Below are 57,671 nucleotides of genomic sequence, written 5' to 3' on the forward strand. Positions count from 1 at the left end.
GAACTTGAATAGCTCTAATTCAAATTAATTAAGCGAATTGACTTCGCAAATGTTTTTGCTTCAAATCTTACGATTGAAGACCCTACACATTTAGTTCGTCAAAACTTTGTTCAGTTTTCAAAGGTCTACCTCAGTCAGCGTTAAGTGCTAACTGACGTTTAATATTATATCAGATACTTATCATCAAAGTCAAGAACAAATTTTAATTTGTTTTAACTGTCATTTGTAATGCGCTCTGACAAGCAACTTTTATAATATATCAAGTTGTCATCGATATGTCAACTACTTTTTTACAAAAGCTAATGACCAGAAGTAACAAATCGTTACCTCGTGACAACGTTAATTACTATACCTTGTTCACATGGTGCTGTCAATGAAAATCTCAAACAAAAAAATAAAATATGTTAAGTATGAACTTTAAATCAATCATTTAATATTTTGTTCGACTTTACAATGCTAATATCAAAATAGTAATTTAATTTGCATTCGAATTAGTCATCCATACCAGCGGCCTTCACAAAAACTCCCACTGCTGATAAACTATCATCTATGAATTGAATTACTTTAAGGAGAAAAATATGATCACATCATTAATTGACTTCGTATTACATATCGATGTCCATTTAATTCAGATCGTCAACCAATTTGGACCCTCAACATACTTAATATTATTTGCAATAGTATTCATTGAAACAGGAGCAGTTATCTTACCGTTTCTACCAGGTGATTCACTATTGTTTGCGGCGAGTGCACTTGCAGCAGACTCAAGATATCACCTAAGCATATGGTTATTTGTTTTCTTATTCTGGTTGGCCTGCGTAGTCGGTGACTCAGTCAACTTCCTGATTGGCCACAAAATAGGAAAATCTTTATCAAATCACTCGCTATTTGGAAAATTAATTAATAAAGAAAGCTTGGCAAAAGCAGAACATTTTTTTGAAAGGCATGGTGCTCCGGCTATAATCTTAGCCCGGTATATGCCAATTATCAGGACTTTTGCCCCCTTTGCATGTGCAGGATCTGGTTTCCCATACGAAAGATTCATTCGTTACTCGCTTATTGGCTGCACTAGCTGGGTTGCACTTTGTTGTGCCGCCGGCTATTTCTTTGGTAACTTACCATTTGTGCAAGAACACTTTTCACTGATCATCCTTGCCATTATCGTTGTCACGCTTATCCCAGCAGTGGTTGGTTTTGTTAAATCCAAAATAAGCAGTAAATAACAGGTGCCGAATAACCACGTCTAGAATTCCCCAAGTGATCACAACCAATCCTAACCACAATAAGCAACATTGGATAAAAAATGATGTTGGCATTAGCAAGATTGTCTGATCAGTCGCGGGCTTGAAGACCCACCAGTCATTATGAAACAGCCAGTGATGCAACTCGATAAAATGAGTATTAAAATCAATTAGAAATAATAATAAGCACATGATAATTGCAAAAAATGTCATCCGTAGAGCACTAAGTTGATTCAATAATTGCTTAGTGCTTTTTTTGATCCTCATTATTTCAGCAAAAGCCATCAGACTCGACAAAACAGCAATGACCTCAACAATTATAAAAAGGGACTTTACCTGCTGATAATGAGCTAAGCCATGCGTAGAGATTCGCAAAGACGACAAAACGAGGTGCTCCGCAAAGGGGTTAAGCAAGTATGATTGAATTTGATGGTAATCATGATTAATGGCCATAACACTTACACTAGTCAGGTCACGAGGATAGTGAATCAATAAGCTAGATAGAACACTAGTTAATAAAAAAGCAGTACTGACAACAGCCACTGTAATCCAGGTCGTTGTCAATACCACCGTTAATGCTTCCCCTTTAGTTAACTTGCCATTCATCTAAACTATCTACCTCATGTGTTGGCTTAATTTGTTCTGCTGCAATATCTTTCTTCGTCGACAAACCAGTATAAACTAACAGGCTATCGATGCCAAAATTGATTGCAGCTTCTATGTCCGTATGGTAATTATCACCAACCATCACAACATCCTTTTTCTGCAGGCCACTCTTTTTAAGGGCCATTTCCATAATGATCGGACTTGGTTTACCAATCATAATTGGCTTTGTCTGCGTAGCATATTCAACGAGCTTAACAAATGAACCTGCTCCAGGAACCATCCCCCGTTCATTAGGCAGGTTACTATCCGGATTAGTCCCCACAAACTTAGCGCCTGAACGGATCAATAAAACAGCGGTCGCTAATTGATCATATTTGACATGGGAGTCAAGCCCCACAACAACATAATCAGGGTGATCAGTGGTCTCTCGAAAGCCCTTTTTAGCCAATGCTGACTTAAGACCATCTTCACCAACGATATACACAGAACGATGACTAGCATCCGCAAGCTGGTCAAGGTAATCAGCCGTGGCAAGCGCACTCGTATACACATTATAACTGTTAACGTTAATGTCATGATTATTCTGCAAATTTGTTGCAACATCATGCGGACTACGTGTACTGTTATTAGTTACAAATAAGACTTGTTTGCCAGCAGACTGTAACCGTAGAATAAAACGCGCCGCTGCTGGAATACGTTCTTTTCCACGATACATTGTCCCATCAAGGTCAATAAAATATCCCTGATAACTATTTTTTGTCATAAGTTGATCTCCCTTTACCAGAACGACGTTGGTGAATCACAAATTTATGCTTTTTACCTTCTCCAACACTCGTTGCTACCTGATTACGACGGTGCCTGATACTTTCTTTATGTAATGGTTTACGACGTTCACGAAATCCATGATGATTACGTCTTGACCGGCGCTTTGGCAATTGGACATCTTCATTTTGGACAATAAAATATGGACAGCCAAAATTACAATCTTCAAACAAGTAATCCTCAATACGTTCTGCGCTTCGTTCAGGGCGAAAGAGCTGACTTTGTGGATCAAAAAACCCCCGTAGTCTAAGTTGACCATACCCCCAATCACCAACAATATAGTCATACTTACTTAAAATATTAGAAAAACGTTTGGCAAATTCCTCACCGTTGAAGCCATTACGATAATTAACTAACAGTTGATAGTCATGACCATTTAACGTGAATTTATCATGACTAGTCTTTTCATAGTGGTACAGATCCGCTCGTTGATCCTCACGCTGATCAATATAATCCTGAATTTTGGCACGATTCACAATATTCACTCCTGTTTAAACAATCATAGCTTAATAGTACCACAAAGGTTCCGTAATTCGTTTATTGTCGCTTTTCAAAGTCAATAAATTTACCATTAACCATCTGTTCTACTTCTGCAAAACTAAGCGGGGTTCCAAATGGCACAGGCCGATCAAGATAATCCAGTTCTGGAGAATCAATCCCCACATTAATATTCCTTTTAGCCGGAACGGAATAATGATGGATATGCCCGTGCAGATTGATTATTTGCGGTGCAATCCCCAACATCAGTGGATAGTGAGTTAAATAATACTGACGATGATCATACTTCATTAATACACCAACATCATAAAAGGCAAACTTAGGCTGGTTGCCTAAATCATAGTTATGCTTAGCAATATATTTGAATAGTCCTCGACTATCGTGATTTCCTTTAATTAAAATGAGGTGTCCATTTAATTGATTTAGCAAGCGAAAAATAGTCGCATATGCGTCTTTCTGGGGCTTAGCAAAGTAAACTGCAATATCACCTAAGTGGTAAACAGTATCTTGATCACTTACTCGCGCATTCCAGTGTTCAATAATTGTCTGATCCATTACGTCAACAGAAGTAAATGGCCGTGGTGCAAATCGATCGATTCCTAGTAAATGTTCATCTAAAAAATGCGTATCCGCAGTGACAAATTTCACTGGTGATCCTCCCTTCTCGATATTTACACCAAAGAAGAGACTGAGTAGTTGGCCCAGTCTCTTCTTTTGCTTTTATTTTTAATAAGTATTTTTTAGGCTTGCTTACGTAAGCGTTCAATATCACGGACAATCATTAATTCTTCGTTGGTTGGAATTAACAAAGTCTTAATCTTAGCATCGGCAGCCGAAAGATCACGCTCGACACCATGGCATTGGTTCTTGTCTTGGTCAATTTTAATACCAAAGTAACTAAGCTGATCAGTAACCATCTTTCGAATAGGGGCACTGTTTTCGCCAACACCAGCTGTGAAGACAATTGCATCGGCACCGCCCATTTCAGCAATGTATGCCCCTACATAACGAACAATCCGGTTAACATAAATATCAATTGTCAGTTGAGCAAGCTTATTACCCTTATTTGCAGCCGCCAGAATATCACGCATATCTGGAGAAATACCAGAAAGGCCCTTAATACCGGAGTCGTGGTTCAGGATACTAATCATCTTTTGTGATGAAACGCCCAGTTTTTCTTGCATGAAGGCAACTAAGGATGGGTCAACATCCCCAGACCGAGTAGCCATCGTAATACCAGCCAATGGGGAGAATCCCATGGAAGTATCATATGATTGACCATCCTTGATAGCAGTAATTGAAGCACCCGCCCCAATATGCATAGTGATTAACTTAAGGTCTTTCAAAGGCTTACCAAGCATTTCAGCAGCCCGACCAGCAACATAACGGTGACTAGTACCATGGGCACCATACTTCCGGGCACCATACTTTTCATACCATTCGTAAGGAACACTGTAAAGAGCATTCTTCTTTGGCATATTAACGTGGAAAGAAGTATCAAAAACAGCCACTGCAAATGCGTTTGGTAATACTTTCCGGAATGCCTTAATACCAACCAATTCAGCTGGATCATGCAGTGGTGCATATTCAGACAATTCGTCAATCTTCTTAATAACATCATCATTAATAATTGCTGAATCCTTAAAGAATTCACCACCAGCAACAACCCGGTGACCAACAGCAGTAATTTCATCATAATTCTGGACAATCTTGAGATCAATCAATTGATCTAACAGATATTGAACCGCTGCGCCATGGTCCTTAAAAGGCTTTTCGTCTTCATGCTTTTGGCCATCACCAAACTTAATCTTGGCATGACCCATTTCTTCGCCAATTCGTTCGATAGTCCCTTCAGCAACAACTTTTTCGCTTGGCATATCAAAGAGCTTGAACTTTAACGTTGAACTTCCGGCATTAACAGCAATTGTTTTTGACATTGTAACGTCTCCTTACTTCACTATATTCGTTGCGACCCACTGGTTGATTTCCTGCATAAAGGCGGCAAATTTAGTCCGATCCTTGAATGATGGAAATTCACCTAGTAATACTTTAACGGCTTGTTGACTCTTACCTCCATGACGTTGCAAAAGTAAGATTGACTTTTGCGCATTCTTGTTGGCAAATAATTCACTTGGCAAATTAATTAAGCCTTGAAGATAAGCAACTGACTGAATCCATTTAACAAAGGATTGTGATTCCTTAGTTTGGAACAGATCACTTGGCACTAAGAACACCCCGAAGCCACCTGGCTGAAGGTAGTTCATCGCCTGCTCAATCAACAAATGATGAACATATGAATGACCTTTTTCTGCTCGAGTTTGGTAATTAGCAACATTTTTGTCTAAGGGATAATACCCAATGGGCAGATCTGAAACAACCAAGTCACATTGAGGAATATCCAATGCATTAATAGCATCTTGGTGATAAAGACTAACCTGCAGTTTTTGTAACTCTACGTTTACACTAGCAACCGCCAGCATAGAATCATCATTATCAATTCCAAAGCCAGTCAATTGATGATGATTGGCAAGTGACAATTGGTGCATCACCGTGGTCAACAAATTAGCAGTCCCCACCGCTGGATCAAAAATCGTTTGGATATCCTGATGTGCAGTTACTTTTTCAATAAGAAATGCCATTAAGAGACCGATCGTATCTGGTGTCATTTGGTGATTGGCCTGAATTGCATCTTTGCGAATCACCTTTAAAAAAGACAACTGAACCAGTTGACGCCATGTCTCACCAGTAATCTGATCAATAGGTAACTGACTGTAAATATCTTGCAATTTTTTAACCACATCATCTTTAGGCAGGCCATCTTCAACCTGGACCTGACCATGGTCAATGATATTTTCAAAATTTTCTAACATTGCATCCAAATATGAACTATTAAGAGCTGATTGTAGAATCTCGGTGCCCCGGTCAATAAGCTCAAATAATTGTTGAACAGATTGTTGCGACAGAGCGCATCACCTCCAGTAATTTACAATCATCATCTATTAGTTTAACTATTATGATTCTCAAATTCAAGGTAACGCTTTCTGCACGAACAATCAGTCGCTATTGAAGGGAATAACTGCCGTTTGTTCAGTTTTTGTGAATTATTGATCTAATTCACGAATACTCTGCAAATTTCGTTGACTATCTTTAATCCAGCTTTGTTCTAAACGGTGAAATGTCAATGATTGTTGATAATAATACTGATAATAAGCAACCACCATCCCACTGCATAATAGTAAACAAGCACAAACAGCCACAAGAATGAAACCGTCACGGCGACGTTTAATCATCATTCGATAACCTCACAATTCCTCGTTCTTGGTGCCCATTTTTCCGGCGAATCTCCAGTTCCATTTGGTTATGACCGATTTGCCGACAATGAAAACTGCCTACCTGAAGATCATCGAATAGTGGCAAGTAACCGCCCTTGCCATCAGCCATTGTCAGGTAAACTCTTTCCCGACCTCTCAGTAAATATTGACGATGATTTAGCCGACTGGTTAAGCGCGCTTCAATTTGGTTCACGCGCGTAATCTCAAACTGGTGGTCTGGTGACTCTAATTCAGCTAAACATAAGTACCAATCTAGTGGCTGGTCGGCGTTCATCAATGGCGAATGCCGAGCAGTACTTAGGAATAAAGAAAGCAGAATTACTACGAGAGAAGTCACCAGTAAAGCACAAATACATTCAATTAAAGTAAAAGCCCTGATTTTCATATCAACTCACCCGTAAAACAAGCCGTTGACGATGGTACACCTCAACATATGATGAACAAGCATAGGCATAAAGGCCATTACTCCTAATAATTGCCCGATTCCCCTTGGTCGCTACTAAACGATCTGTGGCTTCTTTCGCTAAACGAGCCGCTATCAACTCCTTAGTCAATCGCTGTCGTTGGTAGCCAATGCCTTGATAACAAGTCGCGAGTAAACTAATTGCAATGCTCAAAATTATTAAACTAACCACACTCTCCGCCAGTACAAAGCCCCTATTTTTCATTGACACTCTCCACATGATAACCTCCCCATGCTAGTTGGATGCGCATTAAATAATGACGTCCAGTTAACGAAGATTTAAATTCTTGTGTCTGTGGTTTCACGTACCCATTTTCATGCATTTGAAATGGTTCAAACCGGATTACTTGAATTGTTCCCGGTAAATGAACAACATCCTGCTTTGAACCAGCTGTAAAAATAATTTGATTCCCGTCCTGTTCATATTCGATTTGGGTCACCTGACGTTCATCCCGGGCACGTAACTGAGCTGCTCGCCAGTTCTGGCGGAGCTCACTCCAAAATAATTGTTCTTTGTGATAAGCACAACTTTGACTAACCCCAGGAACTGAAAACATTACAATAATCGCAACAATTCCTAATACAATTATTGTTTCTACAACAGTGAATCCCGCTTTCATGAATGCTTAACCACTTGGCCGTTAGTAATTACTAACCCCTGGCCACGGGCCCGCTTAACTTGCGAAGACGTCAGATAATGGGCCTGTTCCAATTCCTTATAACTCACTGTTTGTTTATCATGCTCATTGAGATACTCATCCACTTGGGTCTGGACCACCGTTGCCATCGCATCACAGTGAATTTTACTAGCATGTCGCCGCTGGCTAGTTAAGTTCGGTAACACAATCAAAACCAAAAGGCTAATAATAAACAGGACAATTGACATCTCCAATAATGTAAAGCCTTCCTGCTTCTTCATGAAATGTTTCATTGCAAGACCCCCTGCATGGATTGGTAGATTGGCCATAACAATGACAAATACATGCTAATAATGACGACCGCCAAAATACTAAAAAGAATCGGTGGTATTAGAACAAGGAGGCGTTCTACCGAAGTGGAAAATCGTTCAAACAACACTTTACTCAGCGCATTCAAGTCTTGGATTTCCTTTGTCATCATGCTGCCCTTCTTTAGAACCAGAGCAACTTCCTTAGGAATGAAATGGTGACGTTCTAATAAGTTCTCAATCGGTTGTCCATCTTCCAACAAGGGCTGATATTCCTTAGCAATATCAGTCATTAAGGTATCCGCCTCGGAATCAACTAAAACATCACAAATTTCACGGAGCGACAAACCGCTTTCCAACAACATCGTTAAATGGACAGTTAAGTAATAGCCATAGTAACTTTGAAAACTTTTTCCTAATAGTGGGAGACTAGCAAGTATTGATGCCCGTTGCACCCGGTTTGCCCGCAAGAAGCGAATCATCATCCCCAACAAATAGATTAAGGTAATCCCTATTATGGTCCAACCACTAGTAGTCAATAAGTGCATAAATGATGGTAGTTGATCGTCCGCTGACCATTGACTGAGTTCAGGAAGGACAAAGAGCCGTAATAAAACAAACATGACCATCAACAATCCCGCCAACAATAATGGATACATCAGAATTCCCCACAATTTTTGCCGTTGCTTTTCCCTTAATTCCATCATTTTACCGACCTTTAATAAACAGTCGTCTAAATCGCCATGTTGTTCAGCTAAAAGTAGTTGATGATATAGCGTTGGCTTTACAATCGGTTTGATTGCTTCTGCAAATGTTTTTCCGTTGGCCATCTTCTGTGGCACTGATTTTAATTCTGGCCAAGCCGTATAGATATCTTCAATGGTAAAACAAACAGCGTGTTGAAGAGCAAAGCCACTCTGAATCAGCTTGCCTAAAAAGATAAACCAGCTTGCCTGGTGTCGAGCATTAAACTTACCCTTGCCAGAATCGCTTAAGCGTTTCCCGCCCAATTTGTTTTTGCGTTTGAAGTTGCGTAAGTTTTTCTTGCCAATCATTACTAATTCCTCCTATTTCTGGTTTTGCTAATTGCTTAATAAGCTGAGTTCCGTAAAGCATTTCAAATAATACCGCTGATTGACCGTTCATCAAAGGCAGCAATCGTTGGTAACAAATACCCGTCAACGATTCGTCTAGGTAGTAATGATCAATCTTAAGATCCTGTAAACGAGCGATGACTCCCTTGGCATTACGCGCATGAATCGTTGCTAATACCAAGTGGCCACTAAGTGATGCTTGAATGGCCATTTCTGCTGTTTCACGATCACGTATTTCACCAATAATGAACGTATTGGGGTGATGACGAAGGCCTGCTGTTAAAAGCGCTTGGTAATCCATTCCCGCCGCTCGATTAATTTGTAACTGTAAAAAACGGGAATCGCGAATTTCAATTGGATCTTCAATCGTCATCACGAGGTGTCGGTTCGCTTGTTCACCCGCCAAGCGGTACATCGTGGTTGTTTTGCCAGACCCCATTGGGCCCGCAAAAAGGATTAACCCCCGCTGGACTGTTAATTGTTGAAGTTCCGTCCATTGATCAGGAAATGCAACTTGGTATTGGTGAATGTCCAACTGGTAAATAAATCGAATGACCAACGATTCGCGGCTTAAAAAATCGCCGATCGTCGAAAGACGCAGGTCTACTGGTTGATGGTTGCGGCCTTGCCACCGCCAGGAGCCGCCCTGGGGACGACGGTGTTCACTAGTTGTCATGTTGGCACAATATTTAAAAAATGAAATTATTTGTCTGCCTTGTGCCGCATCAACCTGCTTAAGTAATTTCCAGGTCGATTGATTTTTGGGCATGGCCAATAACTGATAACCATTCTCATTCGGCAAAATATATAAATCAGAGTACTGGTCAGCAATTAATTGGTCCATAAGATTTTGAATTAATCGCATATTTTACCTCCTACAGTATATAAACGAAAAAATTCATCTTTTGCACTTTTTAAACCATAAAAATTTGATATTCTTTCACGATGGATTGACCTGCAATGAATATCAAGTGAATTAATTTAAACTAAAAACCTCCATGGCAAATCGCCATGGAGGTATCGATATTTAGATTATTAGATATTATTCTGCGTCGTCTGGTAATTGACCAGCTTCGTAGATATCAGCAACATCGTCATTAGCAGTTAATTCATCAATTAAATGTTGATATTGCTTGACTTTATCTTCAGGAACAGCGGTCCGGTTTTGTGGAATCATAGTTACTTCGGCAGTATCCAATTCGTAGCCCTTGGATTGAAGTGCGTCACGGACAGCAGCCATTTGATTTGGTGCAGTGAAGATTTGGAACTTGTCGTCACTGGCCTTCATATCATCAGCGCCGGCATCAAGAGCATCCATCAACATGTCATCTTCACTCTTATCAAGGCCATCACGAAGGATTTCAATTAAGCCTTTCCGGTCAAACATGTAGGAAACAGAGCCACTGGCACCCAATGAACCACCGGCATGAGTAAAGGCAGAACGAACAGCGGCAGCAGTCCGGTTCTTGTTATCAGTCAATGCAAAGACCATAACAGCAATTCCACCTGGTGCGTAACCTTCGTAGGTAACTTCTTCAAACTTTGCACCACCAGCACCAGAAGCCTTAGCAATGGCCCGATCAATGTTCTTCTTTGGCATGTTGGCAGCATGTGCTTTGTCAATTACCAAACGAAGCTGAGCGTTGTTCGCTGGATCAGGGTCACCTGCTTTAGCTGCTTGGTACAAATCACGTGAGATCTTTTGGAAAATTTTACCACGCTTAGCATCTTGGGCGTTCTTACGTCCTTGAATGTTATGCCATTTTGAATGTCCTGACATTACTTACTCCTCTTTTCTATATAATGTGATAAACAGATAAATCTTAGCAGATCTAGCGCCGTAATTCAAGCTTAGATCCGTCGACCCATCCTACTAGTAATAATTTTAATGACAATTAATAAAATAATAACAACAGCAAGCGCTAGGCAATAATGAAAGCCTACCGCAGCAATATCATTAGCAACTTGAACTAACAGGGCAGAATAATCAGGAAAACTACGTCCCACTGCGACAATCCCCGTTTTAATTAACCAAGTAATAATTGCTAATAAAACAGCAGGGATACCAACTAACCGCATAAAGGAGCCCCAGCTGGCTCGCCCAATAATCAGCACTACCAAAGCCACAACGAGGATAATGGCACTGATAATCATAATAATGTTATTAACGTTTTTCCAGATTTGGAGAATACTGGTAAAGCGTTGAACCTCTGGTGTATTAATTTGCTGGTTTAAAGATGAAGAAATGCCAGCAGTCGCTTCCGATCCAATTGATGATGATAAAAGTCCCTTTGGTATTTGGATACCATCTACGGAAGGACTAACACCATTAGTCGAGTTTTTAATTGCCGATGAAAAATCAAGGTCCAACTGTTTCCCGGCATATATTTGGTCAACCGCTTGTTTTAATAGTTTATTCGTCGTTCCTTCATCCAAAGCGCCATCATTAATACCGTATTTACCAGCCACCTCATTCAGGTTGTTGTTAACAGTTGCGGCCACATTTGAACGCTGAATTTCTTGTTCTGCAAAGTGTCGATTAAGCACTGTTTGATTAAACAGCAGGGCCACTCCTAAGAGTGTCAATGCAATAACACCCCAAAAGACCCGCATCGGCTGACGAAGACGACGAGGCTGATTATTTTCACGAGGCGCAGCAGCTTGCTGCTGACGACGAATCTCCTGTCGAGTAGTCATTATAATTGGTTGTCTCCCTTATCAACGGGTTGATTGACGTTCAACTAAACCGTGATCCAAGATGACATCATCATTGTCATGAACTTCGTCATCCATCATCTTGGTCAATAGACGCATTGAGATAGCGCCAATATCATATAGTGGTTGTGTAATTGAACTCAATGTTGGCCGAGTAATCTTTGAATACTTGGTGTCATTGGAAGTAATAATCTCGAACTGGTCAGGAACTTTAATGCCAGCATCAGTCAAACCATTAAGCAAGCCCGCTGCTAAATCATCATCACTGACATAGGCAGCTTTAATGCCGCGTTTAACCAACTCTGGGCCTTGTTCATATGCCCGGTTGTAATCACCATTAGTTTCAACAACGTACTTTGATTCAAAGGTAACACCATGATCCTTTAATGCTTCCTTATAGCCGGCAAGCCGGTACTTACCATTAATAGAGTAGTCTAACGAACTAGCCATAAAGGCCACCCCATCATGATTATGATCCAATAAGAAGTTTGTTGCTTCCCGAGCAGCCTTTTGGTAATCAATCCGGACAGATGGTAATTCATCATCATTAACAATTGATCCAGCAACAACTACTGGGGTGTTTGAATTCTTGAATTCCGCTTGTAATTCACTGGACATATCATGCCCCATGAAAATAACACCATCAACTTGCTTGGCGAGTAAACTACGAGTTACCTTCAAAATCTTATCATCATCAAAATCTGAATTGGTCAGAATGATGTTGTACTTGTACATACTGGCAATATCATCAATTCCCAGTGCTAGTTCAGCAAAATAAGAATTAGTAACACTTGGAATAATCACCCCAACCGTCGTGGTCTTCTTAGAAGCCAAGCCACGGGCAACGGCATTTGGACGATAATTTAGCTTTTTAATAACTTCTAAAACCCGATCCCGCGTTTCCGGTTTAACATTGGGATTGCCGTTTACAACTCTGGAGACAGTTGCCATAGAAACTTGTGCCTCACGAGCAACGGTATAAATAGTAACTGCTTGCTTTTCCATAAGATAGCCCTTTCTTTGTTAATATACTTGTTTTCACAAATGTTTTCATAACCACCCTAATATATCAGATCGGTCCCTATTTGGCAAACGTTACCATAATTTTTTAACAAAAAAAGCTGAACCAGTCTGCCTGATCCAGTTTGCTAGTAAGTCTAATCTTTATCTGTCTCATCGATGACGATATCGTCATCCTTTTTAGCATCTGCAAGTTCTTTACGAATGTCAGCCGTTTGTTCGTCAAAATCATCATCTGTAAAATGGCTTACTGCTTTGTCAGTGCCACTTTTTACTGCGGTACGAACTTTGTCGAAGTACTCACTAGCTTTTTCATTAGCATCATCTAACGAACTATCGTGTTCAGCTAACTTTTCATCAATAATATCAAGTGCATTTAATGCGTAGTCCGTTACTTGATCAGCAACGTCGTGACTAACATCCTGCAAGTGACTTTGCAATTCTGCTTGCTTTTCTTGTGGCAGCTTCTTCCAAGTGAAATAAGCTGCAGCTCCACCTACGAGTGCTCCTAAAAATAATTTTTTAGTCATGTTGAACCCCTTCTTTCTTCATTTGCCGATGTTGACTATACTTCCGCCAAGAATTTAATGCAACTGTTTGTGCTACCGTCCGTACAAAACGTGGAATCTTGTCTTTCCGTTCTTCGTGCTTATTCACAACTTTTCTAACTGCATCGTTCACATCTGAAACACTTTGTCCAACCTTAGCTACCGCTTGGAAAGCTGGATCAACTTCTCGTGACTTGCTGTTTATATCATCTAATAAAGTTGATGTTTGGTCGAGTAACTCGCTCGTTTGGTGACTTAAACGATCAACGTCATTAGTTAAAGTAGTGATGGTTTTATTAGTTTCCTTCAATGTGTTACTAAGCCGGCTTAATGATAAGCAAGCAAAGATGACCAAAATAACAAAGGCAATCGCAGCAATTAGCCCTGCCAATTCTCCGATACTCATTAACTTTCCTTCCCTTCCATCGATTATTATTCAAAGACAAGAATATCATAACTTACCATGATTCGACAATTAAAGGGCCACCCTGGTACAATGGGTGAAGTATTTAAGGGAGGTTCTTGATGTCTAGTGCAATAAACAAACAAGCACAGCAAGTAACACGTGCTTTTACAGATCTTTCATGGCACCATATTTCACAACAGATTTTAAGCAAATTACTTCTTATAATAGTCACTATTCTATTATTCTTTATCCTGCTGTGGATAGGTAAATTAATCATCGACCATCTGTACCATGAATCCAATAATGTCAAATTTATCAAGAGTAGTAACCGCATCGCAACGATTCACGCCTTAATTCTGAATGTATACCGCTATACCTGCTACTTTTTCTTACTGTATGCCATTCTATCTGAAATTGGCGTTCCCGTTGGCACCTTAATTGCTGGTGCTGGAATTTTCAGTATTGCGCTTGGTCTGGGGGCCCAAGGATTCGTCAGCGACATGGTTAATGGTTTCTTTATCTTGCTTGAACAGCAACTTGACGTTGGCGACCTTGTCCAAATCGATTCTATTAAGGGCACTGTTACCGCAATTGGGCTGCGAACTACTCAACTGACTGGTAGTGATGGCACTCTAACCTTCATCCCCAACCGCAATATTACCACAGTCCAAAATTTCTCCCGCAATAACATGGCAAGTAACGTTGACATTCGGATTAGTCCCGAAACACCATTAGAACAACTAGTAGCGGTTATTAAAGGATCCAATGCGCACTTAGTTGCTAATACACCGGAACTATCTGCTGCTCCAGTAATCGTGGGGCCGCTGACCGTCAACGGTCAATTAATTTTCCGTGTGACGGTTACAACAAAGAATGGTACTCAAGGTGCAGTCGTCAGCAAGTTTCTTGCAGCCTACCTTAAGGCATTACGCCAACAACACATCCCCTTGGCTTGGGAGCAACCAATTAAAAAGTAGTCAATGCCGTTCACTAGCGCCACTTGACTAGTCCAAGGTTTAAGGTAAATAAGTAGCTTGTCAAAAATCTCACAAAATCAACGGAGCTCTAGCATTCGGTGTGCCGAATACTAGAGCTCTTTTATGTACTGTGCTGTTTTTTAATCGATGGTTCGTTAATGACGGGAAAACTCAAAATGAAGTTCTGGAACAGGTTGTAAGTTCCGATTATAATAATCAACTTGCCATTGCCGACGGTTAATATTTACAATTGCAAACGTTCCACCAATATTCGCATATTCACCCCGTGGCAGGCTGATACTGCCAGGATTGATAAATAGAATACCCTCATCCTCACAAACCGCCAGCTGATGAGTGTGTCCATAGCAAACTAGTGATGCACGTTCCGCTTGTGCCTTAAGAAGCAAGGGCGTTAAAGAATAATTGACCCGATCATGGTCACCATGAACCACCAAAATTCGTTCATCGTCAATCGTAAGCAACCGTTGTTGCGGGTAGTTCAAACCATCGTCATTATTACCCCGCACTGCCTGAAATGAATTCATCGGGGACTGCACAGGTGATAACTCGGCGTCACCACAATGGACCATTAAATCAACTTGATTAGCATACTTAGCAACAAGGTCAGTAAGGATTTGCTCATCGCCATGATTGTCAGATACTACTAAAATTTTCATTGTTCTTGCCACCAATCAGGAAATTTATTCATAAACTCCCTCATCGCCCGACCACGATGGGAAATGGCGTTCTTTTCATCCGCAGTAAGTTCTGCCATCCCCTTGTTAATCTCATCGACATAAAACAACGGATCGTAGCCAAAACCATTCTCACCCTGTGGGGCTTTTAGAATATGACCATCAACTCGACCATTAGCCACTAATTTAGGGCCATTAGGTTGCACAGCAACAATCGTGGTATGAAAATGCGCTGTCCGTTGCTCCATTGGTACATTCTTTAATTCGGCGAGTAGTTTACGATTATTGGCATCATCATCATGATCACCAGCGTAACGCGCTGAGTGAATACCAGGCCGACCATCAAGAGCATCGACCACTAGCCCCGAATCATCAGCCATCACCGGTAAATGCAGCTGGTTCATTACTGTTTGGGCCTTGATCGTGGCATTTTCTTCAAAGCTCTTGCCATTTTCGTTAATGTTAAAGTGATCGGCAAAATCAGCCAGCGTCTTGACTTCAATATGGTGCGGAGCTAGCATTTTTCGGTATTCGAGCGCTTTGCCAGCGTTCTTAGTAGCAATTACAATCGTGGACATAATAAAACTCCTTTATAGGTCAATGTGCAAACAGTCATCGTACTGGCCAGCTAGCCACTTATCACCACCAGCAATGAGGTCATGCACATCGCCAGTAGAATATAAGTGAACGTAGCTTTCTTTTTGAGCAGCCAGTAAATCATGGGCAGTAAGGTACTGTCGAGCTTCATGAACGGTCTCCAAAGCCGGATCAACTAATTTAACTTTGTCACCCATTTTACGTTGGATTTCCTTGGATAGAAATGGAAAATGGGTACAGCCAAGAATTAAGGCTTGGACCGGATGATTATCAAACATTGATAGTTGCTGATTAACAGTTACTTGGGCTTTTGCTGTGCCAGTCTGCCCGTGTTCAACAATTGATACTAGTGGTTGTGTTGCTTGAGCAACGACATGAACATTAGGCGATAGTTGATGAATGTCCCGAACATATGCGCCATCCTGGGTCGTTGAATCCGTGGCAATCACGCCTATAGATGCCGCCCCTGTCTTCACAGCAGCTTTAGCCCCCGGCTGGATAACACCAATTACCGGAATTGGTAATTCTTGGGACACGCGATCTAAGGCGGCCGCTGTGGCAGTGTTGCATGCAATGATCATCATTTTAACGTCTTGATGCAACAAGAATTGGCCAATCTGACTAACCAAGCGCCGGATAGTTGCTTGTGGTTTAGTTCCATATGGAAAATGGCCTTCATCGCCAACAAATACTAACGATTCGTTAGGCAATTGCTGACGCAAAACTCGGGCGACGGAAAGCCCCCCTAAGCCAGAATCCATCATACCAATTGGTCGATTGTCCAAAAATATCACCTCATTAGTTCTTTCTCTTGAAACTTAATTATCTTTTTTAATCAAATAAAATGCAAGTTTTATGAAAATTCTTCGCCCGTTAATCAAATTGTTCAGTATAATTAGTGTGATTGTAAAAAAGGAGTAAGTCAATTTATGAGTCAAGAACTTTATAATTCACTATTAGCTGGACATGAAGGGATCACTAATGGTGCCTTGCGTGACGTCATTTTACCAGCCATTCTCGGTAAGGAAGCTGATGAAATGTTATATTGGATTGGCAAAGATGTGGCCCGCGAATTTCCAGTTCAAACTAATGATGAGTTAATCCTCTTAGCCAAACAACTAGGCTTCGGGGACCTATCGTTACAAAAGAAAAGTGCGACAAGCCAAGAGTGGCAACTTGCTGGACCAATTGTTCGTGAACGCATCAACAGACGTAAGGAACAAACATCATTTGGCTTAGAGACAGGATTTTTAGCACAAGAAATCGAATTCCAGGTAAATTCAGTTGCCGAAGCTGAAATCATCGAACGACACAAAGATAACATTACCATTCTTGTTAAAAATGATCCATCTTCTGATGCCGACAGCGAACGAACTGAACTAGTTACCTTTATTCATCCCCAACAAAGTGTTCCCCAACCACAGCCGACTAAGAAACGTCGTCACAATAAGTAGTCGAAACAATAATAACAACAAAATGGACACGAACCCTTGAATTATCAAAGATTCGTGCCCGTTTTGTTTATAAGTATTGTTGAAGAAGTTGTTGAAGTTGTTCTTTAGAGTGGTAACCGATTACCTTATCAACCACTTGACCATCCTTCTTAATGAGTAAAGTTGGAATACTCATAATTTGGAAAGAACGTGGCACCTCTGGGTTTTGGTCCACATCCATCTTGAAGAACTTAACATTAGTCATTTCTTCAGATAGTTTTTCTACGACTGGTGATTGCATTCGACATGGTCCACACCAGGTTGCCCAGAAGTCAGTTAAAGTCACCCCTTGGGCAGTATCTTGTTCAAAATTTTGATCGGTTGTTACTGCAACACTCATGTTGTCGCCCTCCTTTGTTAATTCATGCCTATAGGATACCAGAGCTACCTGATAAAGTCACTAATTTTGCTTACTAATTATAAGTTAACTATGGTAGCCCCATCGCCACCAGCATTCGGTGCCGCATAAGAGAAGGATTTAACCCGCGGATTACTTCGCAAATATTCTTGGGTACCCTTACGCAAAGCACCCGTTCCCTTTCCATGAATAATCGTCACGGTGCCCAGATTATTCAGTAAAGCATGGTCAATAAAATCGCTTAATTCACTCATTGCCTGTTCATAGCGATGTCCCCGCAGGTCTAAACGTGCAGAAGTCCGCCGGGTTTGAGTAGTATGAACAGCCCCGGTATGGCGACGTTCCTTCTGCTCTTTTTCTGCCTTGGATTGGCGAATGGCACTTTTACTAATCTTCTCAAGGTCATTTTCATCAATTTCCATCCGCAAAATGCCAATCTGAACTTCCCATTTATGGTGACCACGTTGCGACAACAGTTCACCCTGTTGCCCATACGACTTCACTAAAACCGGATCACCAACATGAAAGTCATGTTTTTGTTTAGCGCGACGTAAAACAGAATTATTCTTTAACCGTGGATTATCCTGATGCAATGCGTTAAGGGCCCCTTGAGCATCAATCAGTTCATTTTCTTTAATTTGTCCCTGTTTAACCTCCATCTGACGGAGATGGTGGATGATCTGGTTAGCCTTACGCTTAGCTTGTGAAACTTGGTGATTAGCTTGTGAGCGGGCCTGGTCAAGCAAGTGGTCACGTTGTTCATTAAAACGCCCAAGCTTTTGTTCCAACTCTGCCTTCGTCTGCTGATTCTCCCGGACAAGCTTTTGCAACCGTTCATTTTCTTCTCGGGCCTGTTTCCGCTCTTCTACCAGGTCACCAATCATTTTATTAAGATCTTGACTATCATCAGAAACCAGTGAACGTGCTTCGCTAATAATAGCTGAATTCAACCCTAACCGGTGAGCAATTTCAATTCCATTAGACTGACCAGGAATTCCTAACAGCAGATGATAAGTCGGTTGCAAAGTTTCTTGATCAAACTCCATACTGGCATTAATGGTATCAGTCCGATCATAACCATATACTTTGAGTTCTGGGTAGTGTGTGGTAATCACTACATCACTACCCTTTGTACCAATATAATCCAAAATAGCCATTGCCAAAGCAGCCCCTTCTTTTGGATCAGTCCCCGCACCTAATTCATCAAGGAGCACAAGGCTGTGGCTAGTGATCTGGCCAAGGATGGCTTTAACATTATCCATGTGACCAGAGAAAGTACTCAGATTTTGTTCCAGTGACTGCTCATCCCCAATGTCGGTAAAGATATCATCAAAAACGGCAACCTGGCTACCTTCTTGTGCCGTAATGAATAATCCCGCTTGGGCCATTAGTTGCAACAGACCAAGGGTCTTCAAAGTGATGGTTTTACCACCAGTGTTGGGACCTGTAATAATAATGGCCGATTGCTTACCGCCTAATTTGATATCATTGGCAACCACCTTGTTGGCAGGAATTAACGGGTGCTTAGCCTTTCTCAAGATTACTTGATTTTTATCAGACAAAATCGGCAAACTTGCTTTCATTTGTTTCGCAAGCCGTGCTTTAGCATTAATAAAATCCAGGTGTCCTAAAATCTTAGCATTAGCAGCAATGTCCATGCGATAAGGGGTAATTAAACTGGATAGCTCTGCTAACACCTCGAGAACTGCTTGGTGCTCTTCAACTTGGGCCTGACGTAAACGGTTATTATAATCAACAACACTAGCTGGTTCGATATAGAGGGTTTGCCCACTAGCACTTTGGTCATGAACCACTCCGCCAAAGCGATTACGATATTGAACTTGAACAGGGATAACATAGCGGTTATTGCGAACGGTCACAATGGGATCACTTAAGTATTTAGCATTTCGACCATGCGTGAAATGTTGCATTTGTTGGTGGATCTCATTCTCCGTTTTGACAATTAACTGCCGAACACCATGCAAATGACTGGAAGCTTCGTCGTTGACGTGACCATCCGGATCAATCGACTGTACCAATCGTTTAGTAATTGTTGGGATAGTTGTTAACTGGTCGACAACATCCGGGATTGTTCGTAACTGCACCTTCTTTTCTGCCATGCGGGCAAAGAAGTTTTTAATTGCCATACTGGCTTGCAGAACTGCTGTAATTTGTGCTAGTTCAGTTCCATTCAAGTTAGCCTGCACTTTGAGGCGCTTCATCTGCGGCTCAATATTTTTTAATTGTGGCAAAGGGATTCCTCCCTCAAGGCGCAAAATATCGGCACCATCTGTAGTTTCATCCAGCATTTGTTGAATAGTAGCACGGTCATTAACTGGCGTTAATTCTGCTAATTCACGTTTTCCCGCAGCCGATACTAAATAGTGCTGTAATTGATTCTTAATTTGTTGAAATTCAAGTGTTTCGATTGCCTTAGTATTCAAATCTTCCACCTCTTCTATCTGAATAGGTCAATCATCTGTTCACTAATAACTGGTGTTTGTGAAACCATCCACTGAGCTAGTTCCGAGTTAGCAAGCTGCACCTGCCACCAACCATTTGGCCACAGCTGGCCAATTAATAGGACAACCACAATCACCAGGTAACAACAGATTACCGCAACGATACCACCCGCTAACCGATCGATAGTTCCAAGAATCGGTAAATGTTTGATCCAGCCTAGTTTTCTTAAAATAATGTGTAACACGATGATTAGGACAATGAAGATAACCAGTTGCGCTAATCCATGATAAAAAAACTGATTTAAGTCCAAGTGGGCCAATTGGTCACCAGACAACGGTGTCGTTCCATTTGCCTGTGGGAAAATGTTAACTAGCCAATTACCAACAAGTGGGCTAATCATTTGGGCACCAACCCAGGCGATAATATAAACGGCAACAGAAGCAACCATGGTAAAGATTCCCCGTTGATGGCCAAGTCCAAACGAAGCTAGCAACAGTAAAATTATAATGGTCGTTAATATCATTACAATGCTCCTTTTTACGTAACAGCAACAGGAAGGCCAAGTCAATCACCATGTGGAGCTGACTTGGCCTTCATAATTTAAAATCAGATGATTATCCTTGGAAATGTCCATCATTATCAAGAAATGTATTGAGGACCTGTTCAACCATGTCCCATTCTTGATCATCCTCGATTGGTACGAGGTCCTGGCCATCACCGTCTTGATTATCAGCAACAATGTAAGCTTGGATATCAACTGAATCATCATTTTCTTGGTCCGCTGGATAGATAAAAATGTATGATTTACCATAATCATCCGAATCAAACGTAAACAGTTCTTTAAACAACTGTTCATTGCCATCTTCATCGATTAAAGTAATTAATTGATCATCTGACTGTTCTTGTTTACTCATTTATTTTCCTCACTTTAACAGCTGTACTAACTTTCCATGACGGTCTAAATAGCTTTGCAAAATAAAAGTAGCTGCGACTTCATCAATCACCTTTTTTTGCTTTGCCCGCGATATGTCCGCCTCTTCAACCAACATCCGGTGAGCTTCAACGGTGGTCAAACGTTCATCCTGGAAGTCAACAGGAATATCTGGAAAACGCTTCTTAAGTAATTCTCCGTAATGATGGGACGCATCAACCCGTGGTCCCTCAGTGTTATTCATATTCTTAGGAAGCCCAACAACAAAACCGCCAACCTGCTTTTGCTGAACTAATTCAGCAACTCGGTCGATTCCAAATATTTCTTCGTCTTCATTTATGGGAATAATCTCGACTGCCTGTGCTGTCCACCCTAATGGATCACTAACAGAAATACCAACAGTCTTTGAGCCAACATCTAACCCCATTAGTCTCATTTAGTCTCACCATTATTCTTCAGGTAAAAACGGACTAATTCTTCAATAATTTCATCACGTTCATGCTGGCGGATCAAATTCCGAGCATCATTCAACCGCGGAATGTAAGCGGGGTCTCCAGATAAAAGATATCCAACAATTTGATTAATGGGATTGTAGCCCTTCTCTTCCAAAGCTTCATAAACAGTCTTTAAGGTTTGTTTGATGTTTTCTTGGTGGTTTTGACCAAAATCAAAAAACATCGTCTTATCATTATTTGTGGACATTAATGTCACCTCCAGCAACTATTCGTTTGTTAATTTTACTATATTCGCGCCCAAAGCACAATTAATGCCTATTTTCCATACTTATAAAATCACCAAAGTAAACCAAAATAAAATGGTACCGGAAATTATCTCCGATACCATTTTTTAATGGCTAACGCCACTGACCAAATGATTGTTATTTGTTCAGGTAATCAACAGCTTGTTTCAAGGCATCTTGAATCCCTGCCGGATTCTTACCACCGGCCTGGGCCATATTAGGGCGACCACCACCGCCCCCATTAATAGCTGGGGCAATGGACTTAATCAGGTCACCAGCCTTGAGTCCTGCCTTAACCTTATCATCACTTACTGCAACTAAGAGGTTAGCTTTGCCATCGTTAGCTGTGCCCAGAACCAAGACATCAGAGAGCTGCTTAGCCCGCCAACTGTCAGCTAATTGCCGTAATTGGCCCATTCCAGCAACTTTAACTTCAGCAACAATTAAGCTACCTTGGTTAGTCTTTTGAACGTTGTCAAAGACATTATTAGCTTGTTGGGCAGCAATCTTGGATTGAAGAGCTTCACTCTGCTTTTGGGCCTGCTTTAATTCTGATTGCAAAGTTTCTACTTGGTGAGGAACTTCCTTCAATTGAGCAACTTTCAAGTCGGTGGCAACTTGATTTAGCAAATCATCATGAGTTTGCAAGAACTTGAAGGCATCACTAGATGTGACGGCTTCAATCCGCCGAATACCGGCACCAACCCCACCTTCGGAAACAATCTTGAAGAGTCCAAGTTCGTTAGTATTCTTGACATGGTCTCCACCACAGAATTCCGTGTTGTAGTCACCAATCTTAACAACCCGAACTTTATCACCATACTTGTCAGAGAAGAGGGCAATTGCGCCCATTTCCTTAGCAGAATCGATATCCGTTTCAACCGTCTTAACTGGAATTTCCTTCCAAATCTGTTCATTAACCATTTTTTCAACAGCCTTCAGGTCCTTAGCGGTAACTTGACCAAAGTGGTTGAAGTCAAAGCGCAGGTAGTGTTCTTCGACTAATGAACCCGCTTGTTGAGTATGACCACCGAGAACATTCCGCAATGCCTGATCAAGCAAGTGCGTAGCTGTATGGTTCTTTTCAATCTTCAAATGACGGATCCGGTCAACAACCAGCTTATAACGGGCCCCCTTCTTTAGAGGAGCAGTTAATTCTACCCGGTGCAAATTCTGCTGGTTTGGTGCATGTTGAACATCAACAACCCGACCAACCTTCTTACCGTAGTTATCAATAATGTCACCAGTATCAGCAACTTGACCACCCATTTCAGCATAAAATGGAGTTACATCAAAGATTACTTCGACATTCTTATCGCCAGGTTGAGCTTCATCAGCCTGCTTACCATCATGAGCCAAGCCAATTACTTTGGCATTATCAACTGTCAAATCAGTATAGCCAACGTACTTACTGTCTTCTTTGAAGTCTGTCCAGAGATCGGTTTGAACGCCCATCCCATTATCCATGTCACGGGCATTCCGAGCCCGGTTTTGCTGTTCAGTCATCGCAGCTTGGAAGCCCTTCTCATCAACGGTCAAGCCTTCATCACTAGCATATTCCTTCGTTAATTCGATTGGGAAACCATAGGTATCATACAGCTTAAAGGCAGTCCGACCGTCAATTTCGTTGGTTCCATCATGCTTAGCATTGGCAATTACATTGTTGAGGAGATTCAGTCCACCATTCAAGGTTGCACTGAAGCGGTCTTCTTCAGACTTAATAACTGAGGCAATGTAATCAGCATTTTCTAAGACGTCAGGATAGTAATCCTTCATGATTTCACCAACGGTTGGTACCATCTTAGCTAAGAATGGCTTATCAATACCGAGTTTCTTGCCGGCAACTACTGCCCGCCGTAACAACCGACGGATAACATAACCACGACCAACATTGGAAGGTAAAGCACCATCGCCAATGGCAAAGGTAATGGTCCGGATGTGGTCAGCAATGATCTTAAATTGAATATCGTCTTCCTTGTTTTGACCGTACTTCTTGGTCCCGCTGAACTTTTCAGTTTGCTTAATCAGAGGCATGAATAAGTCCGTTTCAAAGTTAGTCGGGGCGTTTTCAAAGATAGAAACAACCCGTTCAAGCCCCATCCCCGTATCAATATTTTTGTGGGGAAGTGGTTCATAGGTGTCTTCAGGGGTGTGGTTAAACTGACTGAAGACGATGTTCCAAATTTCCAGGTAACGTTCATTTTCACCACCAGGATAGTTTTCCGGATCATCTTCAGACAAGTTATTGAATTCTTGACCACGGTCATAGAAGATTTCCGTATCTGGACCAGAAGGACCTTGACCAATATCCCAGAAGTTATCTTCATCAGGGATCAAGTGGTCCTTAGCTACCCCAACTTCACGCCATTTATTATAAGCATCGTGGTCTTTAGGATAATAGGTGATGTAAAGGCGTTCTGGATCGAAGCCAAACCACTTATCGCTGGTCAATAGTTCCCAGGCCCAAGGAATCACTTCATTCTTAAAGTAATCACCAACGGAGAAGTTTCCAAGCATTTCAAACATGGTGTGGTGACGAGCAGTCTTACCGACATTTTCAATATCGTTGGTCCGAATACTCTTTTGTGAACTAGTCATCCGCGGATTTTCTGGGACAACTTTGCCATCAAAGTATTTCTTCATTGTGGCAACCCCAGAATTAATCCACAGTAAAGTTGGGTCGTTTACCGGAATTAGTGAAGCACTAGGCATAATCTTATGGCCGTGTTCTTCAAAGAATTTCAAGTACATCCGCCGAACTTGAGCACTGTTCAGCTTCTTCAGTTTTTTCATTCTTCTCTCCCTTTCCAATCAAAAACAAAATCCATCCCTGCTAACAGAGACGCCGAACTGACGCGGTACCACTCTGATTGCAACGATGGATTTCGTATACCTCTTATTTCTTACTAAAAAGTAAGGTTGATTATTAAATTATATGAATGGGGAGCACCATCCAGTGCAAGTCAACCGTTTCATCAACCCGGTTGTTTCTGCAAACATGCATCTGAATGACATGTCCCAAACGAGTCATATTATAGCGAACAATTAATCCAAAATCAACGACTATTTCGTTCGCGACGATGCTGACGCTGACGAGCACGCTTAGCCTTCCGGATTCGGTGACGAATTTCTAACTTATGCTTCTGCTGTTCGTCCTCCCGAATAGCTCGCTTAATTCGCTTCTTGTAACCAGGCTTGACCTTCCGCTTGGTCTTTTTAACAAAGCCCTTCATATTAGGATCCAAGGACTGCTTACTACGACGATAGTGCTGACGACGGTTACGATCATGAGTAGTAACCAATCGTCCATGCCGTATTTCCTTAGGTACAAACTTGATTCCCCGTTCTTCCAACTTCTGAATCAAATCATCTTCAGCTGGCGCATACAAAGTAATGGCGGTGCCCTTTAAACCATTTCGACCAGTCCGCCCAACACGGTGAACAAAGTATTCCAGATCAGTTGGAATATCATCATTTATAACCAGTGAAACACCGTCAATATCAATTCCCCGTGCAGCTAGGTCAGTAGCAACCACGTACTGATATTCAAGTTCACGAACTTGCCGCATTGTCCGCTTGCGGCGCCGTGCTTCCAAGCCACCATGGATCATGGCCACTTTTAACCCCTGCTGTTCAAGGTAGTGCGTTAATTCTTCTACCCGCTCCTTGGTATTTGCAAACACAAGTGCCAAGTAGGGTTCACCCATCGTTAACAGTTGGTAAATAAGCTGATTTCGGTCGCGCCCTTTCGTGGACATCAGCCAGTTTTGAACGTTAGGGTTAATCACGGTTTCTGTTGGAATCTCTTCCATTACCGGATTTTCCATATATTTTTTCAAAAATGGTCGTAACTTTTGCGGAATAGTTGCCGAAAAGACCATCATCTGCAAATCATCCGGAAAATGACTGGCAATTTTGTCAACCTGGTCTAAGAACCCCATGTCGAGGGTCATGTCGGCTTCATCGACAACAAACTGGTGGGCTTCGTGAATATCAAGCGCTTGACTATTAATGAGATCTAATACCCGTCCGGGCGTTCCAATCACTAATTGTGGCTGATGGCGTTGTAACTGCTCAATTTGGTGTTGTTTGTCGGTTCCACCAACATAATTATGAATAATAAATGGTTGTGGTGCATACTTAGCCAATTGTTTAGCTGCAGCATAAATCTGATAAGCTAATTCACGACTTGGAGTGGTAATAACAGCCTGAACAAAGTTTTTCTGCGGATTCAGCTGTGCAAAAATAGGCAGCAAGAATGCATGGGTCTTGCCACTACCCGTCGCAGATTGGCCAACAACACTTTGCCCCTTCAATACAACCGGAATGACTTTTGCCTGAACAGGAGTTGGCTGACGGAAATTAATCTCTTTAATAGCAGTTAATAAATATTCGGGTAAATCAAACTGTGCAAATGTTGTTTCTTTCGTCATATAACCTTCCTCAATTATTGTGCAAACTTATTAGTAATTTCATCCAATTGGTGGATAACTTCGTTAATTTCCGCCTCATCAACAGCCTTGGCACCACTAGCTAGTGGGTGACCCCCACCGTTATGTTTCTTAGCAAGCCCGTTAATGACCGGTCCCTTGGAGCGAAGTCGGATCCGGTAATGACCATCTTCTTGCTGAACAAAAATAGCCCAAGCCTTGACATCATGAAGACGACCAGGCAAGGAAACTACAGCTGAGGTTCCTGCCTCGGTCAGGCCAAATTGCGCTAACACTTCCTTAGTTAACGTGACATATGCAGCCCCATGATCCAGGATCGTTAAATGTTCATAAACGTATGCTGATAAACGAGCAACAGGTTGTGAAATTTCATTTTCCTTTTGACTAATGGCGGCGGCGTTTGCCCCTGCAGCCATTAAAGCCCCTGCAACTAGCATTGTTTTAGGGGTAGTTGCCGGATAGAGGAAGCGGCCAGTATCACCAATAATCCCAGCATAAAGTGCATGGGCGGCCTTCTTAGGCAGGGTCAATTCCTTCGCAAAATGCTGGTAAAAAGTATAGATCATTTCAGAACAGGAAGATGCATTGTCATCAACCCACATGAGATCACCATATGGTTCATCGTTTGGGTGATGATCAATTTTAATCAGTTTGTCACCATTATCGAAACGCCGATCATCAATCCGTGGTGCATTAGCCGTATCGGTAACAATCACCAATGCATCATCAAAGGTTTGGTTATCGATATCGTCCATTTTACCAATCCAGTCGAACCCGGGAATATGTTTACCAACTACGTAAACCTGCTTATAAGGGAAAGAGGCCTTAATGATTTCAGCTAACCCGACTTGGGAACCAATTGCATCCGGATCAGGCCGTTGATGACGATGAATGATAATTTTATTATATTTCTTGATTTGTTCTAAAATAGCTGCTAATTGATCTGCCATAATTGTTCCTCGTTTCTAAAAATCAGTCTTATTTTTAGTATATCAGGAATTCAAAATCCAACCAAATTAAAAATGCTATTGGCAAGATAAATATGATGCCAACAGCATTAATATGAAACAAAAAAAATGGGGTAAACCCATCTTTTTTATGGTTATTACTTAGCCTTGTCCATAGCATGACCACCAAAGCCGTTCCGCAATGCAGAAACAACCTTACCGTCAAAGCTATCGTCTTCCATAGAACGGAAACGAGCACTCAATGCTTCGTAAATAACTGGAGCTGGAACTTGTTTGTCCATTGCATCCATCAGAGTCCAGTGAGCTTCACCAGAACTGTGCATACGACCAGCAATCTTGTCCAGGTGTGGATCCTTTTCAAAGGCTTCTTGAGCCAATTCCATCAGCCATGAACGAATAACTGAACCGTGGTTCCACATCTTGGCAACAGCAGCATTGTCGTAGTTAAAGTCAGAAGCTTCAAGGATTTCGAATCCTTCACCCATGGCTTCCATCATACCGTATTCAATGGCATTGTGAACCATCTTAAGGTAGTGACCAGAACCAGCCTTACCAGTGTAAAGGTAACCATCCTTTTCAGCAATTCCATCATAAAGTGGAGCAAGACGCTTATCGAAGACATCCTTATCGTCCCCACCGATCATGAAGTTACCGTTCTTAAGGGCACCCTTCCAACCACCGGAGGAACCGCAGTCGAAGTAGTGAATACCCTTTTCAGTGAACATACGGTTGTGACGCATGGAGTCCTTCCAGAAAGTATTACCACCGTCAATAACAACGTCATCAGCGTCAAGTAATTCGTTCAGCTTGTCCATAGTGTCATCAGTAGGCTTGCCAGCTGGAACCATAACCCAAACAGTACGTGGCTTGTCTAGCTTGGAGACCATTTCATCCAAGCTGAATGCCTTAGTAGCACCGTAAGAAGCGGCTTCTTCAACCAGATCCTTGCTTAAATCAAAGGCAACAACATCGTTACCATTGTTCATCATGTTTTGGGCAAGGTGAATACCCATCTTACCTAAACCAATCAATCCAATTTGCATTCTTAAATTCCCTCCTGTTTTACAGTCCAAGTAGAATTTCTACAAGGTTACAACGCTCTGCACGTTGTGAGCCGACAATTAAAATAATTGTCTAAATAGAATGTCCGTTAAAAGTGTCCCACGTTTTCAGAACAGTGTCAATTACTTTTCGGAATTATCGTTATCCTTTTCACTATTGTTGGAATCATTAGTAGCTGAATCACTATCTGAGGCTTCGTCATCAGCAGCTGTTTGATCAGCTGACTTAACAACCCGGGCAATTGCCACCATATCAAAGGTCAGGTAAATGCCTTCACAGTCAAGGGTAACCGTCTTGTCTTCCCGGTTAATTGAATCAATTTTACCATGCATCCGTCCAATGGTTACGACTTCATCACCCTTATGTAATTGGCTCATCATGTCTTGGTGTTGCTTTCGTTGCTTTTGTTGTGGGCGAATCATAAAGAAGTACATTAAAGCAATCATTAAAACGATCAAAATGATACTTGAATAGCTGCTGGCTGCGTTAGCCGCCCCAACATTCATAAAACTTAATCCATTCACTTGAATATCCATCCCTTCAAAAAAGTTCATGTTTAACTTTACCAAAATTTACCTTAAAAAGCTAGCCGAACACTAACCACTATAACGTTCAACCCACGTTGCCCCTTGGTCCGCGCTAACCGCTTGTTGTAAACGTACAATTTTGACATTCTGAAATGCCAAATTATGCTCAAGCAGGAGAATAGTTGCGAGGGGAGCTGACTGCCCTAAAAGATAATGAATGCTTTGCCGTGAATAGTGTCTACTACATACTGGGCACGGACAACTATTGCTAATTGGCCGTCGATCGTCTTTAAAATGAGTCTTAGATAACACTAGGCTGCGATCATCAGTCCAAGCGATTCCCTGGTTGGCAGCAACTAATGCCGCATCACTTTGGACAACGTCGATTCCGACACTAAGTGCTGCCATTACATTGGCTGCAGAATCGCCAACCCGTGCCAACCGTAATTTTGTCGGCTGCAACTGGGGAATAATTTGCTGAAGTATCCGGCGAAGTTCACCATCATTATCAATATCAGCTAGTTGCTGAATGCTGTAACCAATCACCCCTGCTGGCACCATTGTCAGACATTTGGCCCGTAATTCTTTGAGACCACCACCAACAATCGGTGCTAATAATGATGACTGTAGAGGGATTTCCTTTAGCCATTCGACTGTCTGATGAGTAGCAGCAACTAGGTCATCTACTGGTGCATAGTAGTTTTCGTCTCGGGATAGCTGCTCACCTAGAGTTGCCCCTAACTTAACCTGCAGCTGACGGGCACTCGCTGGTGTATAGTGAACCAACTGGTGATTATCTGGCCGATGAAAATTGACGCCGTCTTTTTTACGGCCACGTGGTTTAGCAAAACGGTATGCCGTCTCAGCCCCCGAAGTTGCAATTAGCGCTTGCTGTATAGCCATTATCTGCACGATATTGTGAATATCATTATTCATTGTCATCGCTAACCGCAAGGGGTCAAAAAATAACGTTTGGATACCGATCGATTCGAGCTGTCCAGTTGTCAAATACTTTAACGTTGCTAATGATGGGACGACCGCGGGTGTTTTCAACGTAACTCGATCAAGGTTCAGCTGTCCATTTCGTAAAGGTGCATCTGTAGAAATAATCTTAAAGCTGACCATTTTTACCGCTCCTCTGGATAAGGGATCCCTAAATGCTGGTAACCAGCTGCCGTTACTACTCGTCCCCGTGCTGTCCGGGTCAAATAGCCGATTTGCAACAAGTAAGGTTCGTACATTTCTTCAATCGTGCTTGTTTCCTCACCAATATTGGCCGCAATGGTCTTCAAGCCCACTGGACCCCCATGATAATAATTAATCATAGTGAGCAGAAGTTTTCGATCGACCTCATCTAAACCGCGGTCATCAACAGCTAGCAGTTTTAGTGACCGTTGCACCACTGGTAAGTCAATGGTTGACTGGCCTGCCACCTGGGCAAAATCGCGCACGCGTTTTAATAGCCGGTTAGCAATCCGGGGGGTTCCACGTGAACGCAAAGCTAATTCTTTTGCTCCTTCATCATCGATCTTAGTATTAAAGATTTGGGCTGACCGAAAGATAATTTGTGTTAACTCATCCTGATTGTAATAGTTCATATGTTCAATAATTCCAAAGCGATCTCGCAATGGTGCCGAAAGCATCCCTGCTCTGGTTGTCGCCCCAATTAGCGTAAACGGCGGCAACGGAAAATGGACGGGGTGTGAAGTTGGCCCTTCACCAACCACAATATCAATATAAAAGTCTTCCATGGCTGAATAGAGCATTTCCTCGACCACTTTCGGCAAGCGGTGAATTTCGTCAATAAAGAGGACGTCACCGGGCTTTAGCTCATTTAAAAGGGCCACTAAATCACCCGGCTTTTCAATTGCGGGGCCACTGGTTGTTTTAATATTGACACCCATTTCACGGGCAATCACCATTGCTAACGTCGTTTTACCGAGACCTGGTGGGCCATATAGCAAAACATGATCCAACGCTTCTTCCCGTTTTTTAGCAGCATCGATATAGACTTGCAATTCATGTTTAATTTTTTCCTGACCAATGTATTCACTTAACCACTGCGGTCGAAGAGTTAATTCTAAATTATCCTCTTCGGGGCCATTTGAATGGTTTGACAATACATTATGGTCATTTTGTTCAGGCATTCATCTTCCCCCTAATTTAGGACTCTTAATGCGTTCCGTAAGTATTCCTCAGTTGAGGTTGGTGTGACTTTTTCAAGTTTCTTTTGAACCTTCTTAACATCACGTTCTTTGTAGCCGAGGGCTTTTAATGCTTCTAAGGCGTCTGATAATTCATTATTTATCCCAGAATCGGCTGTTTGTTCAGTCGTTGCTAACAGATCACCAGTCCGACTTAACTTTGCCAACTTATCGCGTAAGTCTAAACAAATCTGTGAGGCGGTCTTCTTGCCAATGCCAGGGAACTTCGTCAGGTACGCAACATCATCATTAGCGATCGCGTCGATTAATCCCTGATGATCAGGATTAGCAAGAATTGCTAAGGCTGATTTGGGACCAATTCCTGAAACATTATTTAACTGCAAAAACAGGTTCTTCTCGTCAAGGTCATTGAAACCAAATAAGGAAATATCATCATCACGAACCGCCTGATAGACAAACATCTTCACCTTTTTCTCTGTGTCCACATGATAACGATATGGGTTCGCAACTTGTAAGCGATATCCCACTCCATTAACATCTAAAACAATGTAGCGTGGTTGGACTAATGTGATCAGTCCAATTAAATATTCATACATAACTATCTCACCTTATCGGTTTAAAATTCATGTTCATCAAAATCGCCAGCGTACGGTGTGTGCGAATCTTGAATCCGTTTAAACATTTTTTCGAGATCAGTATCATTGAAGTGCACAGTCACCGGACGACCATGGGGACAATTAAACGGGTTCTCACACTGTGGTAACCGATGGAGTAACGCTTTGGCTTCCCGATCATCCAGGTGGTGATTAGCCTTAATAGCGCGCTTACAGCTCATCATGATCGCTGTCTTCATTCGAAACTGCTGAACGGTTAAGTGACCATCATTGATCACCCAGGCAATCATTTCCTTAACGGTGTCTTCTTCCTGCCCCTCTTTAAACCACGTTGGGTGAGAACGAAGAATAAAGCTGTTTTGACCAAATGATTCTAAGTGAATACCCACACTATTTAAGATATCCAGGTGCTGAGTAATTTTCAATGCGTCAACCGTGGAATAATTTAAAATCAAGGGTACTAAGAAGGTCTGTTGGTCATCAGAAACTTGACCAATTTCTGCACGATATTTTTCAAAATTGATCCGTTCCTGTGCCGCGTGTTGGTCGATGATATAAAGGCCGTCGCCACCCTGAGCTAGTAAAAAGGTTCCTTGTAACTGGCCAATGTACTGTAATTCTGGAAAACGTTTCTTACCAACATTTAACTTATCATGGACATCTAAATCAACATTTTGAGCTTGCGATTGCGACGCCGGAGCCTGCTCATCTGGTTGTCCAAACGGATATGCCGGTGGTTGATTAGCATAACGATGGTCAAATTCCGTCATCGCCGGACTTGAGAGATCTGCCTGATTGTGAATAATAACCGGTTCCCCAAGTTGACTGTCTGTCATCTCAGCAGCCGCTACCCCAGATCTTGCTGGTTCTTGGTGGTGAGGTTGATCACTAATAACCGGTTCAGCATGATACGGATGACTTTGTTCTGCTAATCGCTGGTTTAACGCAGCCACTTGATCAAACGTTGGCCCAAATTGATCAGCATCCACGTCAGGAATCAAATTCTCTTGGCTAATCCGGCGATTGATAACATCTGCAATTAACTTCGCTAATTGGGGTTCCTTACTCAACCGGACTTCCCGTTTAGCCGGGTGAACATTAACATCCACCAGAACGGGATCCAATTGAATATTAAGAACAGCGATTGGATAACGGCCCACCATTAACTTCGAACGGTAACCATTAATGATTGCTTTAGTCAGTTCAAAATTACGAACATAACGATGATTGATCGTGATTGTAATGTACTGACGAGAAGACCGGGTTAATTCAGGAAGAGAAACCAACCCATCAACTTTAAAATCAGGATCCTCGCCAATAAAAGGCAACATTTTGCGTCCCACCTGGACACCGTAAATAGCTGCTACCACCTGCTGCAATTTACCATTGCCGGCAGTGCGAAATAACTCCTTACCATTATGGGTAAGGCTAAAGGCAACATGTGGATTGGCTAATGCCAGTCGATTGACAATATCTGTGATACGGGCCAATTCAGTATGCGGTGACTTCAAATACTTTAGTCGTGCGGGAGTATTAAAGAATAATTCTGTTACTTTAACATCGGTCCCTTGACGTGCTGATGCAGGTCGTTTGGCGAGTGTTTCACCCCCACGAAGGTGAATCATAACCCCTGCCGTCGTGCCTGCTTGGGCGGTAGTCATCTTGACATCTGCTACAGAAGCGATACTAGGTAAAGCTTCACCACGGAACCCCATTGTCCGAACACGAAACAGATCACGACGATTAGCAATCTTGCTAGTCGCGTGGCGTTTAAACGCAAGTTCAATCTCGTCAGCAGCGATTCCCTGACCATCATCTATGACCCGAATACTGTCTAGTCCAGCATTTTCGACAATGATGTCAATTCGTTGACTAGCGGCATCCAAAGAGTTTTCAACTAATTCTTTAACAATTGAAGCCGGCCGCTCAATCACTTCACCAGCGGCAATTTGGTCAGCGAGGACATTATCTAATTCACGAATCTTTGCCACAACTGTTCACCTTACTTTAATTTTTGCTGCCAGCGGTACAGTTGATTCATAACTTCCATTGGGGTCATCCCCATTAAGTTCAATTCCTTCAACTGTTTAATGATCTGTTGATCAGTACTACTCATCTTATGCCGCTTAGGCGTGGCAAATAGCTCCAACTGACCATTGGATTCGACAACAGGCTGTGTTGGTTGTTGGGGTTCAGAAACCGTTTGCTTAGCGAGTTCGTGTTCTTGAACCGGTTTACTTGACTGATCCCCTTCAACATTCGGCAGTTTAACTTGCTTACCTTCCAGTGACTTCAGAATATTGTCAGCCCGCTTGAGAAGCGGTTCAGGCATTCCCGCCAGTTTAGCTACATGAATCCCATAAGACTTATCAGCGGGTCCGGCACTGACTTTATGGAGGAAGACCAGCTCACCGTTCTTTTCTGTAGCTCCCACGTGAACATTTTTAAGGCGGGGCAGCGTCCCTTCAAGCGCCGTCAATTCATGATAGTGGGTCGAAAAAAGTGTTTTGGCTCGAACATGCTTGTGCACGTACTCAATAATGGCTTGTGCTAATGCCATCCCATCATATGTTGCCGTCCCCCGACCGATTTCATCAAAGAGAATTAAACTGCGGTCAGTCGCGTGCAGGAGAGCGTTGTTAGCTTCCATCATTTCCACCATAAAAGTACTTTCCCCGGAAATCAGGTCATCAGCGGCCCCAATTCGCGTAAAGATTTGGTCAAAGATTGGCAGCTCAGCGCTTTTAGCAGGCACAAAGCATCCCATCTGGGCCATAATTGCTGTTAATGCTAATTGACGCATGTAGGTACTCTTCCCAGACATGTTTGGCCCCGTGATTAACAAGATATCAGTGGATTTATCCATCATCACATCATTAGGAACATATTCCTGGTGCCCCATAAACTTTTCAACAACTGGATGCCGGCCATCCTTGATCTTCAGAACATGCCCATTATTCATCTTTGGACGAACAAAATGGTAATCTTCAGAAACAACAGCGAAACTTTGCAGGACGTCCAGTTCAGATAAGGCACTTGCTAATACCTGGAGGCGTTTAATCTCCTTTTTGACTTGTTCACGAACCTTCACGAACAGGTCATACTCCAGTGCCGTTGACTTTTCTTGGGCACCTAGAATCAACGCTTCTTTTTCCTTTAATTCTGGGGTGGAAAAACGTTCAGCATTGACTAACGTTTGTTTCCGTTCATACCGGTCACGAGGGATCTTATCAAGGTTGACCTTGGTAACTTCGATGTAGTAACCAAAGACGTGATTATAACCAATCTTCAAGTTATTAACCCCGGTAACTTGCCGTTCGTGTGCCTGAAGGTCGGCAATCCATTGTTTCCCGTTATTCATTGCATCGCGGTACTGGTCAAGCTGTTCATTATAGTGATCCTTAATTACCCCGCCCTCGGTAACCGAGATTGGTGGATCGTCAACAATGGCTTGTTCAATAAGACCAGCAATATCATCTAACGGATCTAGCCGTTTCTCGAGATCCGCAAAGACAGGCGAATCAAGGGTGTCTAACACGTAACGAATTTTAGGAACCTGCTGGAGTGATGTTTTTAACTGAATTAGGTCACGTCCATTAACGCTTCCATAAGCAACTCGGCCAGCCAAACGTTCCAGGTCATAAACCTTGATTAATTCTTGCTGAAGAGTATTTCTTTCGAAATAATGGTCTAATAATTCCTGAACTTTATCCTGACGAGCGGTAATTTGATTAGCATCGATCAGCGGCCGATCCAACCACCGCTTCAACAATCGACTACCCATTGCCGTCTTGGTCTCATCAAGCAGCCATGCCAAAGTTCCCTGACGTTTACCACTCCGCATATTAGTGGTCAATTCTAGGTTAGTCTTAGAATAATGATCAATCTTCATAAAAGAGCTTGGTTGGTAGGCAACGGCTTTTTGTAAGTGTGCTAATGAACGCTTTTGGGTAGTTAAAAGATATGATACCAGAAGCGCAACAACAGCTTTTTCCCCATCATTATCTAGATCTTGACTGAGGTATGAAATTTCTGAGTTCTTCAAAATGGTGGGTTGATGCGATTGCAGAATATTACGCTTCGTTAACTGGTTCTTAATATCATCGGAAACCGAATCGTCAACCACAATTTCCTTAGTTTGAAGGTTAATTAATTCATTTAGAACGGCATCATTTGTCGTCAAACTTGTCGTCTTAAGCTCTCCAGTCGAAAGGTCTGTGTACGCTAAGTTATACTGGTTATCGCGTTGTTGCAAAGCGGCCAGATAGTTATTTGAGCGTGCCTGTTCACCATTTAAATCCATCTGCGTTCCGGGGGTGATTAACCTCGTTACTGCACGCTTAACCATTCCCTTTGCCTTTTTGGGATCTTCCATCTGTTCACAGATAGCGACTTTATAACCTTTATCGATTAGAACGTCCACATAATTATCAACTGCCCGGTGAGGCACGCCACACATTGGGATTGGGTTCTTCGCACTATGATTACGCGTTGTGAGTGTTAGTTCGAGTAGCTGAGCTCCCTTGACTGCATCATCATTAAAAAGCTCATAGAAGTCTCCTAAACGATAAAACAAGAAAGCATCTGGATACTGATCCTTAACTTTTTGGTACTGTTCCATCATTGGCGTTAATTTTTTTGCCACTTAGTTCACCCCATTCATTTATCCTATTAATTATAAACGGTCTTCACCATAAATGGTGGTTTCCACAAAAAGAATTTTTCTCACAATAATATCATTGGATTAGAAAGACTCCTAGCATTCATTAAATTTGAACGCTAGGAGTCCTTTTAAAGTGAAGAGCACTTATATTGTAAAAAGTGGTTCACTGGTGATTATGTCTTTACTTAGCATAATCAACTGCACGTACTTCGCGGATAACCGTTACCTTAATATGTCCAGGATACTCAAGTTCCTTTTCAATCTCATTCTTGATGTCATGAGAAAGAACAGTAGCTTGCAAGTCCGAGATCTTCTTTGGCTTAACAATTACCCGTAATTCACGACCAGCTTGAATGGCATAGCTATGGTCGACACCATTATGGTCATTAGCAATACTTTCTAATTTCTTGAGACGTTGAATATATTGTTCAAGTGATTCACTCCGCGCGCCAGGACGGGCCCCGGAAATAGCATCCGCTGCTTGCACTAATGCTGCAATCACTGATTCAGCTGGAACATCACCGTGGTGAGAAGCAATCGTGTTGATAACCACTTTGTTTTCCTTATACTTACGGGTCAACTCAACACCGAGTTCAACGTGTGAACCATCAACTTCATGATCAATGGCTTTGCCAATATCATGAAGGAGACCCGCCCGCTTAGCCAGGGTGACGTCTTCACCAAGTTCAGCAGCCATAATACCAGCTAATTTAGCAACTTCAATCGAGTGGTCAAGGACATTTTGTCCATAACTAGTCCGATATTTCATCCGGCCAACTGTCTTAATTAAATCAGGGTGCATAGAATGAATGCCCAAATCAAACAGCGCCTGTTCACCCGTTTCGCGCAACTGGGTATCCATTTGCGCACGAGCCTTTTCAACAGCATCCTCAATACGCGCTGGATGAATCCGCCCATCCTGAATCAGGTGTTCCAGGGCAATCTTAGCAATCTCCCGCCGAACAGGGTCAAAGCCACTTAGGACAACTGCCTCAGGAGTATCATCAATAATCAAATCGATCCCCGTCAAGGTTTCCAGTGTTCGAATATTACGACCTTCACGACCGATAATCCGGCCCTTCATGTCATCATTAGGCAGATTGACCACCGTGACCGTCGCCTCTGATACGACGTCAGCAGCACTTCGTTGAATAGCTTCGACAATTAACTTCTTTGCTTGCCGGTCAGCCGTTAATTCAGCATTTTGTTCGCTATCACGAATCATCACTGCTCGTTCCGTCTTCAACTCGTCTTTAACCCGATTCAAGACCTCATTTTTGGCATCCTCATGGGATAATTGAGCAACCTTTTCCAGTTCTGCTTGTCGTTTAGCGACTAGCTCTTCTGCATCTGCCTGCCGTTCCTGTAATTTCTTTTTCTGAACGTCTAAGGAATGTTCGCGTTTGCTGGCTGCCGTTTCTCGTTTTTCTAAGGCATCATCTTTATGATCCAGTGATGTTTCCCGCTGAAGAAGGCGATCTTCTTGCTTTTGAATCTCATTTCGCCGTTGTTTCAACTCATCCTCGACACTTTCACGATAACGATGACTTTCGTCCTTAGCTTCTAAGATGGCTTCTTTTTTAGCAGTTGCTGCTTCTTGCTTTGCCGAATGAATAATTTCTTCCGCACTTTGGTGGGCTTCAGCAATTTTCTTTTCATAAGAAAGCTTTCGAATTGCGTAACCGATAACAATACCGACAACAATAGCAAGCGCAGCTAAAATTAAGCTAAAAGCATCCATCATTTCACCTCCGCTTTCACTATTTAGTTGTTGGTTAAATTAATATTGTTTAATCTGATGTCCAGTTTATTAATTAAACCGCACATATTAAATTTTAAGCTTGGACATTTTTAGTGTCAACCATCTGACTACCCGAATCGATATATTAGCATCATAAATCAAAGTTAGGGACTAGCTAACCAGTATGGCCTGCTAGTCCCTAACCTTTTTAAGCTGACACACCTCAGTCGATTAAATTACTTTTTGGAAGCCTCTTCTAACGTTTCCTGCTTGGTAGTACCCTTCTTCTTAGGGTCATCTTCACTATTCTTCAACGGTTCCATTCCGTAAGCGACCCGAACCTTATTCATTAGTTCAGCCATCGCATCTGGATGGTCAGCTAACCATTGTTTAGCATTTTCGCGGCCTTGACCAATCCGTTCATCGCCGTAAGAATACCAGGCACCACTCTTATTAACTAAGTCCTTTTCAACTGCCATATCAAGCAGTTCGCCAGTCTTAGAAATTCCTTCACCGTACATAATATCGACTTCCGCACGTTTGAATGGCGGTGCAACTTTGTTTTTAACAATCTTAATTTTAGTCCGGTTACCAACAACATTTGTACCGTTCTTAATCTGTTCAGCACGCCGAATTTCCATTCGAATGGTTGAATAGAACTTTAGTGCTCGGCCACCAGTGGTTGTTTCTGGATTACCAAACATCACGCCGACCTTTTCACGAATCTGATTAATAAAGATGGCAATGGTTTTTGTCTTATTAATTTCACCCGATAACTTCCGTAAAGCTTGTGACATTAAACGTGCTTGCAAGCCGACATGGGCGTCACCCATTTCACCTTCAATTTCAGCACGAGGAACTAGCGCAGCAACAGAGTCAACAACAACCAGGTCAACCGCTCCACTAGAAATTAACGCATCGGCAATTTCAAGACCTTCTTCACCCGTGTCGGGTTGTGACAATAGCAAGTCATCAACATTAACACCCAACGCTTCAGCATATTGAGGATCAAGAGCATTTTCGGCATCGATGTAGGCAGCAGTCCCACCCTGGCGTTGCACTTCTGCAACTGCTTGCAAAGCCACTGTCGTTTTCCCAGAACTTTCTGGTCCATAAATTTCGACGATCCGGCCACGAGGATAACCTCCGACACCCAATGCCTTGTCAATTGCTAACGAGCCACTGGATATGGTGGCAATTTTCATATCTGCCGCATCACCCATCCGCATGATTGATCCCTTACCAAAGTTCTTTTCAATCTTACGAATAGCAACATCAAGGGCAGCCTTTCGTTGATCAGCCAAATTAATTCCTCCTTTGACACGATTTACACAAACATAATAATAACAGTTTCCGGCAAAAAAACAAGAATTTTAGCGAACAATGGTTCGATTATTTTTGCAAGGCCGTATAGACCATTTGTAAACCATATTGAACAGCTAATTGGCGAATTTGTTGGCGCGAGTAATTGCTTGGCAACCGTAATTGCTTCGTTTGCGTTGGGTGCCCCGCTCGTGACATTCCCAGCCAAACAGTGCCAGCTGGATGGCCTTCTAATGCGTCAGGTCCGGCAACGCCTGTAAAGCCCAAGCCGACCTCAACATTCATTTTGCGACGGCATCCTTCCGCCATTGCTGCAGCGGTTTGGGCACTAACCACGCCGTTTTGATCCACAACGTCAACTGGAACACCAATCAACTTTTCCTTTGCACTAGCTGCGTAGGTAACAAAGCCCCCGTCAAAAACATTAGAAGCACCAGGAACGGAGCAAATCGTACTCTGGAACATTCCACCCGTTAAACTCTCCGCGGCCGTGATTTTATTGCCTCGTTGTTTTAGCAACTTAACAACAGTCGTTGCTAAGTCGAAGTGATCACCGGAACCAAGGTAATAAGGTTGTTCTTTAGCAATAATTTGCGCACACAGTTTATCCATCATCTGCGGATTAGCATGCTCGTCTTTGCTTACTACCCGAATTGTAATATCAGTTGGCTTAACATATGAGGTAACTGAAAACTGTGGAAAGTCATGACAAACAGGGGCCAGATCAGTCATTAATAGTGATTCAGGACGGCCTAAGAAGTGCAAACTTTGCGCTAATAGTGATTGTTGAAGGTGGAAGTAATCCTTTAAGCGGGGACTTACTTCTAAGTCAATCATCGCCTGTAGCTCAACCGGTGGCCCGGGTAAAACGATGACGACCGAGTGCTGATTGTCCAGCCAACTTCCCAAAGCTAAACCATTTGTGTTGGGAACTGGTTGACCAAGGTACTGTGCCTGACGTTTATTTTCTGGTCGTAATTGAATTTGGCGTTGTTGAAAAATTGTCTGAATATGTTTCCACTGCTCCATACTTGTTTGAAGCCGACTATTGGTTCCAGCGGCCACAGCTGTCAACGTAACATCGTCAGCGGTCGGTCCCAAACCGCCAGTAACTAATACCAGGTCATTGTTTTTTATCTCCGCTTTAACTAACTCACTAATAGCTGTTAAGTCATCACCAACTGTGATTACTTTCTGAATATTTAACCCAATCTTCCGTAGTTGCTGACAAATATAAGATGCATTACTGTTTGTAATTTCACCTCGTAACAATTCATCACCAACAGAAATAATTACACTCCTCATTTTTTTGCCTCCACATATTAGTTACGTAAATTATACCGAATTTCATTTTTTTAGTACAAAATCCTGTTTAGCAACGTAAACAACTCGTCCATAAATGACCGAGCTAGTGATAACAAAAAGGAGGCGGGTCATCCCCTCCTCCTTCTAGGATTGCGTATTGATACAACTAACTTTGACTAACTATTAGCGGGTCAGTCTTCCCGTTATTTGTATTTGTACCATTTTCGTTCTATAAAACTAGTTTTCAGCAGCTTCCTTAGCAACCCGGTTTTCATTGATTAAGATGTAAATCAACAGAACCAATGCTAAAGCAGAAGCAGTGTAAAGGACACTGTTACTTGCCACCCAACCGAACTTAGAAACTAAGATCCCGATTAAGGCAGTAGCCAAGGTTTCACCAAAAATGTATTGGAAGAAGCCCATGAATCCGGTTGATGAACCAACGGCGAATTTAGGAACCGCTTCGTTAACCATCAAACCGACCAAAGTCAGTGGAGCATAAATCAAAGTACCCATGATGAAGAGTACAGTAACGATAAATGCGTGGTTACTACTGAAGAAGTAAACCGTTAAGCATAAGATTAACAGGACAACACAAGCGATACATACAAGTGCCCGACGACCCTTCAATGCATCAGAAATTGCCCCCATGATGATAACACCAGGAACAGATGCCAATTCAAAAATCCCAACAAGCCACTTAGCAAAAGCAGGACTGAAGCCCTTAGACTGGACTAGGTATGAAGGAATCCAACTCATGATCCCGTAACGAACCAAGTACAGTGACATTGAAGTCAAAGTAATGGCCCAAACAACCTTGTTAGTCAAGATATACTTAACAAAGATTTGTGGCAAGGTTAACTTAGTCAATTCTAAAGAGGTCTTCTTACCATCTTCAGTGATAACTTCATCACCAGTATATTCGGAAATACTTGGCAAACCAACAGTTGTTGGACGGTCAGAACCAGCCAGTAAAACAAAGGCAGCGATGATCAAAGAAACAACTGATGCTGTGTAGAACACAGCAGGGATAGAACCAGCAAACATGAAGGTTGCTAATTGAACAACCGCAACACAGACAAAGGCACCGGCATTGTGGGCAGATGACCAAATGGAGTAAATTGCTCCACGGTGCTTCTTACACCACCACAGTTGGACGATCCGCTGACATGCCGCAGCACCCATCCCTTGGGCAACTGACATAACCAGCATTAAAATCATCATAACGTACAGGTTCTTGGTTGCACCTAAGCCAAAGTTCAGCAGTGCAGAAAGGATTAACCCGGTTGCCAAATAACGGTTAGGATTACTCTTATCACTCAATGCACCCATGAACAGTTTAGAAATCCCATAACCAATCCCGAAACAGGATAAAACCATTCCGACTTCAGCAGTTGTGAAGCCGTATTGTTTCATGATGTCGTTTTGTTCGGTTGTGAAAATTAAACGAATAACATAATAGCCAATATAGCCGATACAAATCGACAACAGCACACCAGTCTGACGCCACTTATAAACGGAAGAAATCCGTTCTTTTGGTACTTTAACCTTGGCATCAGGAGCTGGTTTCAAGAATGAAAGCATAAATACATCTCCTTAAAAATATGCAATCCCTTTCATAAAGGTACAGCCCAATTATACATGATTCATTAATGAATAACAATTACTGGTCCATAATTGCAAACGAAAAGCAGGTAAACCACGTTTTTTACCACGTTTTACCTGCTTATTTTGATATTTATTTAAATCCGTCTGAGAAGACTCCCCGTCCTTGAATGAAATAATCCACTCCAGAGTAAACGGTAAAGAAAAGACAGATATATAACATAATCTGACCAAACGGAATGTGCCAAATTGCAAAGATAACGTTATTCATTAGTAAGAAGATGATGGCAATAAACTGCGTAGTAGTTTTAATCTTACCAGGCATTTTGGCAGCTAAAACAATGCCATCTTGTTCCACCAACAGGAGCCGCAAACCAGTAACGGATAATTCCCGCCAGATAATAATTGCGGTTACCCATGCGGGAACGACTTGGCTACCTGTCAAAACGATAAAAGCAGTCATTACTAGTAACTTATCTGCCAATGGATCCGTAAACTTACCAAAGTTAGTAACGAGGTGGTTCTTACGGGCAATCCGACCGTCCAAATTATCAGTAATGGTGGCCGCGATAAACAAGATTGCCGCGATCAATTGAGCTAATGGAATCGTTGCACCCCAGAAAGTCACACTACCCCATGATTGAAGTGGGAGCACCATTAACAATAAGAAAAATGGAATAATGATTAACCGCACAACGGTTAATTTATTTGGTAAATTCACTGCTGATTCCTCCGTTATTGACGATTATTAGTTGTGGCTGCTTGTTGGTTACCACCATTTGTTTGCGTGTTCGTTGTTCCGGTAGTTGGCCGGTTAGTGGCTGTGGTGTTCTGATTTGGTGCTGTAGTTGTCCGACTAGTAGCGGTCGTCGTGTTGTTTTGGCGAGTGGTCTGACCATTGCGGTTTGCGGCTGCACTAGTTGCACTGCTGGATGAAGAACGGTTATTGCCAAAGTGGATGGTAATTGTCCGAGTATTATTGTACCGACCGGAGTCCGTAAAGTTGATCGTCTTACCATTCAGCTTCAGTGTCGTCCCTGATGCATTACCGACCGTAATGACAACCGTATTGGCATTCCGTCGAATCGTAACGTTGGCCTTACTATTAGCATCCATCGTCCGACTGAATGCACTTGTTCCATCAGTTGTTACACTATTCCAAGCCCGTTGCTTGGCAGTAATTTGCAGTCGAGCATCTTTCTTCAGTGAGGAGGCGTTGTACACAACACTGTTGTTATTCCGTGAAGATTCAGTTAATTTAACACTTTGTGCGGTTGACTTAGTCTTCTTGTGATGAACAGCTTTCTTATGTGAACTTGCCTTCTTCCGGCTTTCACCCGAAACTGAAACAGAGCTATTATCGATCTTCGTTGATGAATCCTGGTGGCCACGAACAATAGCAGTTACCCAGATAGCGGCCAATACAATAATAATGACACAAGCAATAATGATTGTTGGCAAATGCTTACGCAGCTTGCTGACGCTGCCACTAACAGTCTTTCGTTGACTGGCCCGCGTTTCAACCGCTTGACTAATGTGATCAGAGTATTCTTCTGTCTTAGTCTTTGGTAATTGCTCATCAAATTCCTTTAACAGGTCATTACCGTCAAGACCCACTGTATCAGCATATTGCTTTACAAATGCCCGCACATAGAAGTCACCGGGTAATTCATCAAATTTTTCATCTTCAATGGCAATCAAATACCGTTTTTGAATCTTAGTGAGTTGCTGAAGATCATCTAACGTGTAGCCCTTGCTTTGCCGAGCTGCTTGTAGTTTTTGTCCAATCTTAACTTGAGATTCCTGTTCTTTCTCACTCATTATCTTATCTCCATCTCTGAATCAAATTTTCTGTCACCGTTAATTATATCATGATGACGTAGTTTCAATTATTAAGAAAAGGTTTGAATCTACCGATGCTCGGGAACGATCTGGAATACTGAAATTCCCTCAGATTTAATAAATTGATGGGCCACTTGATACAGGTCCTCAATACTAATTGTCCGGAGCTCAGTGATTTCATCCATCAAAGTGGCATTATCGAATAATTGACCACCAAAATGGTTAGCTTGCGCCTCTGGTGAATCTAACAGGCCAATTAAGCGGCCAATTTCAGCATTCTTAATGCCCACAAACCTAGTCCGCACAGCCTCAATCTGTTGGTCCGCACTTTCCAAAATAGCAATTACTTCATCCGCAAACCGTTCCATCTGCTCTGTATCAGAACTGAAGTAAGCGAAGTAAAAGTCACGCTGCATTTCTAGGTTGTAGGAAAAGGAGTCATCCAATACTTCAGTGTTGTAAAGCCGCAAATAATTATCGGAAGTATCGTCAAACAATACATCTAATAATAAATCAATAGCCAATTTATAGTGCAGTAATTCCCTTCCTGTGTAAGAAACCGGTAATCCACGAATACCTACCATTACTTTGGGACGAGCAACGTCCATTGTCAACGAACGAAATGGAATAACATCGTGACCGGATGGGTCATACAAGTCATTTTTTCGTTCAGGTTTTTGTGCTGAGTCAAATTGCCGACGTTGCTGATTGATGGTCACCCAGTTAAGGGTTTCTTGAGGGTCCATCTTGCCAGTAATCACAAGATTCATATTACTTGGCTGATAAAAGGTCCGGTACGTCTTCATCAAGATATCAGCCGTGATCTGGCTAATTGAGTCAACAGTCCCAGCAATATCAATGTGCATCGGATCATGTGGGTACAAATTACCTAGCATTCCCAAATAAAGGCGCCAACCAGCATCGTCATCGTACATTTGAATTTCCTGACCAATGATGCCCTGTTCCTTTGCAACGGTTTGGGCCGTAAAATAGGGATCCTGAACGAAATCAAGTAAAACATCTAAATTTTCGTGCAGGTGGCTCGTCGTGGAAAATAGGTATGATGTCTGCGTAAAACTAGTAAAAGCATTCGAATCAGCTCCCAATTGACCAAACAAGTCAAATGCATCATGATCTTCCTTTTCAAACATTTTATGTTCAAGAAAGTGGGCCACCCCATCAGGAACACGAATATAGTCTTTTCCACCGTAAGGGATAAATTGATTATCAATGGAGCCAAAGTTAGTGGTGAACATCGCGTAGGTCTTATGAAAGTTTCGCATTGGAATCATGTGAACTGCTAAGCCATTTGCTAATTGCGCTTGATAAACTGGTTGTTCAAATTCTGAATAAACTTTTTTATCCATAGCTACCTCTTTTCACCACTTAATAGATAGGTTGTTTGCAATTTAGCCATTGAAGCTACCTTGACAATTTGTTCATTAGAAACGGCATTTATTTGATCAGCAAAGTTTTTGACTGGTTGTAATCCCAGGAGCTGTTCAACAAGTCGATGCTCCAAGACATTCGTCGCTAAATCCTTACCAGCTTGTTGCTGATTGATAATCGCATCCTTAATTTCTTGAACCGTTGCCTGATCAAATTCTCCATGTTGGATAGCTGTCAATTGTTGGTTAATCATATCAACTACTTGATCATGGTCGGCTGCTTTGATCCCCGTCTGGACTGTCATTAGTCCACTAAAAGGTGATAGACGTGAAGATGCATAATAAGCTAAACTGGCTTTCTCACGAACGTTGGTAAAGAGCTTGGAGTAAGGACTCCCACCGAATAAACCATTAAAAACCACCGCTGGAAAATACGTCGGTTGTCGATAATAAACGGGCAATTGGTAACCGAGATTCAGCTTAGCTTGGGTAATCCGTTGCCGTTCATAAACCTGCAAAATGTCATCGTGCAGCGGCTGATTATAAAAAACCGCTGACTGTTTGGTTTGTAGACGAGCCGTAAATGGCAGTGTCCCAATTTGGTCACGAACTGCTTCTGGTTGAACGTCCCCCATCACAAATATGTCAACCCGGTCATCATTAATCATCTGTTGGTAGGTATTAACTAAACTCGCAGGAGTTAGTCTAGGCAAGTCAGCTAATTGCCCAAAACTGGGCGTCCTCATTACTGAATTACTCTGATAGTACAATGCACATAGTTTTTGGTGAGCATAAAATTGCTTGTCATCATAGAGTGATTTAATGGTGCTGGCAAGGTTATTCACTTGTAAACGGAAAGTAGGACTATCAAATTCACCCTGCTCAACAAGGGGGTGGAATAGCATTTGATTAATTAAATCAATTACCTGAGAAAATAGGGGCTGGTCTGAATAACGGTCATTAACAAAACTTGCTTTTAACCGGACCGTATGCAGACGCCCAACTCTCCCGACCATCATCGTGACATAGGCGCCATACAACTTAGCTAACTGACGAGCAAGTGCCGTTTGCGTTGGGTAAAGGTGGGTACTAGTTTCTAACAAATTAGCTAATAAGTTTCGGGAGGTTGCATTGGTATTCGTTTGTGGAGTAGCAAAGTTAATTAAGACATGGGTTAGCTTGAATTGCTTAGTCGGAATAATATGTAAATTTACTCCGGGCTGTAAACAAAAGTCCACGATTATTTATCTCCTTCGCGATTGACAATTACATTGTCTTCTTCTTTTTCACACACTGAACTATCATACTTGATTGCTAAACGAATTACAAACCGTCACTTAAAATAATTCCTCAAACAAAAAAATTCCCACCAATCACAATTGGCAGGAATCCCTATTTGAACAATTAATTGTTCGGTCCAAGATAATTACTCTTGGTTCCAAACCACTTTTCATTCAACTTTTGCAATTGACCATTTCGTTGCAGACGACCTAAGCCATCATTAATTTTCTTTCGTAATGTGCGGTCACCTTTCCGCATCCCGACAGCATAGTGTTCAGCTGGCATTGCTGGACTAATGTAAGTTGCATAACTCTTACTGTTGCTTTGGTGTTGAATGTAATAGTCAGCATAAACCTGGTCCATCAGGATCCCTTGAATCCGGTTGGCATTCAAATCAATAAATGCGTCTGGGAAGGTGTCGTAGAGGACGGGACTCTTGTGTTTAATTAAGTCCTTTAACAGTTTAGGCTTAGCATCTAATGCAGTTGCCCCAGTCGAACCATTTTGAACACCGAGGGATTTACCCTTCATCCCCTGGAAATTATCGATGTGCTTACTCTTCTTAGTAACCAAAACCTGCTTGTTTTCCAGGTAGTAACGACTAAACGCAACTTTCTTTCGCCGTGCTGGGTTAACCGAATAACCATTCCAGAGAAGATCAATGGTCCCATTCTTCAATTCCGTTTCCTTCATTGACCAATCAATCGGCTGAAAGTCAACTTTAATGCCGTATTGCTTAAAGACTGCTCGGGCTAAATCCACGTCATAACCAACCAACTTACCATTCTTCTGTCGGAAGCCCATTGGCACAAAACTATCATCCAACCCAACGATGACCTTCTTACGTCGTTCAATTCGTTGCCAGGTATCTTGAGTATTAGCACGTTCCGTAACATTTTCACACCCAGCTAATGCAAAGATCGGTACTATGAGAATTAAAATTAATAACCAATTTTTGAGCCGTTTCATTCTATCACTCTCCCGATGAGTAGCTATTCCTAGTCGATTGGCTTAACTTTCAGCAAATTATCAGCAATTTCTTGAGCAAAGTCCAAATCGTGAGTAACTACAAGCTGAGTCATACCACTCTTCTTGAGGTTCAGAATAATTTTCGCCACTTCCTGACGTAAATTGGGATCCAATGCTGAGGTTGGTTCATCATAACACAGGATCTTAGGCTTCATAGCCAATGCCCGCGCAATGGCCACCCGTTGTTTTTGACCACCAGATAGTTGCCAAGGATACAAATCACCCTTCGTTGATAAACCCAGTTCACTCAATAACTGAGCTGCTTGTTTCTCTGCATCCTTCTTCGTTTCTTTCAGGACCATCATCGGCGCTAAGGTAATATTATCCATGACTGACAAATTAGGAAAAAGGTTGAAATCCTGGAAAACAACCCCAATTACCCGGTCAGAATCTTTGGTTCCCTGTGGATCAAATGGTTGGCCATTCATTAAGAAAGTTCCACTATCTGGTGTTTCAAGGCCAGTAATGCAGCGAAGCAAAGTCGTCTTACCAGCACCAGAAGGACCAACAATACAAAGAATTTCGTCATCGTTCACTGTCAGATTAACGCCGTCCAAAATAACACGGTCGCCAAAGCTCTTTTTTAAATTTTTAACTTCTAACATTGGCTAGTCCTCCTTACTTAAAGTATGAGTAACGTTTTTCCACACGCCGTAATACTAATGTGCAAATACCAACTAAAATTAGGTAAATCAAGGCAACTAATAATAATGGTACCAAGGTAACATCCCGTGACGTTGCCACATTTCCGGCCCGCAGAAGATCACCAAGACCGATAACGTAAACTAATGAAGAATCCTTGACTAAGTTAATAACTTCATTACCGATTGACGGGATAACGATCTTAACAACTTGGGGAATGATAATCTTGCGAATTGTTTGCCAGTAGCTCAAACGCAGAACTCGCGCTGCTTCAAACTGACCAACCGAAACTGACTGAAAGCCACCACGGAAGATTTCGGCAAAGTATGCAGCATAGTTCAAAATAAAGGCAACTAATGCGGCGTCATACCGTTGGAAAACAATACCAATAATTGGTAAACCATAAAATACGAAAATTAATTGCAGTAATAATGGTGTCCCCCGCATCAGCCAAACATAGACTTCTAAGATCCATTGTAAGGGGCGAATCTTCGAAGTTAGGCCCAGACTTACAACAATCCCAAGCGGGATCGATACGACCAGCGTCCAGAAGAAGATTTGTAATGTTAGCCAAGCACCTTGGAACAGTGATGGCAAAATCTCAAAAACATAATTTAATGACATCTTAAAGCCTCCCTATCAAAAAATCCCCTTGAGCTTTTATGCTAGCTCAAGAGGACGAATAAACCGTGTTTCCACCTCAATTTACAATTGCCTCACGACAACTGCCTCATCAAGTTTACCTTAACTAAAAAACGCTCTCATAACCATTCCGGCTATGAGGGCGTTTCCGCGGTCCCACCTCATAATGTCATTCCTTCACAAGAATGACCTCAGCAAGTTCATCAAGATAAACTCTGCGCTGTAACGGGCAACCCCGGATTTTCCTACCGTATTCAGAAAACCAACTAACAGATGTGATTCAAGAAAACCACCCTACCTGTTTCCATCAATTCAGGCTCTCTGAAAAAGTGAGAATCTTTACTAGTCTGCTCATCGTTTTTTAATTATTGTTTATGATAATATACTCTCTTTTTTAATCTGTCAATACTTAATTTAAACTCTTTGATCATTTAAAGCGTGTTGATAAAGTACCGATACTGGCCAATAAAAGATGACAAAGTACACTAAATTTAAGGCAAGTGTTGGTGTCAAACTAAATAAGAGAAAGTCACCGATCCCCATACTGGTAATTCCTACTAATGAATAAGCCCAATACGTTAAAGTCATCAAAACAACAATGTCGACAAAGAAGATCATGATAATTGTTAAGAAAGATGGACTAAAGTAACGGGATAAAACTTTTGTTAATTCAACAATTAATGGAAAAAGAAAAATATTTAGCCCCAGAATACCACTACTATACAAGTCAAATACGACCCCCGCAGCAATTGAAAATGGGATCAGGGGAATGGAAATATCCTGTTCGAAGAAATAGGATAATACCAGCCATAAAATTACTAATTCACTGACCATCGAGTATGGGTAAGCAAAGTACAACTTGGCCCAGAGGTTACTGAGGGATCCATCCAAGAACAACGCTAAAAATAGCCCAATCGGAAAAATAAATCTTAATCGTGATAATCGATACATTCTCAGCACCTCGATTAAGCAGGTTCAGCAACGGTTACAATGTTAATATCATTGAAATTAGCTGCTGGTCGAATATAAATTTTTTGAGCAAGTCCATAGTCATCCTTGCCAACTCGGCTCACTTTACCAACGTAAAGGCCTTTTGGTGTCACACCACCCATTCCACTAGTGGAAACTTTGGTACCGGCCTTAATCTTGGCTTTAGATGTGACCTGCCCCATGATTAACTCACCACTAGCAGCATCGTAACCAGTGATAATACCATTCACGGCTTTGCCACTGGCATCCAAAGTGATAGCAAAACGGTTTGCTGCATCGTTAGTATTGCTCAGCAATTCCACTTTACTATTGGTCTTATTCACTTCGGCGATCCGACCAATCAAGCCACTACCACTCATTACGGGCATATTCTTCTTGATACCGTTAGACTCACCCTTATTGATTACCAGTTGCTTTTGCCAAGCAGATGGAGTCCGCATATAAACTGAAGCAGTAACCGTATTATAGTCAGTCAAGCTCTTGTTTAATTTTAATTCTTGCTTTAACTGTTTATTTTCGTGAGCTAGTGTTTGATCCCGAACCTTAGTTTGCGCCAGATCGGTAACTTGTTGCTTCAGCGCCCGGTTTTCCGAATAAGTGTTAAATAGCTGGCCAACTGAGCTCATCCCGTCAGAAACAGCATTTGCCGGAACAGCAACAATGCCGTCAGCAAAGCCAACAATATCATTACCAAACTGTTGAATCAGCGGAGGTGTGGAACGACGGTTTCGTAATGAAACTGAACCCGCCATTAATCCGAAGCATATTACCAGGATAATGACAACCATAACTAATCGTCGATTTGAAAAGAATTTCTGCATACTATTCCTCCACAAATACCTAATAAAAAGAAAGGACCAGACAAAACAAATCGTTTTGCGACCAGCCCCATCTGTTATAGATATGGTTTTAATTGATGCTACTTTTTCTTCATTACGTCGATGCTCTTCAGAGATTCACCAGTACCAATGGCAACACAATCAAGTGGATCATTAGCAATGAATACAGGAACCTTAGTAGCATCAGCAATAACGTCTGGCAAGTGCTTCAATAATGCACCACCACCAGTTAAGACGATTCCGTGGTCAATAACGTCGGCAGCGATTTCTGGAGAGGTTTCTTCCAAAGTACCCTTGATGGCGTCGATAATTGCACTAACAACATCTTGTAATGCTTCAGAAACATCCTTAGCAGAAACTTCCATGGTCTTTGGCAATCCAGTAACAAGATCACGACCTCGGACTTCAGTAGTTCCCATTTCAGCAGCTGCCTCAGGCGAAGCTGAACCGATATCCCACTTCAGTTTTTCAGCTGTCCGTTCACCAATCAATAGGTTCATGTTTGAACGAACGTATTGAGCAATGGCATCATTCATCTTATCTCCAGCCATCCGAATGGAACGACTAGAAACAATCCCACCGAGAGAAATTGTTGCGACATCAGTAGTCCCACCACCAATGTCAACCACCATACTACCAGTTGGGTCCATTACAGGTAACCCGGCCCCAATGGCAGCGGCAAATGGTTCTTCGATAACGTACGCATCACGAGCACCGGCCACGCGGGTAGCATCAATGACGGCCCGTTTTTCAACTTCGGTAATCCCACTTGGTACACAAACCATAACGTAAGGCTTCCCATTAGCTGAACCAATGGCTTTTTCAATGTAGTACTTCATCATCGTAACCGTCGTATCGTAATCCGCAATGACCCCGTCCTTCATTGGCCGAATAGCGGTAATACTACCTGGTGTCCGTCCAATCATGTCACGAGCATCCTTACCGACGGAAATAACTTTATTAGTCTTCGTATTCCGGGCAACAACTGAAGGTTCGCGTAACACAATTCCCTTACCTTCAACGTAAACGATTGTGTTAGCAGTCCCTAAATCGATCCCCAGATTTTTGGCTCCGATTCCTAGCAAATCTGCTTCTTCCCTTCATAATTAATTGTTTAAATAATTGATCGTGCATATTATACCATAGCCATTTCTGACATACGAACATTACTATACAAAATTAGCCATTAAAAGACCAACAAATTTACCAGAAATTTAAGCTTTTTTTAGACTTTCTGCCAATCAGCTCGTATGTCGTTGATTTTCACGCCAGCTGTAATAGCTTTCGTGGCCAATAATCATAAAATCTAAAAACTGGAGGCCTAGAATGTTGCATCCCCGATGCAGTCGTTTCGCCATCACTAAGTCCTGCGCAGAGGGCTCGACGTTACCCGAAGGATGATTATGAACCACTGCCAGTCCTGCCGCTGACTTTTTCAATGCCTGGTTAAAGACTCGTTCAGGATATAATGGACATTCACTTCGCCCACCCCGAAAAAGTTCCTGAATATCGATAATATTATTACGAACATCGGTAACAACTAGCAGTACCGTTTCCTGATCATTGTCGGCTAATAAATCCATCATCTCCGTACTTAAGATAAAGCTAGAAAAGGCATGACCTAACAGTGGACGATGGCTCAATTGTATAAGGCGGCCCAAATGGATAGTATCGAGGAAGCTCTTCATCTGGGGATGCCAAGTGATGCATTCAGCATAATCTTCATCATCCATGTTTTTGACCGCGTTTGCAGTGGGAAATTTTTGAAGAAAATTGGTTGCTAATTTTGTTCTGCCATCGTTATTGCTGTCAAAGATGGTGTGTACTAAGCGCACATACTGCTGCTCGTTTCCTAATTTCATACATTAAAACTCCTTTTAGCTCTCTATGTAATAAGAACGCCAAAAGGAGTTTCTTTGCACTTTTAATCTTTGAATAGATGGCGGACTTCAGAAATGAAGTACAAGGAGCCAGTCACAATTAGAACGTCATCAGCAGACAATTGGGTGGCGATTGATTCCAAACCTCGTTGCCAATGTTTGGCATATTTAATTGGGTATCGACTACGAATATCAGCAGTAATATCATCGAGATCTGCACTTGGTCGATTGGCACTGGGCCCAGCAAAATTCGTGACCATGATATGAACATTACCAAGGCTAGCCAGTTCACCCAGCATTAGATCATATTGCTTATCGGCCAAAATAGCGACTAATAGATAAACATCTCGATCTCCGAGGTCATTATGAATGGTATTAACCAAGGCTTGAATACCAGGAAGGTTATGAGCACCATCTAAGATTACCGTTGGTTCTTCACTAACAATTTCCATCCGTCCTGGCCAAGTAGTTGCTGCTAGAGACTGCTTGAGGTCCGCAGGCGCCAATGGTAAATTTTCCTGGACCATAAACAGTTGAACGATCGTAATCGCGACTGCCGCATTCTCGACTTGATAGTCACCAGGCAATCCTAAACGACTAGCAAAATGGTGAAGGCCTATCCCATCATATATTATTTGGGAAATTAGGCCATGCTGGTTTACCTTCCGAACGTTGAAGTCCACCCCTTCTTCATATACTGGTGCGTTCAGATTAGCAGCCTCATTGACAATCACTCGGTGGGCTTCACTGGGAAGTTTACCAATCACGATGGGGACTTTTTCTTTGATAATTCCGGCCTTCTGATGGGCAATTGCACCTAGGGTATCGCCGAGGTACTTCATATGATCCCAGCCTACTGTCGTAATAACACTAACCTTAGGGACAATGACATTTGTCGAATCATATAAGCCCCCGATGCCAACTTCAAGGATGACAACATCCGGCTTTTTTTCAGCCATATAACAAAACATGATGGCAGTATCAATTTCAAATTCTGTAGGTCCGCCAGTTGGTAAGATTCGGTCTAGCTTTTCCACCACTAGTTGGACCCGGCGTGTAAGCCTAACCAGGTCGTCATCAGCAATTGGTTGCCCCTGATATTGAATTCGTTCATTAAACCGCGTGATAAATGGCGATGTGAATGTACCTACCGTTAGTCCTTGGCCGATCAACGCATCACGTACCATTGCGACGGTCGATCCCTTCCCATTCGTTCCCGTGACATGAATATAAGTTAAGCCGTCCTGAGGATTGCCTAATTCTGCTAAGAATCGCTTCATCCGGTCTAATGTGGGAATCTTCTTGAACTTAGTTCGACCGTGAATAAAATTAAGTGCTGCTTGATAATCGTCAATCATGATGATGCTCCTTCAACTGAGTCCATTTCGATATTAACGATAATAACACAACCTTACAAAATAAGCTCCTCACATCCAATTAAAGATGGATATCAGGAGCTTACACTTTATTCTAGTGATATAAGTCGAAGCGGCCTTTAGAAAGGAGTTCTTTGACCCCACCGACTTCCATCAAGGAACGGTTCATAATCATTTTCTTCATAAATGAACCGATGTATCCCTTCACAGGGTGACCCATCGCCGTCCCAAATGCTTTGGTATTACCTACAGAAGCCACGGTTCCTAGAGACTTGTAACTGTATCCCTTAGCAAACCGCTGACCATTTTTAATCCGCTCTGTCAAATCTTCAGCAGTGTAATCCGCCATCGATAGAGCAATCTGGGCCGTTGTTGGATATGGACGTTTTTCTCCAGGAGCCATAAAGGCAGCCACATCCCCCAGAATATACAAATCGGGGTGTTCTGGGTCATTCAAGTGATCATTTACCATTACCCGGCCACGACGCGCCTTGAGACCTGATTTGGCAACCACAGGGCTACCACTAACTCCGGTTGTCCAGATAATAGTACCAGCAGTAACGGATTCTTCATCAGCATCCTTTCCCCGCTTATACAGTACCTTTCCTGGTTCAATTCCTGAGATTAAGCAGCCGGTCATCAGATTAACCCCTAACTTCTTAACGAGGTTTACACCGTAATCTGCTAACTTATCATTAAACATTGGCAATAAGCGAGTTGCGGCTTCCACTAAGATAATTTGAATATCACTTGGCTGAACACCAGCGACATCTGCAAAGTGTGTCCGGGCATCAACCAGTGCTCCAGCCAATTCAATCCCCGTGAATCCAGCACCGCAAACTACGATCTTAAGGTTATCAGGGTTTTTACTACTACGGTAATCTTTTAACTGTTTCAAGATATGGTCATGGATATCAATGGCCTCCTTAACGTTGGTCATTGGCAAGGCATTTTCTTCTGCTCCCTTGATGCCAAAAGTTTCGGAAACAAACCCTAGGCCCAGGACACAATAATCATAAGTTAATGGTTCGTCCTGGTGAGCTAATTGGACGTTCTTAGCAGCCGGATCAAGCTTAACGACTTCGTCCTGAATGAACGTCGTAATGTCCGGATCGATCAAATCCGCGACTTTATAAGAAATCTTGGATGGCGTTTGTGTACCAGCCGCCACTTCATGAAGGTCGGTTGCTTCATAGTGATATGGATTACGGTCAACTAACGTAATCTTAACCGCACCTTTAAGTTTCTTTTGTAGCAATACAACCGTCTTTAAGCCAGCATATCCGGCTCCTAAAACAACAACATGTTTCATTTCTTATACCCCCTATTTTATTCAATTAATCCTTCATCCGCCGCTCGTAGCATTCGATAACGTTTACTGTTCTTTGCCAATTGAGCTGGTGATCCGGCAAGGTCCACCTGACCATTTTCCAGGAAAATTACTTGATCCATCTGATCAATTCCCTGTAAGTGGTGGGTAACCCAAATCAATGTTTTATCTTTCAATTCTTTCATGAATGTATCAATGACCTGTTGTTCGGTAATGGGATCCAAACCGACAGTAGGTTCATCTAAAATTACAATTGGAACATTTTTTAACAATATCCGGGCTAATGATAAACGGTGTTGTTCACCACCAGAAAAGCCCAGGCCTGCTTCACCAACTTTGGTGTTCAGACCATCAGGCAGTTGATGAATCTTCTCTGCTAAGCCAACCCGTTGGAGAACGGACCAAACCTGTCCTTCTGTTGCCTGTTCATTACCGATTCGGACGTTATTCAAGACACTGGTATTAAACAGATATGGTTGCTGGTGAACAATCCCAATGTAATTGGAAATTTGATCCCCAAATTCACTTGTCGGCACATCGTTTAGTAAGACCGACCCAGAGTTAGGTTGTCGGTCGCCACGCAGTAATGACACTAACGTACTTTTCCCGGCACCACTGCGCCCCAGAATAGCTAACTTCTCACCAGAGTGAATAGTCAATGATAAGCCATTCAAAATAACATTCTTAGTATGCGGATAAGCAAATTTGACGTTCGTTAATTGCAACTGAAATGGTGCATGAACGACATCCAGTTGCTCGTTATCCTTCGGCACCGCCGGCAAACTGTTTAAACGCTCTAATGAATCAACATAGGTATTAGTTTGTTGAGCAGCATTGGGCAATCCCGCCAATGCCTCATCAAGTGGGAAAACAGCTAACACAAATGCTGCAATCCAGTTAGCACCCCAGTGATGGCCAAATCGCCATGATGACCAGATCACCAAAGCAATAACAACCAGTAAAATCATCATTTGCAACAAGAAGTCACGAAAATAATTAAAGGAATGCAGTGCATGTTGCGACTTCCGTAATTGTTGTTCATCATTCTTACGTCGCCCGAGATATTCCGCCGAACGTCCGGCAAAGATCCAATCGGTAATCCCAAGAACATTATCAGTCAAGTCCGCATATAAGCGGTTAGTTGCTTGTTTTTCATCATCTTGTCGCTGGCCATTAACAAGAACTGACCAAACAGGAATTCCAATAATAATCAGGCCAAATAGAATTGCCAGTAGTAACCCCATCAAAGGTGTCAAAACACCTAACCCGATAACAATAATGACGTATAATCCAGCAGCTACGAGCATTGGGAAAATCGTCCGCAAGTACAGGTTCTGAATGTGGGCCACATCCTCAGACAAGAGACCCAGAATATCACCAATTCGGTATTTACTGTTGAAGAAGACTGCATCCTGTTCCAGCGAATTATATAGCTTCTTACGAAAGTCTGATGTCATCTTTAATACCCAGTTGTGTGACGTAATCCGTTCACAGTATTTAAACACTGGCCGAAAAATTCCAAATGCCCGTGTTAATACGATCGGCACATAGACCAACAGAATATTAAATGGCATCGTTGCACATTTACTGATAAGGTAACCAGCTGTGAACATTAGGCCGCCGGCACAGACAAAGGTCAAAATTCCCAGACTAATTGCCAATATCAAGGTCCAACGATATTTACGTAGGTAGGGACGGACCCATCGATCATGGTGTAGTGCTTTAAATAAAGGTATTTTATGCATCTAGCCGTCCTCCCCTCATTTGGCGAATTAGTTTCGTTAAGTAGCCATTTTGCTCCAACAACGTTTGATAATCTCCCTGTTCAACCAACCGACCATGATTCAATACGATAACATGATCCATTTGATTCAACCAGTGCAGGCGGTGAGTAGCCAATAGAACTAAGCGATCCTTCATTAGGGGCAACATCCGTTCCTTGAGCTCTAATTCTGTTTCAATATCTAAGTGCGCTGTAGGCTCGTCCAAAATCATGATTTTCCGCTTTTGATCCAGAAAAGCCCGGGCCAAAGCAATCCGTTGCGCTTGACCGCCGCTCAAAGG

General features: G+C 42.2%; 59 protein-coding genes and 1 other annotated feature (1 of these 60 running past the window's edge). Of the genes, 3 read left to right on the plus strand and 56 right to left on the minus strand.

Annotated features, from left to right (window positions below; all coding sequences use genetic code 11):
• Window positions 1–581 precede the first annotated feature (581 nt).
• A complete protein-coding gene (locus tag FD27_RS08525) occupies window positions 582–1,223 on the plus strand; it encodes a VTT domain-containing protein (protein WP_083482661.1) in 642 nt (213 codons plus the stop codon).
• Here the strand turns inward: FD27_RS08525 and FD27_RS00450 are convergent.
• The 18 genes from FD27_RS00450 to FD27_RS00535 form a co-directional block, all read right to left on the minus strand.
• A complete protein-coding gene (locus tag FD27_RS00450) occupies window positions 1,140–1,847 on the minus strand; it encodes a TIGR01906 family membrane protein (RefSeq protein WP_057747844.1) in 708 nt (235 codons plus the stop codon). The genes FD27_RS08525 and FD27_RS00450 overlap by 84 nt on opposite strands.
• Window positions 1,828–2,610 carry a TIGR01457 family HAD-type hydrolase gene (locus FD27_RS00455; RefSeq protein ID WP_057747847.1) on the minus strand — a complete coding sequence of 261 codons (783 nt, stop codon included), beginning with the start codon at window positions 2,608–2,610 and terminating at the stop codon, window positions 1,828–1,830. The genes FD27_RS00450 and FD27_RS00455 overlap by 20 nt, the downstream gene beginning before the upstream one ends.
• Entirely contained in the window at window positions 2,597–3,145 is a 549-nt protein-coding gene (locus FD27_RS00460; protein WP_057747851.1) for a YutD family protein, read from the minus strand. Before FD27_RS00460 ends, FD27_RS00455 begins: the two co-directional genes overlap by 14 nt.
• Window positions 3,146–3,206: 61 nt before the next feature.
• On the minus strand, window positions 3,207–3,815 hold the full coding sequence (locus FD27_RS00465) for a metallophosphoesterase family protein (RefSeq protein ID WP_057747854.1): 609 nt from the start codon (window positions 3,813–3,815) through the stop codon (window positions 3,207–3,209).
• A gap of 92 nt (window positions 3,816–3,907) precedes the next feature.
• Window positions 3,908–5,104, minus strand: coding sequence for an acetate/propionate family kinase (locus tag FD27_RS00470; protein ID WP_057747857.1), 1,197 nt, complete (start codon window positions 5,102–5,104; stop codon window positions 3,908–3,910).
• 12 nt (window positions 5,105–5,116) lie between these two features.
• Entirely contained in the window at window positions 5,117–6,094 is a 978-nt protein-coding gene (locus tag FD27_RS00475) for a class I SAM-dependent methyltransferase (protein WP_413230750.1), read from the minus strand.
• Window positions 6,095–6,268: 174 nt separating this feature from the next.
• The gene (locus tag FD27_RS00480; RefSeq protein ID WP_057747860.1) at window positions 6,269–6,460 is read right to left on the minus strand and encodes a hypothetical protein; all 192 of its coding nucleotides are present in this window, start codon (window positions 6,458–6,460) and stop codon (window positions 6,269–6,271) included.
• Complete coding sequence (locus FD27_RS00485) at window positions 6,450–6,836, minus strand: hypothetical protein (protein ID WP_162258499.1); 387 nt, start codon at window positions 6,834–6,836, stop codon at window positions 6,450–6,452. Before FD27_RS00485 ends, FD27_RS00480 begins: the two co-directional genes overlap by 11 nt.
• Window positions 6,837–6,885: 49 nt before the next feature.
• Window positions 6,886–7,167 carry a type II secretion system protein gene (locus FD27_RS00490; RefSeq protein ID WP_057747867.1) on the minus strand — a complete coding sequence of 94 codons (282 nt, stop codon included), beginning with the start codon at window positions 7,165–7,167 and terminating at the stop codon, window positions 6,886–6,888.
• Entirely contained in the window at window positions 7,157–7,582 is a 426-nt protein-coding gene (locus FD27_RS00495) for a type II secretion system protein (RefSeq protein ID WP_057747870.1), read from the minus strand. The genes FD27_RS00490 and FD27_RS00495 overlap by 11 nt, the downstream gene beginning before the upstream one ends.
• Complete coding sequence (gene comGC / locus FD27_RS00500; RefSeq protein WP_057747873.1) at window positions 7,579–7,893, minus strand: competence type IV pilus major pilin ComGC; 315 nt, start codon at window positions 7,891–7,893, stop codon at window positions 7,579–7,581. The genes FD27_RS00495 and comGC overlap by 4 nt, the downstream gene beginning before the upstream one ends.
• On the minus strand, window positions 7,890–8,963 hold the full coding sequence (locus tag FD27_RS00505) for a type II secretion system F family protein (RefSeq protein ID WP_057747876.1): 1,074 nt from the start codon (window positions 8,961–8,963) through the stop codon (window positions 7,890–7,892). The genes comGC and FD27_RS00505 overlap by 4 nt, the downstream gene beginning before the upstream one ends.
• Window positions 8,881–9,867 carry a competence type IV pilus ATPase ComGA gene (comGA, locus tag FD27_RS00510; protein ID WP_057747879.1) on the minus strand — a complete coding sequence of 329 codons (987 nt, stop codon included), beginning with the start codon at window positions 9,865–9,867 and terminating at the stop codon, window positions 8,881–8,883. The genes FD27_RS00505 and comGA overlap by 83 nt, the downstream gene beginning before the upstream one ends.
• A gap of 177 nt (window positions 9,868–10,044) precedes the next feature.
• Entirely contained in the window at window positions 10,045–10,782 is a 738-nt protein-coding gene (locus FD27_RS00515; protein WP_057747882.1) for a YebC/PmpR family DNA-binding transcriptional regulator, read from the minus strand.
• 71 nt (window positions 10,783–10,853) lie between these two features.
• The gene (locus tag FD27_RS00520; RefSeq protein WP_057747885.1) at window positions 10,854–11,699 is read right to left on the minus strand and encodes a hypothetical protein; all 846 of its coding nucleotides are present in this window, start codon (window positions 11,697–11,699) and stop codon (window positions 10,854–10,856) included.
• Between the two features lie 21 nt (window positions 11,700–11,720).
• Window positions 11,721–12,722 carry a catabolite control protein A gene (gene ccpA, locus FD27_RS00525; RefSeq protein WP_057747887.1) on the minus strand — a complete coding sequence of 334 codons (1,002 nt, stop codon included), beginning with the start codon at window positions 12,720–12,722 and terminating at the stop codon, window positions 11,721–11,723.
• A gap of 152 nt (window positions 12,723–12,874) precedes the next feature.
• Complete coding sequence (locus FD27_RS00530; RefSeq protein WP_057747890.1) at window positions 12,875–13,267, minus strand: hypothetical protein; 393 nt, start codon at window positions 13,265–13,267, stop codon at window positions 12,875–12,877.
• Window positions 13,260–13,691, minus strand: a complete 432-nt coding sequence (locus FD27_RS00535; RefSeq protein ID WP_057747893.1) for a DUF948 domain-containing protein — start codon at window positions 13,689–13,691, stop codon at window positions 13,260–13,262. Before FD27_RS00535 ends, FD27_RS00530 begins: the two co-directional genes overlap by 8 nt.
• A 119-nt stretch (window positions 13,692–13,810) precedes the next feature.
• Here FD27_RS00535 and FD27_RS00540 point away from each other — a divergent pair, with 119 nt between their 5' ends.
• Complete coding sequence (locus FD27_RS00540) at window positions 13,811–14,668, plus strand: mechanosensitive ion channel family protein (protein ID WP_057747896.1); 858 nt, start codon at window positions 13,811–13,813, stop codon at window positions 14,666–14,668.
• 155 nt (window positions 14,669–14,823) lie between these two features.
• Here FD27_RS00540 and FD27_RS00545 read toward each other — a convergent pair whose 3' ends face one another.
• Genes FD27_RS00545 through murI form a run of 3 tightly spaced genes read right to left on the minus strand, consistent with a single transcriptional unit; the run spans window position 14,824 to window position 16,745 of the window.
• Entirely contained in the window at window positions 14,824–15,345 is a 522-nt protein-coding gene (locus FD27_RS00545) for a metallophosphoesterase (protein WP_057747898.1), read from the minus strand.
• Window positions 15,342–15,941, minus strand: coding sequence for an XTP/dITP diphosphatase (locus FD27_RS00550; protein ID WP_057747901.1), 600 nt, complete (start codon window positions 15,939–15,941; stop codon window positions 15,342–15,344). The genes FD27_RS00545 and FD27_RS00550 overlap by 4 nt, the downstream gene beginning before the upstream one ends.
• 12 nt (window positions 15,942–15,953) lie before the next feature.
• A complete protein-coding gene (gene murI / locus FD27_RS00555) occupies window positions 15,954–16,745 on the minus strand; it encodes a glutamate racemase (protein ID WP_057747904.1) in 792 nt (263 codons plus the stop codon).
• 144 nt (window positions 16,746–16,889) lie between these two features.
• Here murI and FD27_RS00560 point away from each other — a divergent pair, with 144 nt between their 5' ends.
• The gene (locus tag FD27_RS00560; protein ID WP_057747907.1) at window positions 16,890–17,414 is read left to right on the plus strand and encodes a YslB family protein; all 525 of its coding nucleotides are present in this window, start codon (window positions 16,890–16,892) and stop codon (window positions 17,412–17,414) included.
• Window positions 17,415–17,481: 67 nt separating this feature from the next.
• On the opposite strand, the gene trxA is transcribed toward FD27_RS00560, so the two are convergent.
• The 35 genes from trxA to cydD all read right to left on the minus strand — a co-directional run.
• Window positions 17,482–17,793, minus strand: a complete 312-nt coding sequence (trxA, locus tag FD27_RS00565) for a thioredoxin (RefSeq protein ID WP_057747911.1) — start codon at window positions 17,791–17,793, stop codon at window positions 17,482–17,484.
• Between the two features lie 77 nt (window positions 17,794–17,870).
• Window positions 17,871–20,255: an endonuclease MutS2 gene (locus tag FD27_RS00570; protein WP_057747914.1), complete on the minus strand. Its 2,385-nt coding sequence runs from the start codon at window positions 20,253–20,255 to the stop codon at window positions 17,871–17,873.
• Window positions 20,256–20,269: 14 nt separating this feature from the next.
• Window positions 20,270–20,797: a CvpA family protein gene (locus FD27_RS00575; protein ID WP_057747917.1), complete on the minus strand. Its 528-nt coding sequence runs from the start codon at window positions 20,795–20,797 to the stop codon at window positions 20,270–20,272.
• Between the two features lie 91 nt (window positions 20,798–20,888).
• Entirely contained in the window at window positions 20,889–21,188 is a 300-nt protein-coding gene (locus tag FD27_RS00580; RefSeq protein WP_057747921.1) for a DUF1292 domain-containing protein, read from the minus strand.
• Window positions 21,189–21,197: 9 nt separating this feature from the next.
• Window positions 21,198–21,641, minus strand: coding sequence for a Holliday junction resolvase RuvX (gene ruvX, locus FD27_RS00585; RefSeq protein ID WP_057747924.1), 444 nt, complete (start codon window positions 21,639–21,641; stop codon window positions 21,198–21,200).
• Window positions 21,638–21,907, minus strand: a complete 270-nt coding sequence (locus FD27_RS00590; RefSeq protein WP_057747927.1) for an IreB family regulatory phosphoprotein — start codon at window positions 21,905–21,907, stop codon at window positions 21,638–21,640. The genes ruvX and FD27_RS00590 overlap by 4 nt, the downstream gene beginning before the upstream one ends.
• Window positions 21,908–22,082: 175 nt before the next feature.
• Complete coding sequence (alaS, locus tag FD27_RS00595; RefSeq protein WP_057747930.1) at window positions 22,083–24,737, minus strand: alanine--tRNA ligase; 2,655 nt, start codon at window positions 24,735–24,737, stop codon at window positions 22,083–22,085.
• Between the two features lie 263 nt (window positions 24,738–25,000).
• Window positions 25,001–26,377: a DEAD/DEAH box helicase gene (locus FD27_RS00600; RefSeq protein ID WP_057747933.1), complete on the minus strand. Its 1,377-nt coding sequence runs from the start codon at window positions 26,375–26,377 to the stop codon at window positions 25,001–25,003.
• A gap of 14 nt (window positions 26,378–26,391) precedes the next feature.
• Complete coding sequence (locus tag FD27_RS00605; RefSeq protein WP_057747936.1) at window positions 26,392–27,345, minus strand: DHH family phosphoesterase; 954 nt, start codon at window positions 27,343–27,345, stop codon at window positions 26,392–26,394.
• A 155-nt stretch (window positions 27,346–27,500) separates the two neighbouring features.
• On the minus strand, window positions 27,501–28,406 hold the full coding sequence (gene gnd, locus FD27_RS00610; protein WP_057747939.1) for a phosphogluconate dehydrogenase (NAD(+)-dependent, decarboxylating): 906 nt from the start codon (window positions 28,404–28,406) through the stop codon (window positions 27,501–27,503).
• Between the two features lie 141 nt (window positions 28,407–28,547).
• Window positions 28,548–28,949, minus strand: coding sequence for a preprotein translocase subunit YajC (yajC, locus tag FD27_RS00615; RefSeq protein WP_057748233.1), 402 nt, complete (start codon window positions 28,947–28,949; stop codon window positions 28,548–28,550).
• Window positions 28,950–29,021: 72 nt separating this feature from the next.
• Window positions 29,022–30,077 (minus strand): tRNA-guanine transglycosylase, encoded by a 1,056-nt coding sequence (locus FD27_RS00620; RefSeq protein WP_057747942.1) that lies wholly within the window; start codon window positions 30,075–30,077, stop codon window positions 29,022–29,024.
• A 2-nt stretch (window positions 30,078–30,079) separates the two neighbouring features.
• The gene (gene ruvB, locus FD27_RS00625; protein WP_057747945.1) at window positions 30,080–31,099 is read right to left on the minus strand and encodes a Holliday junction branch migration DNA helicase RuvB; all 1,020 of its coding nucleotides are present in this window, start codon (window positions 31,097–31,099) and stop codon (window positions 30,080–30,082) included.
• 11 nt (window positions 31,100–31,110) lie between these two features.
• Window positions 31,111–31,713 carry a Holliday junction branch migration protein RuvA gene (gene ruvA, locus FD27_RS00630; protein WP_057747948.1) on the minus strand — a complete coding sequence of 201 codons (603 nt, stop codon included), beginning with the start codon at window positions 31,711–31,713 and terminating at the stop codon, window positions 31,111–31,113.
• A 20-nt stretch (window positions 31,714–31,733) separates the two neighbouring features.
• Window positions 31,734–33,722: a DNA mismatch repair endonuclease MutL gene (gene mutL / locus FD27_RS00635; protein WP_057747951.1), complete on the minus strand. Its 1,989-nt coding sequence runs from the start codon at window positions 33,720–33,722 to the stop codon at window positions 31,734–31,736.
• 11 nt (window positions 33,723–33,733) lie between these two features.
• Window positions 33,734–36,376, minus strand: coding sequence for a DNA mismatch repair protein MutS (gene mutS / locus FD27_RS00640; protein ID WP_057747954.1), 2,643 nt, complete (start codon window positions 36,374–36,376; stop codon window positions 33,734–33,736).
• A gap of 199 nt (window positions 36,377–36,575) precedes the next feature.
• Window positions 36,576–38,135, minus strand: a complete 1,560-nt coding sequence (rny, locus tag FD27_RS00645) for a ribonuclease Y (protein ID WP_057747957.1) — start codon at window positions 38,133–38,135, stop codon at window positions 36,576–36,578.
• 236 nt (window positions 38,136–38,371) lie between these two features.
• Complete coding sequence (recA, locus tag FD27_RS00650) at window positions 38,372–39,439, minus strand: recombinase RecA (protein WP_057747960.1); 1,068 nt, start codon at window positions 39,437–39,439, stop codon at window positions 38,372–38,374.
• Between the two features lie 88 nt (window positions 39,440–39,527).
• Complete coding sequence (locus tag FD27_RS00655) at window positions 39,528–40,763, minus strand: competence/damage-inducible protein A (protein WP_057747962.1); 1,236 nt, start codon at window positions 40,761–40,763, stop codon at window positions 39,528–39,530.
• A 237-nt stretch (window positions 40,764–41,000) separates the two neighbouring features.
• Complete coding sequence (locus FD27_RS00660) at window positions 41,001–42,347, minus strand: MFS transporter (RefSeq protein ID WP_057747967.1); 1,347 nt, start codon at window positions 42,345–42,347, stop codon at window positions 41,001–41,003.
• A 154-nt stretch (window positions 42,348–42,501) separates the two neighbouring features.
• A complete protein-coding gene (pgsA, locus tag FD27_RS00665; RefSeq protein WP_057747970.1) occupies window positions 42,502–43,089 on the minus strand; it encodes a CDP-diacylglycerol--glycerol-3-phosphate 3-phosphatidyltransferase in 588 nt (195 codons plus the stop codon).
• Between the two features lie 14 nt (window positions 43,090–43,103).
• Complete coding sequence (locus tag FD27_RS00670) at window positions 43,104–44,189, minus strand: helix-turn-helix domain-containing protein (protein ID WP_057747973.1); 1,086 nt, start codon at window positions 44,187–44,189, stop codon at window positions 43,104–43,106.
• An 89-nt stretch (window positions 44,190–44,278) separates the two neighbouring features.
• Window positions 44,279–45,577 carry an EF-P 5-aminopentanol modification-associated protein YfmH gene (yfmH, locus tag FD27_RS00675; RefSeq protein ID WP_057747976.1) on the minus strand — a complete coding sequence of 433 codons (1,299 nt, stop codon included), beginning with the start codon at window positions 45,575–45,577 and terminating at the stop codon, window positions 44,279–44,281.
• 2 nt (window positions 45,578–45,579) lie between these two features.
• A complete protein-coding gene (gene yfmF, locus FD27_RS00680) occupies window positions 45,580–46,836 on the minus strand; it encodes an EF-P 5-aminopentanol modification-associated protein YfmF (RefSeq protein ID WP_057747979.1) in 1,257 nt (418 codons plus the stop codon).
• Window positions 46,837–47,002: 166 nt separating this feature from the next.
• On the minus strand, window positions 47,003–47,848 hold the full coding sequence (locus FD27_RS00685; RefSeq protein ID WP_057747982.1) for an amino acid ABC transporter substrate-binding protein: 846 nt from the start codon (window positions 47,846–47,848) through the stop codon (window positions 47,003–47,005).
• 29 nt (window positions 47,849–47,877) lie between these two features.
• The gene (locus FD27_RS00690; RefSeq protein WP_057747985.1) at window positions 47,878–48,513 is read right to left on the minus strand and encodes an amino acid ABC transporter ATP-binding protein; all 636 of its coding nucleotides are present in this window, start codon (window positions 48,511–48,513) and stop codon (window positions 47,878–47,880) included.
• Window positions 48,514–48,526: 13 nt separating this feature from the next.
• Window positions 48,527–49,174, minus strand: a complete 648-nt coding sequence (locus FD27_RS00695) for an amino acid ABC transporter permease (RefSeq protein WP_057747988.1) — start codon at window positions 49,172–49,174, stop codon at window positions 48,527–48,529.
• Window positions 49,175–49,327: 153 nt separating this feature from the next.
• Window positions 49,328–49,556: a binding site (T-box leader), on the minus strand.
• A gap of 50 nt (window positions 49,557–49,606) precedes the next feature.
• Window positions 49,607–50,143 carry a rod shape-determining protein MreD gene (gene mreD, locus FD27_RS00700; protein WP_057747991.1) on the minus strand — a complete coding sequence of 179 codons (537 nt, stop codon included), beginning with the start codon at window positions 50,141–50,143 and terminating at the stop codon, window positions 49,607–49,609.
• A gap of 14 nt (window positions 50,144–50,157) precedes the next feature.
• Complete coding sequence (gene mreC, locus FD27_RS00705) at window positions 50,158–51,003, minus strand: rod shape-determining protein MreC (protein WP_057747994.1); 846 nt, start codon at window positions 51,001–51,003, stop codon at window positions 50,158–50,160.
• Between the two features lie 98 nt (window positions 51,004–51,101).
• On the minus strand, window positions 51,102–52,106 hold the full coding sequence (locus tag FD27_RS00710) for a rod shape-determining protein (protein WP_057747997.1): 1,005 nt from the start codon (window positions 52,104–52,106) through the stop codon (window positions 51,102–51,104).
• 156 nt (window positions 52,107–52,262) lie between these two features.
• A complete protein-coding gene (locus FD27_RS00715) occupies window positions 52,263–52,883 on the minus strand; it encodes a JAB domain-containing protein (RefSeq protein ID WP_057748000.1) in 621 nt (206 codons plus the stop codon).
• Window positions 52,884–52,945: 62 nt separating this feature from the next.
• Window positions 52,946–54,259: a bifunctional folylpolyglutamate synthase/dihydrofolate synthase gene (locus FD27_RS00720; RefSeq protein WP_057748003.1), complete on the minus strand. Its 1,314-nt coding sequence runs from the start codon at window positions 54,257–54,259 to the stop codon at window positions 52,946–52,948.
• Window positions 54,260–54,371: 112 nt separating this feature from the next.
• Window positions 54,372–55,589, minus strand: a complete 1,218-nt coding sequence (locus FD27_RS00725) for an NAD(P)/FAD-dependent oxidoreductase (RefSeq protein ID WP_057748006.1) — start codon at window positions 55,587–55,589, stop codon at window positions 54,372–54,374.
• Window positions 55,590–55,606: 17 nt separating this feature from the next.
• Window positions 55,607–57,352, minus strand: coding sequence for a thiol reductant ABC exporter subunit CydC (gene cydC, locus FD27_RS00730; protein WP_057748009.1), 1,746 nt, complete (start codon window positions 57,350–57,352; stop codon window positions 55,607–55,609).
• Window positions 57,345–57,671 carry the 3' end of a thiol reductant ABC exporter subunit CydD gene (cydD, locus tag FD27_RS00735; RefSeq protein WP_057748012.1) on the minus strand. It continues 1,398 nt past the right edge of the window, so the window shows 327 of its 1,725 coding nt (coding positions 1,399–1,725); the start codon falls outside the window, past its right edge; it ends in the stop codon at window positions 57,345–57,347. The genes cydC and cydD overlap by 8 nt, the downstream gene beginning before the upstream one ends.

Origin of the sequence: Limosilactobacillus frumenti DSM 13145 (genome assembly GCF_001436045.1) — a bacterium.
Classification (GTDB): Bacteria; Bacillota; Bacilli; order Lactobacillales; family Lactobacillaceae; genus Limosilactobacillus; species Limosilactobacillus frumenti.

What these genes read in the sequence shown, in the direction of transcription:
- FD27_RS00550 (WP_057747901.1), bottom strand. Translation starts at nt 15,941, where the DNA reads ATGTCCACGATTGTAATTGCTACTAAGAACGCTGGCAAAGCGCTCGAA.
- FD27_RS00470 (WP_057747857.1), bottom strand. Translation starts at nt 5,104, where the DNA reads ATGTCAAAAACAATTGCTGTTAATGCCGGAAGTTCAACGTTAAAGTTC.
- FD27_RS00455 (WP_057747847.1), bottom strand. Translation starts at nt 2,610, where the DNA reads ATGACAAAAAATAGTTATCAGGGATATTTTATTGACCTTGATGGGACA.
- FD27_RS00685 (WP_057747982.1), bottom strand. Translation starts at nt 47,848, where the DNA reads ATGAAACGGCTCAAAAATTGGTTATTAATTTTAATTCTCATAGTACCG.
- FD27_RS00450 (WP_057747844.1), bottom strand. Translation starts at nt 1,847, where the DNA reads ATGAATGGCAAGTTAACTAAAGGGGAAGCATTAACGGTGGTATTGACA.
- FD27_RS00620 (WP_057747942.1), bottom strand. Translation starts at nt 30,077, where the DNA reads ATGGTCAGCTTTAAGATTATTTCTACAGATGCACCTTTACGAAATGGA.
- ruvB (WP_057747945.1), bottom strand. Translation starts at nt 31,099, where the DNA reads ATGCCTGAACAAAATGACCATAATGTATTGTCAAACCATTCAAATGGC.
- mreC (WP_057747994.1), bottom strand. Translation starts at nt 51,003, where the DNA reads ATGCAGAAATTCTTTTCAAATCGACGATTAGTTATGGTTGTCATTATC.
- FD27_RS00575 (WP_057747917.1), bottom strand. Translation starts at nt 20,797, where the DNA reads ATGATATTAACGACCATTATAATTTTACTGTTGCTAGCTTCGTTTGGA.
- FD27_RS00690 (WP_057747985.1), bottom strand. Translation starts at nt 48,513, where the DNA reads ATGTTAGAAGTTAAAAATTTAAAAAAGAGCTTTGGCGACCGTGTTATT.
- FD27_RS00590 (WP_057747927.1), bottom strand. Translation starts at nt 21,907, where the DNA reads ATGTCCACAAATAATGATAAGACGATGTTTTTTGATTTTGGTCAAAAC.
- FD27_RS00530 (WP_057747890.1), bottom strand. Translation starts at nt 13,267, where the DNA reads ATGACTAAAAAATTATTTTTAGGAGCACTCGTAGGTGGAGCTGCAGCT.
- FD27_RS00480 (WP_057747860.1), bottom strand. Translation starts at nt 6,460, where the DNA reads ATGATGATTAAACGTCGCCGTGACGGTTTCATTCTTGTGGCTGTTTGT.
- FD27_RS00600 (WP_057747933.1), bottom strand. Translation starts at nt 26,377, where the DNA reads ATGACGAAAGAAACAACATTTGCACAGTTTGATTTACCCGAATATTTA.
- FD27_RS00545 (WP_057747898.1), bottom strand. Translation starts at nt 15,345, where the DNA reads ATGAAAATTTTAGTAGTATCTGACAATCATGGCGATGAGCAAATCCTT.
- yfmH (WP_057747976.1), bottom strand. Translation starts at nt 45,577, where the DNA reads ATGGATAAAAAAGTTTATTCAGAATTTGAACAACCAGTTTATCAAGCG.
- FD27_RS00580 (WP_057747921.1), bottom strand. Translation starts at nt 21,188, where the DNA reads ATGAGTAAACAAGAACAGTCAGATGATCAATTAATTACTTTAATCGAT.
- comGA (WP_057747879.1), bottom strand. Translation starts at nt 9,867, where the DNA reads ATGCGATTAATTCAAAATCTTATGGACCAATTAATTGCTGACCAGTAC.
- mreD (WP_057747991.1), bottom strand. Translation starts at nt 50,143, where the DNA reads ATGTATCGATTATCACGATTAAGATTTATTTTTCCGATTGGGCTATTT.
- FD27_RS00560 (WP_057747907.1), top strand. Translation starts at nt 16,890, where the DNA reads ATGAGTCAAGAACTTTATAATTCACTATTAGCTGGACATGAAGGGATC.
- FD27_RS00540 (WP_057747896.1), top strand. Translation starts at nt 13,811, where the DNA reads ATGTCTAGTGCAATAAACAAACAAGCACAGCAAGTAACACGTGCTTTT.
- gnd (WP_057747939.1), bottom strand. Translation starts at nt 28,406, where the DNA reads ATGCAAATTGGATTGATTGGTTTAGGTAAGATGGGTATTCACCTTGCC.
- FD27_RS00695 (WP_057747988.1), bottom strand. Translation starts at nt 49,174, where the DNA reads ATGTCATTAAATTATGTTTTTGAGATTTTGCCATCACTGTTCCAAGGT.
- FD27_RS00535 (WP_057747893.1), bottom strand. Translation starts at nt 13,691, where the DNA reads ATGAGTATCGGAGAATTGGCAGGGCTAATTGCTGCGATTGCCTTTGTT.
- FD27_RS00605 (WP_057747936.1), bottom strand. Translation starts at nt 27,345, where the DNA reads ATGGCAGATCAATTAGCAGCTATTTTAGAACAAATCAAGAAATATAAT.
- rny (WP_057747957.1), bottom strand. Translation starts at nt 38,135, where the DNA reads ATGGATGCTTTTAGCTTAATTTTAGCTGCGCTTGCTATTGTTGTCGGT.
- FD27_RS00505 (WP_057747876.1), bottom strand. Translation starts at nt 8,963, where the DNA reads ATGATTGGCAAGAAAAACTTACGCAACTTCAAACGCAAAAACAAATTG.
- FD27_RS00515 (WP_057747882.1), bottom strand. Translation starts at nt 10,782, where the DNA reads ATGTCAGGACATTCAAAATGGCATAACATTCAAGGACGTAAGAACGCC.
- FD27_RS00720 (WP_057748003.1), bottom strand. Translation starts at nt 54,259, where the DNA reads ATGATTGACGATTATCAAGCAGCACTTAATTTTATTCACGGTCGAACT.
- FD27_RS00725 (WP_057748006.1), bottom strand. Translation starts at nt 55,589, where the DNA reads ATGAAACATGTTGTTGTTTTAGGAGCCGGATATGCTGGCTTAAAGACG.
- FD27_RS00520 (WP_057747885.1), bottom strand. Translation starts at nt 11,699, where the DNA reads ATGACTACTCGACAGGAGATTCGTCGTCAGCAGCAAGCTGCTGCGCCT.
- FD27_RS00655 (WP_057747962.1), bottom strand. Translation starts at nt 40,763, where the DNA reads ATGAGGAGTGTAATTATTTCTGTTGGTGATGAATTGTTACGAGGTGAA.
- trxA (WP_057747911.1), bottom strand. Translation starts at nt 17,793, where the DNA reads ATGAGTGTTGCAGTAACAACCGATCAAAATTTTGAACAAGATACTGCC.
- comGC (WP_057747873.1), bottom strand. Translation starts at nt 7,893, where the DNA reads ATGAAACATTTCATGAAGAAGCAGGAAGGCTTTACATTATTGGAGATG.
- FD27_RS00495 (WP_057747870.1), bottom strand. Translation starts at nt 7,582, where the DNA reads ATGAAAGCGGGATTCACTGTTGTAGAAACAATAATTGTATTAGGAATT.
- FD27_RS00490 (WP_057747867.1), bottom strand. Translation starts at nt 7,167, where the DNA reads ATGAAAAATAGGGGCTTTGTACTGGCGGAGAGTGTGGTTAGTTTAATA.
- FD27_RS00660 (WP_057747967.1), bottom strand. Translation starts at nt 42,347, where the DNA reads ATGCTTTCATTCTTGAAACCAGCTCCTGATGCCAAGGTTAAAGTACCA.
- FD27_RS00670 (WP_057747973.1), bottom strand. Translation starts at nt 44,189, where the DNA reads ATGAGTGAGAAAGAACAGGAATCTCAAGTTAAGATTGGACAAAAACTA.
- ruvX (WP_057747924.1), bottom strand. Translation starts at nt 21,641, where the DNA reads ATGAGACTAATGGGGTTAGATGTTGGCTCAAAGACTGTTGGTATTTCT.
- ruvA (WP_057747948.1), bottom strand. Translation starts at nt 31,713, where the DNA reads ATGTATGAATATTTAATTGGACTGATCACATTAGTCCAACCACGCTAC.
- ccpA (WP_057747887.1), bottom strand. Translation starts at nt 12,722, where the DNA reads ATGGAAAAGCAAGCAGTTACTATTTATACCGTTGCTCGTGAGGCACAA.
- cydC (WP_057748009.1), bottom strand. Translation starts at nt 57,352, where the DNA reads ATGCATAAAATACCTTTATTTAAAGCACTACACCATGATCGATGGGTC.
- alaS (WP_057747930.1), bottom strand. Translation starts at nt 24,737, where the DNA reads ATGAAAAAACTGAAGAAGCTGAACAGTGCTCAAGTTCGGCGGATGTAC.
- FD27_RS00715 (WP_057748000.1), bottom strand. Translation starts at nt 52,883, where the DNA reads ATGAAATTAGGAAACGAGCAGCAGTATGTGCGCTTAGTACACACCATC.